This window comes from Bradyrhizobium sp. NC92 (genome assembly GCF_025200865.1).
Classification (GTDB): Bacteria; Pseudomonadota; Alphaproteobacteria; order Rhizobiales; family Xanthobacteraceae; genus Bradyrhizobium.
Map to the genome: position 1 here is coordinate 4,135,094 of NZ_CP104171.1, position 57,671 is coordinate 4,192,764.

At 64.8% G+C, this 57,671-nt stretch carries 46 protein-coding genes and 3 tRNA genes (2 of these 49 running past the window's edge); 37 read left to right on the top strand and 12 right to left on the bottom strand.

Annotation, left to right across the window (positions count from 1 at the left end; genetic code table 11):
- Positions 1-387, bottom strand: partial view of a TRAP transporter substrate-binding protein DctP gene (gene dctP / locus N2602_RS19365; RefSeq protein ID WP_172789120.1) — the 5' end (the start) only. The gene continues 636 nt to the left of window position 1, outside the view; the window shows 387 of its 1,023 coding nt (coding positions 1-387); it begins with the start codon at positions 385-387; its stop codon lies off the left edge, out of view.
- A gap of 332 nt (positions 388-719) precedes the next feature.
- Here dctP and N2602_RS19370 point away from each other — a divergent pair, with 332 nt between their 5' ends.
- Complete coding sequence (locus tag N2602_RS19370; protein ID WP_036027965.1) at positions 720-965, top strand: pentapeptide MXKDX repeat protein; 246 nt, start codon at positions 720-722, stop codon at positions 963-965.
- Between the two features lie 126 nt (positions 966-1,091).
- Here N2602_RS19370 and N2602_RS19375 read toward each other — a convergent pair whose 3' ends face one another.
- Positions 1,092-1,439 (bottom strand): DUF6481 family protein, encoded by a 348-nt coding sequence (locus N2602_RS19375; protein ID WP_172789119.1) that lies wholly within the window; start codon positions 1,437-1,439, stop codon positions 1,092-1,094.
- Between the two features lie 265 nt (positions 1,440-1,704).
- Between N2602_RS19375 and N2602_RS19380 the strand changes: the two genes are divergently transcribed.
- The 3 genes from N2602_RS19380 (at position 1,705) to N2602_RS19390 (ending at position 3,187) form a co-directional block, all read left to right on the top strand.
- Entirely contained in the window at positions 1,705-1,941 is a 237-nt protein-coding gene (locus N2602_RS19380) for a hypothetical protein (RefSeq protein WP_172789118.1), read from the top strand.
- A 76-nt stretch (positions 1,942-2,017) separates the two neighbouring features.
- Entirely contained in the window at positions 2,018-2,254 is a 237-nt protein-coding gene (locus N2602_RS19385; RefSeq protein WP_260383587.1) for a hypothetical protein, read from the top strand.
- Between the two features lie 174 nt (positions 2,255-2,428).
- Positions 2,429-3,187 (top strand): hypothetical protein, encoded by a 759-nt coding sequence (locus tag N2602_RS19390; protein ID WP_260383588.1) that lies wholly within the window; start codon positions 2,429-2,431, stop codon positions 3,185-3,187.
- A gap of 292 nt (positions 3,188-3,479) precedes the next feature.
- On the opposite strand, the gene N2602_RS19395 is transcribed toward N2602_RS19390, so the two are convergent.
- Positions 3,480-3,641, bottom strand: coding sequence for a hypothetical protein (locus N2602_RS19395; RefSeq protein ID WP_172789115.1), 162 nt, complete (start codon positions 3,639-3,641; stop codon positions 3,480-3,482).
- A 165-nt stretch (positions 3,642-3,806) separates the two neighbouring features.
- On the opposite strand from N2602_RS19395, the gene N2602_RS19400 reads away from it, so the two are divergent.
- Positions 3,807-3,992: a hypothetical protein gene (locus N2602_RS19400; RefSeq protein WP_172789114.1), complete on the top strand. Its 186-nt coding sequence runs from the start codon at positions 3,807-3,809 to the stop codon at positions 3,990-3,992.
- Between the two features lie 288 nt (positions 3,993-4,280).
- Here N2602_RS19400 and N2602_RS19405 read toward each other — a convergent pair whose 3' ends face one another.
- Entirely contained in the window at positions 4,281-4,508 is a 228-nt protein-coding gene (locus N2602_RS19405; RefSeq protein WP_025036201.1) for a DUF2171 domain-containing protein, read from the bottom strand.
- 114 nt (positions 4,509-4,622) lie between these two features.
- On the opposite strand from N2602_RS19405, the gene N2602_RS19410 reads away from it, so the two are divergent.
- Positions 4,623-6,008, top strand: a complete 1,386-nt coding sequence (locus N2602_RS19410) for a hypothetical protein (RefSeq protein ID WP_260383589.1) — start codon at positions 4,623-4,625, stop codon at positions 6,006-6,008.
- Positions 6,009-6,040: 32 nt separating this feature from the next.
- On the top strand, positions 6,041-6,331 hold the full coding sequence (locus N2602_RS19415) for a hypothetical protein (protein ID WP_260383590.1): 291 nt from the start codon (positions 6,041-6,043) through the stop codon (positions 6,329-6,331).
- Positions 6,332-7,388: 1,057 nt separating this feature from the next.
- Here N2602_RS19415 and N2602_RS19420 read toward each other — a convergent pair.
- From N2602_RS19420 to N2602_RS19430, 3 genes are all read right to left on the bottom strand, one after another.
- Entirely contained in the window at positions 7,389-7,889 is a 501-nt protein-coding gene (locus N2602_RS19420; protein WP_260383591.1) for a hypothetical protein, read from the bottom strand.
- Positions 7,890-8,024: 135 nt separating this feature from the next.
- Positions 8,025-8,996 (bottom strand): toxin-antitoxin system HicB family antitoxin, encoded by a 972-nt coding sequence (locus tag N2602_RS19425; protein ID WP_260383592.1) that lies wholly within the window; start codon positions 8,994-8,996, stop codon positions 8,025-8,027.
- Positions 8,993-9,247, bottom strand: coding sequence for a type II toxin-antitoxin system HicA family toxin (locus N2602_RS19430; RefSeq protein WP_260383593.1), 255 nt, complete (start codon positions 9,245-9,247; stop codon positions 8,993-8,995). Before N2602_RS19430 ends, N2602_RS19425 begins: the two co-directional genes overlap by 4 nt.
- Before the next feature lie 395 nt (positions 9,248-9,642).
- Here N2602_RS19430 and N2602_RS19435 point away from each other — a divergent pair, with 395 nt between their 5' ends.
- Positions 9,643-10,848: an IS481 family transposase gene (locus N2602_RS19435; protein ID WP_260379387.1), complete on the top strand. Its 1,206-nt coding sequence runs from the start codon at positions 9,643-9,645 to the stop codon at positions 10,846-10,848.
- A 259-nt stretch (positions 10,849-11,107) separates the two neighbouring features.
- Here N2602_RS19435 and N2602_RS19440 read toward each other — a convergent pair.
- A tRNA-Arg gene (locus tag N2602_RS19440) sits at positions 11,108-11,184 on the bottom strand.
- Between the two features lie 417 nt (positions 11,185-11,601).
- Here N2602_RS19440 and N2602_RS19445 point away from each other — a divergent pair.
- The 6 genes from N2602_RS19445 (at position 11,602) to N2602_RS19470 (ending at position 22,793) form a co-directional block, all read left to right on the top strand.
- Positions 11,602-16,806 carry an alpha-2-macroglobulin gene (locus N2602_RS19445; protein WP_260383594.1) on the top strand — a complete coding sequence of 1,735 codons (5,205 nt, stop codon included), beginning with the start codon at positions 11,602-11,604 and terminating at the stop codon, positions 16,804-16,806.
- Between the two features lie 98 nt (positions 16,807-16,904).
- Positions 16,905-19,016: a penicillin-binding protein 1C gene (gene pbpC, locus N2602_RS19450; RefSeq protein ID WP_409241909.1), complete on the top strand. Its 2,112-nt coding sequence runs from the start codon at positions 16,905-16,907 to the stop codon at positions 19,014-19,016.
- 50 nt (positions 19,017-19,066) lie between these two features.
- Positions 19,067-20,809 (top strand): glycosyltransferase family 39 protein, encoded by a 1,743-nt coding sequence (locus tag N2602_RS19455; protein WP_260383596.1) that lies wholly within the window; start codon positions 19,067-19,069, stop codon positions 20,807-20,809.
- 1 nt (position 20,810) lies between these two features.
- A complete protein-coding gene (locus N2602_RS19460; protein WP_212257029.1) occupies positions 20,811-21,656 on the top strand; it encodes a phosphatase PAP2 family protein in 846 nt (281 codons plus the stop codon).
- 64 nt (positions 21,657-21,720) lie between these two features.
- The gene (locus N2602_RS19465) at positions 21,721-22,458 is read left to right on the top strand and encodes a glycosyltransferase family 2 protein (RefSeq protein ID WP_212257030.1); all 738 of its coding nucleotides are present in this window, start codon (positions 21,721-21,723) and stop codon (positions 22,456-22,458) included.
- The gene (locus tag N2602_RS19470) at positions 22,455-22,793 is read left to right on the top strand and encodes a lipid-A-disaccharide synthase N-terminal domain-containing protein (protein WP_025036223.1); all 339 of its coding nucleotides are present in this window, start codon (positions 22,455-22,457) and stop codon (positions 22,791-22,793) included. The genes N2602_RS19465 and N2602_RS19470 overlap by 4 nt, the downstream gene beginning before the upstream one ends.
- Before the next feature lie 10 nt (positions 22,794-22,803).
- Here N2602_RS19470 and N2602_RS19475 read toward each other — a convergent pair whose 3' ends face one another.
- Both N2602_RS19475 and metC read right to left on the bottom strand, forming a co-directional pair.
- Positions 22,804-24,495 (bottom strand): Na/Pi cotransporter family protein, encoded by a 1,692-nt coding sequence (locus N2602_RS19475; protein ID WP_260383597.1) that lies wholly within the window; start codon positions 24,493-24,495, stop codon positions 22,804-22,806.
- Between the two features lie 156 nt (positions 24,496-24,651).
- A complete protein-coding gene (gene metC / locus N2602_RS19480) occupies positions 24,652-25,836 on the bottom strand; it encodes a cystathionine beta-lyase (protein WP_212257032.1) in 1,185 nt (394 codons plus the stop codon).
- 397 nt (positions 25,837-26,233) lie between these two features.
- Between metC and N2602_RS19485 the strand changes: the two genes are divergently transcribed.
- From N2602_RS19485 to N2602_RS19515, 7 genes are all read left to right on the top strand, one after another.
- Positions 26,234-27,250: an amino acid ABC transporter substrate-binding protein gene (locus N2602_RS19485; RefSeq protein WP_172789105.1), complete on the top strand. Its 1,017-nt coding sequence runs from the start codon at positions 26,234-26,236 to the stop codon at positions 27,248-27,250.
- A 25-nt stretch (positions 27,251-27,275) separates the two neighbouring features.
- Complete coding sequence (locus N2602_RS19490; protein WP_260383598.1) at positions 27,276-28,481, top strand: amino acid ABC transporter permease; 1,206 nt, start codon at positions 27,276-27,278, stop codon at positions 28,479-28,481.
- Positions 28,478-29,998: an amino acid ABC transporter permease gene (locus N2602_RS19495; protein ID WP_260383599.1), complete on the top strand. Its 1,521-nt coding sequence runs from the start codon at positions 28,478-28,480 to the stop codon at positions 29,996-29,998. Before N2602_RS19490 ends, N2602_RS19495 begins: the two co-directional genes overlap by 4 nt.
- Positions 29,999-30,009: 11 nt before the next feature.
- Complete coding sequence (locus N2602_RS19500; protein ID WP_260383600.1) at positions 30,010-30,747, top strand: amino acid ABC transporter ATP-binding protein; 738 nt, start codon at positions 30,010-30,012, stop codon at positions 30,745-30,747.
- Positions 30,748-30,841: 94 nt separating this feature from the next.
- The gene (locus tag N2602_RS19505) at positions 30,842-33,073 is read left to right on the top strand and encodes a tetratricopeptide repeat protein (RefSeq protein WP_260383601.1); all 2,232 of its coding nucleotides are present in this window, start codon (positions 30,842-30,844) and stop codon (positions 33,071-33,073) included.
- Positions 33,074-33,244: 171 nt separating this feature from the next.
- Positions 33,245-35,458, top strand: a complete 2,214-nt coding sequence (locus tag N2602_RS19510; RefSeq protein WP_260383683.1) for a glycosyltransferase family 41 protein — start codon at positions 33,245-33,247, stop codon at positions 35,456-35,458.
- A gap of 119 nt (positions 35,459-35,577) precedes the next feature.
- A complete protein-coding gene (locus N2602_RS19515; protein ID WP_260383602.1) occupies positions 35,578-37,815 on the top strand; it encodes a tetratricopeptide repeat protein in 2,238 nt (745 codons plus the stop codon).
- 58 nt (positions 37,816-37,873) lie between these two features.
- Here N2602_RS19515 and N2602_RS19520 read toward each other — a convergent pair whose 3' ends face one another.
- Positions 37,874-38,908: a cysteine synthase A gene (locus tag N2602_RS19520; RefSeq protein ID WP_260383603.1), complete on the bottom strand. Its 1,035-nt coding sequence runs from the start codon at positions 38,906-38,908 to the stop codon at positions 37,874-37,876.
- A gap of 789 nt (positions 38,909-39,697) precedes the next feature.
- Between N2602_RS19520 and N2602_RS19525 the strand changes: the two genes are divergently transcribed.
- The 7 genes from N2602_RS19525 to N2602_RS19555 all read left to right on the top strand — a co-directional run bounded on the left by N2602_RS19525 (position 39,698) and on the right by N2602_RS19555 (position 50,075).
- The gene (locus N2602_RS19525) at positions 39,698-41,119 is read left to right on the top strand and encodes an efflux transporter outer membrane subunit (protein ID WP_246571205.1); all 1,422 of its coding nucleotides are present in this window, start codon (positions 39,698-39,700) and stop codon (positions 41,117-41,119) included.
- A complete protein-coding gene (locus N2602_RS19530) occupies positions 41,109-42,500 on the top strand; it encodes an efflux RND transporter periplasmic adaptor subunit (protein WP_260383604.1) in 1,392 nt (463 codons plus the stop codon). Before N2602_RS19525 ends, N2602_RS19530 begins: the two co-directional genes overlap by 11 nt.
- Before the next feature lie 36 nt (positions 42,501-42,536).
- The gene (locus tag N2602_RS19535) at positions 42,537-45,686 is read left to right on the top strand and encodes an efflux RND transporter permease subunit (protein WP_260383605.1); all 3,150 of its coding nucleotides are present in this window, start codon (positions 42,537-42,539) and stop codon (positions 45,684-45,686) included.
- Positions 45,686-48,793: an efflux RND transporter permease subunit gene (locus N2602_RS19540; RefSeq protein ID WP_260379126.1), complete on the top strand. Its 3,108-nt coding sequence runs from the start codon at positions 45,686-45,688 to the stop codon at positions 48,791-48,793. Before N2602_RS19535 ends, N2602_RS19540 begins: the two co-directional genes overlap by 1 nt.
- A 36-nt stretch (positions 48,794-48,829) precedes the next feature.
- A complete protein-coding gene (locus tag N2602_RS19545) occupies positions 48,830-49,570 on the top strand; it encodes a tRNA-uridine aminocarboxypropyltransferase (protein ID WP_172789093.1) in 741 nt (246 codons plus the stop codon).
- Between the two features lie 93 nt (positions 49,571-49,663).
- Positions 49,664-49,737: transfer RNA gene (locus N2602_RS19550), tRNA-Cys, on the top strand.
- Positions 49,738-49,928: 191 nt separating this feature from the next.
- Positions 49,929-50,075, top strand: coding sequence for a hypothetical protein (locus tag N2602_RS19555; RefSeq protein ID WP_172789092.1), 147 nt, complete (start codon positions 49,929-49,931; stop codon positions 50,073-50,075).
- Between the two features lie 78 nt (positions 50,076-50,153).
- Here N2602_RS19555 and N2602_RS19560 read toward each other — a convergent pair whose 3' ends face one another.
- Positions 50,154-50,348 carry a hypothetical protein gene (locus tag N2602_RS19560; protein WP_172789091.1) on the bottom strand — a complete coding sequence of 65 codons (195 nt, stop codon included), beginning with the start codon at positions 50,346-50,348 and terminating at the stop codon, positions 50,154-50,156.
- 261 nt (positions 50,349-50,609) lie between these two features.
- Between N2602_RS19560 and N2602_RS19565 the strand changes: the two genes are divergently transcribed.
- The 9 genes from N2602_RS19565 to N2602_RS19605 form a co-directional block, all read left to right on the top strand.
- Positions 50,610-50,870, top strand: a complete 261-nt coding sequence (locus tag N2602_RS19565) for a hypothetical protein (protein WP_260379127.1) — start codon at positions 50,610-50,612, stop codon at positions 50,868-50,870.
- A 451-nt stretch (positions 50,871-51,321) separates the two neighbouring features.
- Positions 51,322-52,485, top strand: coding sequence for a PspA/IM30 family protein (locus N2602_RS19570; RefSeq protein WP_260379128.1), 1,164 nt, complete (start codon positions 51,322-51,324; stop codon positions 52,483-52,485).
- A gap of 10 nt (positions 52,486-52,495) precedes the next feature.
- Positions 52,496-53,155: a YqiJ family protein gene (locus N2602_RS19575; protein ID WP_260379129.1), complete on the top strand. Its 660-nt coding sequence runs from the start codon at positions 52,496-52,498 to the stop codon at positions 53,153-53,155.
- A gap of 23 nt (positions 53,156-53,178) precedes the next feature.
- Entirely contained in the window at positions 53,179-54,873 is a 1,695-nt protein-coding gene (locus N2602_RS19580) for a flotillin family protein (protein ID WP_212257047.1), read from the top strand.
- A gap of 206 nt (positions 54,874-55,079) precedes the next feature.
- Positions 55,080-55,448 (top strand): hypothetical protein, encoded by a 369-nt coding sequence (locus N2602_RS19585; protein WP_212257048.1) that lies wholly within the window; start codon positions 55,080-55,082, stop codon positions 55,446-55,448.
- Between the two features lie 136 nt (positions 55,449-55,584).
- Positions 55,585-55,659: transfer RNA gene (locus tag N2602_RS19590), tRNA-Asn, on the top strand.
- 203 nt (positions 55,660-55,862) lie between these two features.
- A complete protein-coding gene (locus N2602_RS19595) occupies positions 55,863-56,042 on the top strand; it encodes a hypothetical protein (RefSeq protein WP_172789085.1) in 180 nt (59 codons plus the stop codon).
- A gap of 129 nt (positions 56,043-56,171) precedes the next feature.
- Positions 56,172-56,834: a protein-L-isoaspartate O-methyltransferase gene (locus N2602_RS19600; protein ID WP_260379131.1), complete on the top strand. Its 663-nt coding sequence runs from the start codon at positions 56,172-56,174 to the stop codon at positions 56,832-56,834.
- A 204-nt stretch (positions 56,835-57,038) separates the two neighbouring features.
- Positions 57,039-57,671: the beginning of a TolC family outer membrane protein gene (locus N2602_RS19605; protein WP_260379132.1), read on the top strand. 753 nt of this gene lie beyond the right edge of the window; 633 of the gene's 1,386 nt are visible here — the first part of the coding sequence; the start codon lies at positions 57,039-57,041; its stop codon lies beyond the right edge, outside the window.

A 57,671-nucleotide genomic window follows, 5' to 3' on the forward strand; every position in this document is an offset into this window, starting at 1 on the left:
CTTCTTCCAGCGCAGGCCCTGGTCGTAGGTGGTCACCAGGCCCGGCATCAGGCCGATATTGGTTTCCGGCACCTCGCCGCCGGCATAGGGCATCGGATAGAGGCTGATATCCAGCGCGCCCTTGCGCATGGCGGAGAACTGCGCGTTGGTCTTGATCAGCGAGGAGTTCGGATAGATCTCGGCGGCAATGTCGCCGTTGCTGCGCTTGGCAACTTCAGCGGCGAACATGCGGCAGAGCCGGTCGCGGAAATCGCCTTTGTCGATGGTGCCGCCCGGAAATTGATGTGAGATCTTCAGCGTGGTCGCGGCCTGCGCGGTGCCAGTGCCGAAGCGCAGAATGGCGGGTGCCGCGACGGCGGTCGCGATCAGATGTCGGCGCGTAATCATGGTGTGATCCCTTTGATCGTTTCTTTGGACTGTTCTTGTTGGTGTGATTTGGGTCGGGTCTTGTCAGACCGGCGTTCGGGCCTATCCTAGCCGGTCTTCCACCCGATATTCTCTCATCTGATAGTTCGAGACCGAATGCCCCGGCAAGTGCCGGCCGTGCTGCGCTGCACACTTGCGATCCCGGTTGTGAGCGCGAAGCACGCCGTACAGCGGCCAGCGGATGGCTCGCCAAAATTTATAGGCAGCGGCGTAACAACGCCGACTGGCGATCCGTCGATATTGAATAGCGGCGTCCGTCGCTGACAAACACCATCTCGAAGGAAAGATGAACCATGACCATTCGCACCCGCATCGTGCTCGGCGTCTCGGCTGCCGCTCTCTCGCTAGGCCTCGCGTTTGCGCCGGCCGCTTTTGCTCAGGACAAGATGGGCAAGGACGACGGCATGATGAAAAAGGACACGATGTCCAAGGACGGCATGATGAAGAAGGACACCATGTCCAAGGACGACGGCATGAAGAAGGACCACATGTCGAAGGACGGTATGAAGAAAGACGACGGGATGATGAAGAAGAACTGATCCAGGGCCCGTCATCGCGCAACGCCCTTTGGCGGGTCGCACCCTCTCGAATTCCGGCGGCGGCCTTTGAGGCCGCCTCCGGAATGATTGTTCAGTTCAAGTTCAATTGAACGTGACCGGCGCGTCTTACTTGCGCTTCGCTTTGCGGGCGGCGTAGCGCGCATCGCGCTTGGCCTTCTGCTCGGCCTCGAGCGCAGCCAGCCTCTCGGCGGCTTCCTCGGCCTCCCGCGCGATCCGCGCAGCTTCCGCCGCCTTGGCCTCTTCCTCAAGGCGCTTCTGTTCGGCCTTTTCGGCCTCGCGCGCGGCCTTTGCCTCGGCGCGCTTGGCCGCGAGGGCCTCGCGTTCAGCGCGGCGCGCGATCACCGCCGGATCATCGGGGCCCGGCTGCGACTTGAACTTGTTCAAAAGATTTTTGCGAGCGTCCTGCGCCGCCTTTTGCCGGTCTGCAAAGCCGGGTTCCCTGAATCCACTCATCGACGAGCCTTGTCTTCCTCGCTTTCGATCCTACATCGGTGCCTGTTGGTACGTCGGCTGGGCATAGCAGGCGCCACGCGACGCAGAAGCGTGTACATCGGCGCGCGTCGCGAAGCCACCCATAATCGCAGCCGATCAGGTCAACGAAAAATCGCCCCCCGACGATCTCTCGTAGCCCGGAAAAACTGCTGAATTGTGATGTCCCTCATAAACGGGGCACACGGGCGACGCCTAGCGTCCGCCCCGTACGAGACGGAGCACGGGCATGACGATCTCAAGACCAAGCCTGAAAGCGCTGGCGATTGCCTTCGCCGTGGCAGGCGTGGCCGGCGCCGCGCTGCTGCTCGCACGTCCGCAGCCCATCGAAAGTGCCGTGCTGGGAGCGGATTGGGAATGCACCCGGACTGCATTCGTGCTCACGAGCTGCGCACCGCGCGTTCAGGAGGCAATTCCGGCGGTCGAAACCTTGCGCAAGGATGCGATCCGGCAGACCCGGGGCTGAATTGGGCCGGGTGATCGGGATGTGACGCGACGCCGCAGAGGTGGTAAAGCCAGCGCGCCAGCGTGACCAGGCGGCCATGTCGAAACCAGAGTCCAGATCCGAACGGGGCGAGGAGCCCAATCCTCGACCGAACCGTCAGCCCAAGCGTCCGTCCGGCGGCGACCGCCGCGGCGCGCTCGCAGGATTGATCATCGCGGTCGTGATCCTCGGCGTCGGCTGGTGGCTGGCCCGGGACCTGACGGCAGCCAGCAAGATGCAGGATTGCCTGATGTCCGGGCGAAGCAATTGTAACGTGATCGAGCCGGCGCGGTAGGCGCGATCCCGCACGACCCGCAGGGCTGAAAAAAGGCCCTGATCTTAATCATTTGTAACGGGACTTAGCCGATCAAGCAGGGCAGTGATTTCGGCCGGCATCAGCCCGGCGCGTGGCGATTCGTCGATCGCGCCCGGAAATCATGGCCATGGAAAGAACAGGGGGCTAGCACGCATGAGTGCGTCCAAACGCATCAAGATCATCCTTCCCGTGGTCTCCGCCATCTCGTTGCTCGCGCTGTCGGCGCAGGCCCAGGAGGCCAGGCCACCGAAAGACGCCAGCCCACCGCCGGCCGGGCCGGCCGCAGGCGCGCTGCCACAGGCCAATCCGACCATGCGCAAGGGCCCTCCACCCCAGCAGGCGACCCGCCCTGCGCAGCCGGGCGGTCAGCCCCATGCAGGTCACAATGCCGGCGGCCCGCCGCCCGGACGTCATGTTGCGCGCGGTCCTGCTCCGGCACGGGACTGGGGCGGACACAGCTATCGCGGCAATCTCGCCTGGGAGGGCGGACGCTGGCGCCACGAAGTCCGCCATGGCCGGTCCGGCTGGTGGTGGGACGTTGGCGGCGTCTGGTACTATTATCCGCAGCGCATGGCTGGCCCGCCGGCCTACATCTCAGAGGACTATATCGACGACGTGCCGGTAGCCTACGCCCCGCCTCCGGTGGCCTATGCGCCGCCACCTCCGCCGCCGCCACCGGCTGATCCCGGCGCCAGCGCGCTTGGCGGCGCGATCGTCGGCGGCCTGCTGGGCGGGCTGATCTCAGGCAATGCAACAGGGGCTGCGGCTGGCGCGGTCCTCGGCGGTGCAACGGGCGCAATCGCCGGTGCGACCGCTGCAGCCCAGCCCGGCTATTACTGGGCGCAGGGTGCCTGCTACTACCGTTATCCGAACGGCCAATATGTGCAGGCCGACCCCCGCGCCTGCTATTGAGTTTTCTATTGAGTTTTCCTGGCCGGATCGGACCATTGAGGCGGGCTCGGGCCCGCCTCATCTTCTTGCACACCGGCGGTTGCTTCGAATTGGCTCTGGCGCTCGCCGCCGCTCCACGCAAATCTCAAAGAAAAATGACGGGATGATTCGCGGGGATGTGGGACATGCTGGATGCCATCCAGATCAGCCTGGCGCTCTGGGCCATGATCGTTTGCGGCGGAATTAAACTCGCGCAGGTGCTGCCCAGCCTAATCTAAGGCAGGATCAGCGGGTAGACCGACCACGTCGCGCGTCAGGACACGAGCCAGTTGAAGAACGCGATCGAGGCCCAGACCAGGCCGGCGATCCAGGCCACCATGACGACGCCGATGGTACCGAGATAGGCGATGCCGAGCAGGTCCGCGCGATGTCGCTGCGTCGGCACGATGACTTCGGTTGCTGCTTTGCGTGTCATGACCGGACATCACCCATGAAGCCTTGGCAGCTTGTTTAGCGGAGATGTCGCGGACAGGCTGTGACGTGGTTCACAGATCGGTCCACGCGGCTGGCGGGGGACCCCGCAATCATACGGAACGAAATTGCCACGCGCTTGTCCAGATGGCCGGCTAGAGTCTGCCTCATGTACACCGAGTACGATCCGCAACATGAGGCCGAGGCCGCAATGAAGCGCGCCGCGGAGGCCGAGGGTGTCGACCGGCAACGGCTGATCCAGCTGGCCCTGGCATGGCACGAACTCGCCCGCGATCTGCGCGATGAGCAAGCCGGCGCCTCGCATCCGGCCGGACACAGACCGCCGGCCCGATAGCACTGACATGAGAAAAACCCCGTGCTCGGGGGACAAGCACGGGGTCCTTCAAAGCCGACTGGGGCTGGCGGGTCGGCACCACTCTGTTCGGTTATCAAACGCGCTGATCGCGCATTCGTTCCCGATCGATCCGCAGTGATGAAGGCCATCGAATTGCAGCGATCTTCCACCGCAGCAAGCCATCGTTAACGAATGCGCCGCGCCATCGAATTGCGGTTGCGATTCGTGCTTGCGAACGAAGCGGAGTCGGACCGTGAACAAACAAAAGCCCCGCGGGGGCTCCGTGTTTTACGCCGCTTCCGTCTTCGGAACGGCATCGGCATTCACCGACAGCTTGACGACGTCGCCTTCGACGGCACCGACATATTTCGTGTCGATATAGTGGTGATGGTCCTTGTGACCTTCCGGGCTGTCCTTGCGCGTCAGCTTGATGCGGTTGCCCTCGAGCCGATCGACGGTGCCGACATGTGCGCCGTCCTTGCCGATGATTTTCATGTGCTCTCTGATGTCAGCCATGCTGTCCTCCTTGCATGGATTCAACTGCGAAGGTGCCTGTTCGTTGCAGCAGGCGCGTTGGACCCGCTGGGTTTTCCAGACGTTGACGCCTGACTGGATCTGTCAAGAAGCGCAATGGAGACCATTCGAGCCTATCTGGAGCGCAAGCACGCGGAACTCAGGCTGTTGAACGGCAGCCTGAGAAACCCGCTCGACTTGGCGCCGCCGCGTTCCGTCGACGACGTCGTCCGATCCAAATTCCAGATCACTGCGGCGCTCAGGGCGGAGCACGAATTGCACGAGTGGAAGGCGACCGAGACAGCCTGGTCGCACACGGCCGATCCCGCCAGTGGGCCGTTCGAGTTCAGTTACGATTACCAGCGGGCCGATCTCACGGTACGCGGGCCGTCGTTCTACGCGCTCGACGGCGGTTGCACGAGCACGGCGATCTACACCGCCTCGGGAATGGCGGCGATCTCCGCGGTGCTGCTTGCCTCCCCGCGGATCGTTGCGAAGGCCGACATCCTGGTGCTGCCAGGCTCCTACGGCGAGACGCTGGAGCTGATCCGAAGCTTCATCCCGCATTTGCGGATCGAGGCCTTGACGCTGCCGCTCGGCGATGCGTTGGCACGGGTGGGCTCGCCGCGGATCCTCCTGCTGGATTCCTGCTCCGTCGCCGGCGCCATCGAAGCGGTGCTGCGCCGTGACGGCTCGGGACTCGATCTCCTGATTTTCGATACGACGTGCTTCGCCGGCAGGTCGGGTCGCATCAGGCGGGTCTCGAGGTGGGCCAGGTGGCACGGAATTCCGCTGGTGCTGGTGCGAAGCCACAACAAGCTCGACTCGCTCGGAGCGGAATATGGCAGGCTCGGCTCAGCCGTCTTCGTGCACGGGCATGAGCGTTCGCCGCGGGCAGGGGATATTGAATGGACACGTCTCGCGTCCGAAACGCGCAATGCGGTGCGGCTGCTCGGCGGTGCGGCATTGCCGGCCCACTTCCCGCCCTTCGCAGGCAGCGCGGCGTACTGGGCGCTGACGAAGCGGCGCGTGGCGGCGATCTTGCGTAACGGCCGAAGCTCGGCGCGATACTTTGCCGCCGAGATCCCGGCGCTCTCGGCTCAGCTTCGCTTCACCCACGGTCTCTACGTGACCCTTCGCGGACAGCGCGCGCTCGACGAGGCGGCAGCGCGGCAGGCTGCCGAGGACATGAGCTGCGAATTGCGCCGCGAGGGCTTTCCCATCCGCCACGCCGGCAGCTTCGGCTTCGACTTCGCCGCGACCGAATGGTTTCACGACGCGACGACGAATCAGTACAGCGTCCGGGTCGCGGTCCCGGATTTGCCGACCGAGATGTGGGACGATCTCACCGCTGCCCTTGCGCGGTGGTGGCGCGGTCATCAGCCGGCAGGTGGAGACGTGTCTGTCGGTAGCCCCGCGGAGGGCGGGTCGATCAGTCGACCGCCAGGCAATATTCCAGTTGCGGCTTCTCGCGGTCGCGGCGTGCCCATTCCTGAAGGGTAAATGCAGGCTGACGTTGTCCCGTTGCGGCGCCAATGATCGAGGCCTGGGCCAGCTTGATGGGCCGCGTGACCACATTGGTGCTCACCACGCCTGCGTCGATTGCCAGATACGATATCGCAACGACCGCGACCGCAGATGCGATCGCCATTCTCGTCAGCTCGGATTGCCGCATTCAGAAACCTACCGGGCCCGTCTCGCCCGGCGTTTACATAGTGCTGGTCGGCACCGTTCAAAGGCCGGCATATGGTTACCCACGCGTTCGTGAAGAGCGATTGATTGAAAGTGAGACGGAAGATAGTCGGCAGGCCTGCCGCATCGCTTAATTTCACGCGCTCACACTCGGCGAACCGCGCCTTATTGACGAGTGTTCGGGCGGCATTGCCACCACGTCATGACTGAGAACACACGATCTCACACCTTAAGTGCCGCTGGACGACACCCAGTTATTTTACACCGCCGCGCAAGTAGCTTTAGCGCAATCTTATATTCCAAACCTGATCATCCGGAAGACCTGGAACGTCTGCGCGTGATTTGATCTCGCCACCTCCGGTCATCCACGTGATGGTTTCGCCCCGAGATTTGCTGACGAGGCTTACATTGTCCCCGTTCTTAAGAGCGTGCGACTCCAGCTCCACTACCCGCCTCATGAGAGCTTTGAATTCCTGCATGGTAGGAACTTCGGTGCCATCGAGAATTACCGGCATCTCATTTCTCCAAAATTGACTGCAACTATAAATTGAGGGTAGCATATACGGCACTGCTTGCGCAAGTCAGGCCAACTGATCCTCGACGCCGTATCATCTTGAGGATAGCGCCTGCGACCCGTTTGGCCGAGCATTTTCAGTTTTAGCCTAGTCCTCTATCGCTGACCGGCTGAGATTAGGAAGGTCCGGCCGATCTTTTGCCATTTTGCTGTCGTGCAGCGAACTACAAACTCATTACAGATCAGTTGGCGAACTCATCGCCTGCTCGATGGAAGACGGTCGGTGTCGCTCAACGTCCCATGGGGGAAGCAAACCTCACGAGGCCGAAGTAAACCTCACAAGCCATGCAAGAGTGCCGTCGAAACAGTTTTGGCAAGGGTATAGGCAAACGCACCAGGGCGCCAAAAAGCGTAAGGTCACCTAGACTGATAGCGTGTGAATAGGCGAGCGGGTCACGAGGTGGGCCAGCACGATGTTTTGCGTGGCCACCCGGAGAAAGACAGGGCGCAACGATGCAGGAACATCGCTCAAGTCGGTCAAATCAACGTTACCAAATTGGCATATCTTCCGGAGCTTCGCGAGCCCGCGCTTATCCCTCAGGCTCAGTGGCTCTGGACTCCTAGATTCCGCAACGGCGAAGGTCCGTTTGTCGGTCATAGGCAGGGCTCCATGGGGGTCAGTCCTGATCGTCGTCAATCTGGACGGTGGGCTCCTGGAGTGCCTTGGCCATCAAGAACCGGTCCATGTCCTGACGTAGCGTGTCGAGGCACTCGAGCGCGCGCGAGTAGAACCGCTCTTGCGCCTCCGCACCAGTTCGCCAGGTGGAGAGTTGGCGGCATTTTGTGGCGATGCGCTCATCGGAAAAAGAAACGTAGGTCGTCGTGTGCGCAAAAGCATTGCGCACGTCTTTGATCAGCATCAGATCGCCATAGAGCGGGTCGTCAATTAGCTCAAAGAAATAGGCGATCTCGATCTTCCCAGAGAACGAGTGGAGCGGCCCCATTCCGGTGAAAATCCGCTTAGCAAGCTTGTTGGAGATCGGCCGCCCGGCCGTCAGCAGTAGCTTCTCAAGTGTGTCCTCGATCTGTCCGCCCACGACGAGGACATTCGCCGCGCTAACGTGCTTTTCCAGCAGTTTCTCGACGTATGGAGGGCGCGGCGGCTGTTGCTCGATCATGGGCGGGCTCGTAGCGGGTTTGGGGGAATTGGACGCCGGTCACTCCCCCATCGCGGTTAGCGGCGGGGCTGCTGTGCGGGGCGCGCTCGGCAAAGGCGGACAACCGCCGAGGGTGTGGGTTGTCCTTGGCCGCCGTCACGCCTTCCGCCGGGGTGCGGCGTCGTCCGTGTTGGACGCAGCATCACGACGCATGCTCTTGCGCAGAGCCTCCTTCAGATCGATGACATTGTCTCCGCGATTGAGAGCGAGCTTAGGCTGCTCGTCCGACGGCTTCCGGCGCGGCTTCGGTGCTGCCATCAACTTGCGGGGATCAAACGCCGCGATCATCTTTTCCACTATATGCTTCGCGAGATCGAGCATTTCCTTCGTGATTTTCACGTTGGAAATCGTGTCAAACAGCTCGCTGGGGACGCGCACCTGATCGGCGTTGCGCAACAGCGTGGCAACCATGCCATCACCTTGAGGCTCTAAGGCGAACGTGTGCTTCCCTAGTGTGGCAATGCCAATCACCTTGTTTGCCGCCATCGCCTCGCGGATGACCGCATAGGCGTCGTGACCGACGCGTCCCTCTGGGACGAGGTAATAAGAACCCGCGCAATAGATCGGCTCGATTTCGCCGGCCTTTGCAAAGTTTTCGATTTCTATAGTGATGTGGGCGCCTAGTTCGAGCTCAGGCGCATCTTCAGTTGCAAAATGAAGCCTCACAGGACACGTGACCAGTGCGAGCCGCAGAAAGCCTTGGAACGCGAACTCCGGCCGCTCGACCTCGGACTTCGGCTCCGGCGGGTTCAGCTTGTCCTCCAGCGCACTCGTTACAAACGAATTGAGGGTCACATCTTCACGTGCGGCTGCAAACGCTGCCTGCCGGTGCAGATCTGGCGGCACCCGGACGTTGAAAAGCCCCTTGAATGGCCTTGCCGGCTCCTTTCCCGCCTCGGTGCAGGTCGCAAGATAGTCTTCGACTAGCTCGGCGAAGGCCGCCTCGACGTCCGCTGCGCTTTCAACTTCTGTAGTGATCAGGTCGTCGATATGCAGCACGCGAATGAGGAGCTTGTTGTCCTCAAAATCGACCGACCCTTGGTAGTCGCGATAGCGCACGGTGCTCATAGCAGACCCAAATTTTCGAGTTGTTCTTGCAGGCGGCGAACCATCGCCGGTCTCATCTCGCCATCGTGTGGCTCGTCCAGAAAGATCATGGCCATAGTGACGCGATGCATGAACTTCCGCCTGCTGCCGGCGGTCTTCCCAGCTCTAAGTTGGTCGAAACCCATAGCGATGATCAACCGCTCGAAATCGCGATAGCGGTACGTTCCTCGGCAATCGCCGAACGAGTGCTTCAGCTTGTCCGTTTGCGACATGCCCCGCCCGCCCGATGTAACTGGAAATCAGTTACACCAACCGGCCTCGATTTGCAATCCCTGCCGCTCTCCGTGAGGGTTCAGGGCGCTGTCAACATCCTTCGATCTCGACTTGGTCGCGCCGATCCAAACCGGCTGGGCCTCGCCCGTCGACCGAACAGGTCCATCACGCGCGGCCCTTGTCCACGAGCTTAGGCGCCGCGGCGTCGCGCGTTTCCTCCGTCGCCTGGCGGACGTCGTCAACGGTTGCGGCCGTGTAAAATTCTATGTCGTCTTGATGTCGGTATGGCCCGAGCAGCTCCTGTATTTGGCTTTTGAGCGGCCCGAGACATAGGTGACAAATCGTACCGGACACATGGGTTACACTTTCCGCTTTTGTTCTGCGGGAGGTGTGGATGCCGTGGAAAGCGAGTTCGGTAATGGAAGAGCGCCTGCGATTTGTCGCCCGGCTTCTAGATGGGGAAGCCATGACCGAGGTGTGCCGGGAGTTCGGCATCTCCCGCAAAACCGGCTACAAGATTTTCGACCGCTACAAGGAGCACGGGCTGGAGGCGTTGAGCGACCGCTCCAGGCGGCCGATACGCTATGCCAACCAGCTCCCGCAGCAGCTCGAGACCCTGATCGTCCGGCTGAAGAGCGAGAAGCCGCACTGGGGCGCCCGCAAGATCCGCGAACTGCTGGTGCGCCGGCTCGATGGCGAGGTCAGGGTTCCCGCCAAGAGCACCATTCATGCGGTGCTCGATCGCCATGGCCTAGTCAAGCGCGGCGGCGGGTCGCGCCACCGCGCGCGCGGCACGCCGCTGTCGCAGGGCACGCTTCCCAATGATCTGTGGTGTGCCGACTTCAAGGGCGAGTTCAGGCTCGGCAATGGCCAGTACTGTTACCCACTGACCGTCAGCGATCATGCCTCGCGCTTCCTGCTGCTCTGTGAAGCGCTGGACTCAACGCGCGAAGACCCTGCCATTACCGCCTTCGAGCGGCTGTTCCGCGAACGCGGTCTGCCGCTGGCCATCCGCTCCGACAATGGCGTGCCCTTTGCCAGCCCCAACGCCTTGTTCCATCTCTCCAAGCTGTCGGTGTGGTGGCTTCGGCTGGGCATTGCCATCGAGCGGATCAAGCCAGGCCATCCACAACAGAACGGCCGTCATGAGCGCATGCATCTCACGCTCAAAAAGGAAGCGACTAGACCGCCTGGGTTCAACAGCCTCCAGCAGCAGGATCGCTTTGACAGCTTCCTGCACGAGTTCAATGAGGAACGTCCCCACGAGGCGCTCGACATGAAGTGCCCTGCCGAGCTCTACACCGCTTCAGCGCGCCACTACGATGGCCTGCCCGAACTGTCCTATCCCTTCCACGATCGCGACGTCATCATCACATCCTGCGGCCGCCTTTGCCTGCATCGCAAGAAAATCAACATCTCCATCGTGCTGGCCGGCCAGAAGCTCGGTATCAAGGAAGTCGACGACGGCATTTGGCTCGTCAGCTTCATGCACTACGACCTGGGATACTTCGACCTGGAGCAAAAGACCTTGCAGCCCCTCGACAACCCGTTTGGTCCGAGGCCTGTCACCGATGTCTCGGGTACGACATCGTCTCTCTGACCGAGATAGGCACTCTTGCTCATTCTTGGCATGGCAGCCACTTGCTTGGCCGCACTGAGCAGTCAACCCCCGAAGCCCGCAGGGGCGCGCCCCTTGGCGCGCGGGGTTGACGGCGAATGTGCGGGCCGAGCAATAGTGGTCCGCGCCATGAGTGCGTGGAGTGACCCCGCAACCCTCGACACCCGTTCGGCACGAGGTTGTCACCCATGTCTCAGGTACGTTCTGTTACCTATGTGTCCGGGCTGGACATTGTCGTGACTGGCGATCCCGGCAGGACTCGAACCTGCAACCCGCGGAGTAGAAATCCGCTACTCTATCCAGTTGAGCTACGGGACCGTCTTGAGCCGGCCGGTTGGGGCCGCCCGATTGGGCGGCTGGCCGTTCATGTAGCATGCCAATATGAAAAATTGGGTGTTTCGCCAAGCCTGAACCGAACCGTTTTCCTCCGTGCTGCGACAAAGCGGAACGGTGGGGTGTCAGGGTGCCGGGTTGAGCGGCAGCGGACTGGACGATGGATCACATCGCCGGGAACGCTGAACAGCTTCCGGGACACGGCCGCCGGTCGACTGGCTAAGTGTTGCTGCGCCATCAGGACGGCGTGCGCGGCAGTATCTCGGCTGGTCTCCCTGGGCTTGCCTTGTCATGGCGAATGCGACGATTTGCACCTTACGGTTCCATCGCCTTGAGTCGGTCACCTTTCCGCGCATTTCATTTGCCGCCGCGGCGTTCGTCCGCGCTTTCCGGGAGTCCTCCATGATCGGTCTTGTTCGCGCCGTCACAATCTGCGCCGCGCTGGCGCTCGGCCTTGTCGCTGCACAGGCCGCCGACAAGGCGTTCAAGCGCGACGACCTCGCCGATTCCGCGATCAAGCTCGAGGCCCAGATCAAGAGCGAGGCGGGGCCGGTCGCCAAGACCAACGCGACGCTGAAGACGGACGCCGACGCTGCCTTCCGGCGCAATGATTACCGCTCCGGCCTTTCGGTGCTCGGCCAGATCGCCGCGACCACGCCCGAGGATGCCGGCAACTGGCTGCGGCTCGCCAAGGTCGTCTTCCAGATCTCGCCGAAGAGCTCGAGCGAGCAGACCTTCCTGCTGGAGCGCGCCTCGACCGCGGCTTATATCGCCTACATGCGCGCCGGCAATCCGGGCGAGGAGGCCGACGCGCTCGCCGTGCTCGGCAAGGCGCTGGCTGAACGCAAGCTGTGGCGGCCGGCGCTGGATGCGCTGCGGCTGTCGCTCGACATGCGCGAGGTTGCCGACGTCCGCGGCCAATATGAGAGGATGCGCGACGAGCACGGCTTCCGCCTGCTCGACTACACGGTGGACTCGGATTCGGCGAGCCCGCGCGCCTGCTTCCAATTCTCCGAGGAATTGGCCAAGCGCACCGATTTCGCGCCCTTCCTGGCGCTGGCGGGCCAGGACAAGCCAGCGCTGTCGGCCGAAGCCAAGCAGCTCTGCGTCGACGGGCTCAAGCACGGCGAGCGCTACAACATCAATCTACGCGCCGGCCTGCCGTCCACGGTGAAGGAGGGGCTGCCGAAATCGGCCGAGTTCAACATCTATGTGCGCGACCGCAAGCCCTTCGTGCGCTTCACCAGCCGGGCCTATGTGCTGCCGCGGACCGGCCAGCGCGGCATTCCCGTCGTCAGCGTCAACACGCCCGCGGTCAACATCAACGTTTACAGGATCGGTGACCGCAACCTGATCAACACGGTGGTCGACAGCGATTTCCAGAAGACGCTGTCCAAGTATCAGCTCAGCGATCTCGGCGACGAGCGCGGCGTCAAGGTCTGGTCGGGTGAGCTTGCGACCGCGATGACGCTGAATCAGGACGTCACCACGGCATTCCCGGTCGATCAGGCGCTCGGCGAACTGCAGCCCGGTGTCTACGTCATTACGGCAGCGGCCAAGGGCCCAGGCTCGGACGACGACTACCAGCTCGCCACGCAATGGTTCATCGTCTCCGACCTCGGCATCTCCGCTTACTCCGGCAATGACGGCATCCATGTCTTCGTCAATTCGCTGGCGTCGACCGATCCGGTCGGCAAGGCCGAGGTGCGGCTGGTCGCCCGCAACAACGAGATCCTGGCGACGCGCAAGACCGACGAGACCGGTCACGTGCTGTTCGAGGCCGGCCTTGCGCGCGGCGAGGGCGGATTGTCGCCGGCGATGCTCACGGTCACCGGCGAGAAGGCCGACTATGCCTTCCTGAGCCTGAAGACGTCGGCCTTCGACCTGTCCGACCGCGGCGTCTCGGGCCGCGCGGCGCCCGCCGGCGCCGATGCCTTCGTCTATGCCGAGCGTGGCGTGTACCGCTCCAGCGAGACCGTCTTCCTCACCGCGCTGCTGCGCGACGGGCAGGGCAATGCCGTGACCGGCGGTCCGATGACGCTGGTGGTCGAGCGCCCCGACGGCGTCGAATATCGTCGCGCCGTGCTGGCGGATCAGGGCGCCGGCGGCCGCACGCTCTCCGTGCCGCTCAACTCGGCTGTTCCCACCGGAACGTGGCGGGTGCGCGCCTTCACCGATCCGAAGGGGGCTTCGGTCGGCGAAACCACCTTCATGGTCGAGGATTACGTGCCCGATCGGATCGAATTCGACTTGTCCGCCAAGGACAAGCTGATCAAAGCTAACGCTCCAGTGGAGCTTAAGGCCGATGGTCATTTCCTCTATGGCGCACCGGCCTCAGGCCTTCAGCTCGAAGGCGACATGCTGATCGCGCCCGCGGCCGAGCGGCCCGGCTTTGCCGGCTACAAGTTCGGCGTCGACGACGAGGAAACCACCTCGAACGAGCGCACGCCGCTGGAGAGCCTGCCCGAAGCCGACGCCAATGGTGTTGCCACCTTCCCGGTGACGCTGGACAAGCAGCCGGCCTCGACGCGTCCGCAGGAGGCGCAGATCTTCGTCCGCATGGTCGAGACCGGCGGCCGCGCCGTCGAGCGCAAGATCGTGCTGCCGGTCGCGCCCGCGACGGCGCAGATCGGCATCAAGCCGCTGTTCGGCGACAAGAACGTCGCCGAGGGCGACAAGGCCGAGTTCGACGTCGTGTTCGTCTCGCCGGAGGGCGAGAAGCTGCGTCGCGACGGCCTGCGCTACGAGCTCCTGAAGATGGAATCGCGCTACCAGTGGTACCGCCAGAACAACTATTGGGAGTACGAGCCGGTCAAGTCGACCTCGCGCGTCGCCGACGGCGACGTCACGATCGCGGCCGACAAGCCGGCGCGGATCTCGCTCACGCCGCAGCCCGGCCGCTACCGGCTCGACGTCAAGTCGAACGACGCTGACGGCCCGGTGACGTCGGTGCAGTTCGACGTCGGCTGGTACTCGGACGGCAGCGCCGACACGCCGGACCTGCTGGAGACCTCGATTGACAAGCCGCAATATTCCTCCGGCGACACCATGACGGTCTCGGTCAACGTCCGCAGCGCCGGCAAGCTCACCGTCAACGTGCTCGGCGACCGCCTGCTGACGACGCAGACCATCGACGTCAAGGAAGGCACCGCGCAGGTGAAGCTCCCAATCGGCAAGGACTGGGGCACCGGTGCTTATGTGGTGGCGACGCTGCGCCGTCCGCTCGATGCGGCTGCCCAGCGCATGCCGGGCCGGGCGATCGGGCTGAAATGGTTCGGCATCGACAAGCAGACCCGCACCTTGCAGGTGAAGCTGTCGCCGCCCTCGCTGATCCGGCCGAACTCCACGCTGAAGATCCCGGTCAAGCTCGACGGCCTCAATCCGGGCGAGGACGCCAAGGTCGTCATCGCCGCCGTCGATGTCGGCATCCTCAACCTCACCAATTACAAGCCGCCCGCGCCGGACGATTACTATCTCGGCCAGCGCCGCCTCAGCGCCGAGATCCGCGATCTCTACGGGCAGCTGATCGATGGGATGTCCGGCACGCGCGGCCAGATCAAGTCCGGCGGCGATGCCGGTGCGGGTGAGCTCCAGGGCTCGCCGCCCACGCAGAAGCCGCTCGCGCTCTATTCCGGCATCGTCACGGTCGCTGCCGACGGCACCGCGGACGTGAGCTTCGACATTCCGGAGTTCGCCGGCACCGCGCGCGTGATGGCGGTGGCGTGGACCGCGACCAAGCTCGGCCGCGCCAACACCGACGTCGTGATCCGCGATCCCGTCGTGCTGACCACGACGCTGCCGCGCTTCCTGCTCAACGGCGACCACGGCACGGTCAACCTGGAAATCGACAACGTCGAGGGCCAGGCCGGCGACTACGTCATCAATGTGAAGGCGGGCGGTCCGGTGAAGATGATCGGCAATCCCGAAACCACGGTGAAGCTCGCCGCCAAGCAGCGCAATTCGTTCTCGCTCGCGCTCGATGCGACCGCGGCGGGGCAGGCGACGCTCGACGTCGACATCAAGGGGCCGAACGGCCTCGCGCTGGCGCGTCACTATGCCTTCGACGTCAAGGCGGCGACGCAGGTGCTGGCGCGGCGCTCGATCCGGACGCTGGCGAAGGGCGAAAGCCTGACGCTGACCTCGGACATGTTCTCCGACCTCGTGCCGGGCACCGGCAGTGTCTCGGTCTCGGCCAGCCTGTCGACCGCGCTCGATGCGGCAACGATCCTGAAAGCGCTCGACCGCTATCCCTATGGCTGCTCGGAGCAGATCACGAGCCGGGCCATGCCGCTGCTCTATGTCAACGAGCTCGCGGCCGGCGCGCATCTCGCCATGGATACCGAGGTCGACCAGCGCATCCGCGACGCCATCGAGCGGCTGTTGGCGCGCCAGGGCTCGAACGGCTCGTTCGGCCTGTGGTCGGCGGGCGGCGACGATGCCTGGCTCGATGCCTATGTGACGGACTTCCTTACCCGCGCCCGCGAGAAGGGCTTTGCGGTGCCTGATGTCCTGTTCAAGAACGCGCTCGACCGCATCCGCAACTCCGTCGTCAACGGCAACGAGCCGGAGAAGGACGGCGGCCGCGATCTCGCCTACGGCCTCTACGTGCTCGCCCGTAACGGCGCAGCTCCGATCGGCGATCTCCGCTATCTCGCCGATACCAAGCTGAACAACCTCGCGACCCCGATCGCGAAGTCGCAGCTCGCGGCGGCGCTCGCTCTCGTCGGCGACCGCAACCGCGCCGAGCGGGTCTATGGCGCGGCGCTGGACAGCCTTGCGCCCAAACCCGCGCTGGAATTCGGCCGCACCGACTACGGCTCGCAGCTGCGCGATGCCGCAGCATTGGTGTCGCTCGCCAGCGAAGGCAACGCGCCGAGGGCGACGCTGACGCAGGCGGTGTCGCGGGTCGAGACCGCCCGCGGACTGACGCCCTACACCTCGACGCAGGAGAATGCGTGGCTGGTGCTGGCGGCGCGAGCGCTCGCCAAGGAGAACCTCTCGATCGAGGTCGACGGCCAACCGGTCAAGACCGCCTTGTATCGCAGCTACAAGGCGGACACGTTGAGCGGCAAGCCGCTGAAGATCACCAACACCGGCGATGCGCCGGTGCAGGCGGTCGTCTCGGTGTCGGGCTCGCCGGTGACGCCGGAGCCGGCGGCGTCCAACGGCTTCAAGATCGAGCGCAGCTACTACACGCTCGACGGCAAGCCCGCGGACATCAGCAAGGTCAAGCAGAACCAGCGCTTTGCGGTGGTGCTGAAGATCACCGAGGCCAAACCCGAGTACGGCCACATCATGGTGTCCGACTATCTGCCGGCGGGCCTGGAGATCGACAATCCGAAGCTGGTCTCGTCGGGCGACAGCGGGACGCTGGACTGGATCGAGGACGGCGAGGAGCCTGAAGACACCGAGTTCCGCGACGACCGCTTCACCGCGGCCGTCGACCGGGCCTCGGACTCCAAGTCGGTCTTCACCGTCGCCTATGTCGTGCGTGCGGTCTCGCCCGGCAAATACGTGCTGCCGCAGGCCTATGTCGAGGACATGTACAATCCCTCGCGCTATGGGCGGACCGGCACTGGCAGTGTCGAGGTGCGGGCGGCGAAGTGAGTGGTGGTGGGATGAGTAACGCAGCGCTTCCACATACACAGTCGTCATGCCCGGGCTTGGCCCGGGCATCCACGGACTTTGGCGCCGCGGCTCAGAACGTGGATGGCCGGGACAAGCCCGGCCATGACGCGCGGAAAGGGCGGATTGCCTTCCGTCTTATCTCGGCGGCTGCTCATATGCTCATCCTCACCATCATCGGCTTCGTCGCCTGGGTCTACTCCCTCGGCCCGCTCCCGCTCGACGAAGCCCGCCAGGTCTCCACCACCATCGTCGATCGCAACGGCAAGCTGCTGCGCGCCTATGCCATGGCGGATGGGCGCTGGCGGTTGCCGGTCGATGCCAGGACCAACGTCGATCCGACCTACCTGAAACTGCTGTTCGCCTATGAGGACCAGCGCTTCTACGCCCATGACGGCATCGATCCGCTGGCGCTGGGGCGCGCTGCCTTGCAGCTGGGAACGCGCGGTCACATCGTTTCGGGCGGCTCGACCATCACGATGCAGCTCGCCCGCCTGATGGAGCCGCGACGGCAGCGTTCGCTCTATGCAAAGCTGCGGCAGATCGTGCGTGCGATCGAGATCGAGCGCAGCATGAGCAAGGAAGAGATCCTCGATCTCTATCTGGCGCTCGCGCCCTATGGCGGCAATCTCGAAGGAATCCGCGCGGCGTCGATCGCCTATCTCGGCAAGGAGCCGAAGCGGCTGTCGCTGGCGGAGGCCGCGCTGCTGGTCGCGCTGCCGCAGTCGCCGGAGACGCGCCGGCTGGACCGCTATCCTGAGGCGGCGCGAAAGGCGCGCGACCGCGTGCTCGACCGCATGGTCGAGGAGCACGTGGTTAGTGCCGACGACGCGGCGCAGGCCAAGGCTGTGGCGGTGCCGAACCTGCGCAAGCCGATGCCGATCCTGGCGCCGCATGCCTCCGACTCTGCGATGTCGACGGTCAAGGACACGCCGATCATCAAGCTGACGCTCGATGCGAACCTGCAGAAGATGCTGGAGCCGCTGGCGCGCGACCGCGCCATCGCGCTGGGTCCGAACATCTCGGTTGGCATCATCGTGATCGACAATGAGAGCGGCGACGTGCTCGCGCGCGTCGGCTCGGCCGATTATTTCGACGAGAGCCGGGCAGGGCAGGTCGACATGACCCGCGCAGTCCGCTCGCCCGGCTCGACACTGAAGCCTTTCATCTACGGACTCGCCTTCGAGGACGGCTTCGTCCATCCCGACAGCCTGATCGACGACCGGCCGGTCCGCTTCGGCTCCTATGCGCCGGAAAATTTCGACATGACCTTCCAGGGCACGGTGCCGGTGAGGAAGGCGCTGCAATTGTCGTTGAACGTGCCGGCCATCGTGCTGCTCGACCGCGTCGGCTCGAGCCGGCTCGCCTCGCGGCTGCGGCAGGCCGGCGGCAACCTCATCCTGCCCAAGGACGAAGCGCCCGGTCTTGCCATGGGCCTCGGCGGCATCGGCGTGACGCTCCAGGACCTCGCCCAGCTCTATGCCGGCTTCGCCCGGCTCGGAACCACCAAGCCGCTCCGCGAGATCGTGACGGCCAAGGACGATCGCGAGCCGCTCCGGCTGCTGGATCAGGTCGCAGCCTGGCAGGTCGGCAACGTCCTGCTCGGCACGCCCCCGCCGGAGAACGCCGCCCACAACCGCGTCGCCTTCAAGACCGGCACCTCCTATGGCTATCGCGATGCCTGGTCGGTCGGCTTCGACGGCCGCATGACTATCGGCGTCTGGGTCGGCCGTCCGGATGGGGCGCCGGTTCCCGGCCTGATCGGACGCGTCGCGGCTGCGCCCATCCTGTTCGACGCCTTCGCTCGCAGCGGCAAGACGCTGACCCCCTTGCCGAAGCCCCCCAAGGGAACCCTGGTCGCAAGCAACGCGAAGCTGCCGCTGCCCTTGAAGCGGTTCCGCCCGGTCGGCGAACTGGTGCGAAGCGGGGGTGAGCAGGCGCTGCACATCCAGTTTCCCCTGAACGGCTCGCGGATCGACGTCGATCGATCAGGTGGCCGGGAGAGCGCAGCCATGCCGGTCAAGGTCGCCGGCGGCGTGCTGCCCATGACGGTCATGGTTAACGGCACCGCGCTCGGCGAGATCGACGGCCGCCGGCAACGGCTGATCGATCCGCCCGGCCCGGGCTTTGCACGGCTCACCGTGATCGACGCCACGGGCGCCGCGGACACAGTCGTCATTCGAATTCAATGACCCTGCCTTAAGCGGTTGTGGCCATGGCGGTTTCAGCGTAAGCGGAACCAATGGCCGAGACCTACCCAAGCCCCCGTTTTGGAGCCCCCCGCGAGTCGAAATCGCCCGCAAATCCGGGCAGCGGGCTCGTGCGCATGCTTGACATCGTCACCGCCAGCCACGCGCGCGCGGTCGGCTTCCTGGTGCTGTGCGCGCTGCTGCTGTTCCTGCCGGGCTTCTTCACCATTCCGCCGATCGATCGCGATGAGGCACGGTTTGCCCAGGCCACCAAGCAGATGGTCGAGAGCGGCGACTACGTCGATATCCGCTTTCAGGAGGACGTCCGCTACAAGAAGCCGGTCGGCATCTACTGGTTGCAATCGGCGACCGTCGAAGCCGCCACGATGCTCAAGCTGCCGAAGGCCGAATTGCGCATCTGGGTCTACCGGCTGCCGTCGCTGATGGGCGCGATCGGCGCCGTGCTCATGACCTATTGGGCCGCGCTCGGCTTCGTCACGCGGCGCGCCGCGGTGCTGGCGGCGCTGATGATGTGCGCCTCCGTGCTGCTCGGTGTCGAAGCGCGCCTGGCGAAGACCGATGCGATGCTGCTGCTTTGCGTCGTCTCCGCGATGGGCGCGATGGCGCGGGCCTATTTGTCCTGGCAGCGCGCCGAGGACGAGACGCATCCGCCGTGGAGCTGGCCCGCGATTTTCTGGACCGCGCTCGCGGTGGGCATCCTGATCAAGGGCCCGCTGATCCTGATGTTTGCAGGCCTGACCATCGTCGCGCTCGCGATCCAGGATCGCGACGCCTCCTGGCTGTGCAAGCTGCGGCCGGTCTGGGGCCTGATGTGGATGCTGGTGCTGGTGCTGCCGTGGTTCGTCGCGATCTTCTGGCGCGCGGGCGAAACCTTCTTCGCTGACTCCGTCGGCGGTGACATGCTGAGCAAGATCGGGGCCCAGGAATCCCACGGCGCGCCGCCCGGACTGTACCTGGCGCTGTTCTGGATCACGTTCTGGCCGGGCGCGCCGCTGGCGGCGATGGCGGCGCCTGCGGTCTGGCGGGCCCGGCGCGAGCCCGGCGCGCAGTTCCTGCTGGCCTGGCTGATCCCGTCCTGGATCGTGTTCGAGGCCGTGCTGACCAAGCTGCCGCATTACGTGCTGCCGCTGTATCCAGCGATCGCGATCCTCACCGCCGGCGCGGTGGAGCGGCGCGTGCTGTCGCGCTCCTGGCTCATGCGCGGGTCGGCCTGGTGGTTCGCGATCCCCGCCGCCGCCTCGATCATTGCGGTGGTCGGGGCGGTGATGCTGACGCGGCAGCCCGCCTTCGTGGCCTGGCCGTTCATCGCGGCCGCGCTGATCTTCGGCCTGTTCGCCTGGTGGCTGTTCGATACCAACCGCGCCGAGCGCTCACTGCTAAACGCGCTGGTCGCAGCCCTGATGCTCGCCGTGACAATTTACGGCATCGTCCTGCCGTCGCTGACGCCGCTATTTCCCAGCATCGAGATCGCGCGCGCGCTTCGCAACGTCACCTGCGTCGGACCAAAGGCGGCTGCGGCCGGTTATCACGAGCCGAGCCTCGTCTTCCTGGCGGGCACCCGGACCTTGCTCACCGACGGCTCCGGCGCGGCGGACTTCCTGCGGCAGGGCAGCTGCCGCTTCGCGCTGATCGAGCAGCGCTCGGAGCGCAGCTTCGTGCAGCGCGCCGAGGCGATCGGGCTGCGCTACAAGGTCGGCGCGCGCATCGACGGTTATAATTTCTCGCAAGGACGAGCCATCTCGATCTCGATCTTCCGCTCGGAAGGTACCGAATAGGATGCAGGCGCCGACCGATATTGCGCCGCATGCCGGTTACCCCGCGCAATTGCTCGCCGTGTCCTGGCGCGCGCTGGCGCAGCTCGTGCGGTCGCCCTCGCATTCGTGCCGCGCCGAGGCCGCCCGGAAGCTGGCGCGGCATTCACTATGGCTTGCCATGGCGGGTGCAGCCCTGGTCATCGTGCTGATGGTCGCGTTCGATCAGACCGAGATCCTGCTGATGCCGCCGCGCGGCACGCCGAGCCTGTGGCCGATCCGGATCCTGACCGATTTCGGCAAGGACGAGTATATCCTCTCGGTGCTTGGGGCTGCGCTGGTGGTGCTGGCGCTCGTCGCGGCCGGGCTGCGCGGGAGCCGCCGCGCGCTGCTGCTGGGCTTCGGCACACGGCTGCAATTCATGTTTCTGTCGGTTGCCGTGTCTGCCTTCGTCGCCGAGATCCTGAAATATCTCATCGGCCGCGGACGCCCCTTCGTCGGGGGCACGGCCAATCCGTTCAACTTCGTTCCGTTCGAGGGGACGGGAGCTTATGCCAGCCTGCCGTCGGGCCATGCCGTGGCTGCGTTCGCCCTGGCGTTTGCCGTGTCCGCATTGTGGCCGCGCCTGCGCGTCTTCATGTTCACTTACGCAATCGTGATCCTGCTGACGCGCCTCGTGCTGCTGGCGCATCACCCGAGCGACGTCGTGGCCGGCGCTCTGGTCGGAACGGTCGGCGCCCTGGCCGTCCGCTACTGGTTCGCGGCTCGAAAACTCGGCTTTGCCATCCGCGCCGACGGCACCATCGTGCCGCTTTCAGGGACGGTTTCCGACCGCCTCAAAAGGGTTGCCCACCGGGCATCCGCCCCATAAAAGCGGCTGCCTGCCGGGATCACCGGTTCCCTTGGGCAGGTCAATTCCAACCACGAGCCTCGATTTGTCGACGTCCCAGCCATCGGTTTCCATCGTCGTTCCCGTGCGCAACGAAGCCGACAACATCGCGCCACTGATCGCGGAGATCGGCGCGGCGCTCGATGGCCGCTGGCCCTATGAGATCATCTACGTCAACGATGGCTCCACCGACGCCACCGGCGAGCGGCTTGCCGCCATCATGAAACAACGGAGCAATCTGCGTCAGCTTCGCCATGCAAGATCGGGCGGCCAGTCCGCGGCCGTGCGCAGCGGCGTGCGCGCGGCGCGCGGAGAGATCGTGGCGACGCTCGACGGCGACGGCCAGAACAATCCGGCCTTCCTGCCCGACCTGATCGCGGCGGTCGAGAAGGGAGCAGGGCGCGTCGGGCTCGCTGCCGGCCAGCGCGTCGGGCGCAAGGACACCGGTTTCAAGAAATTCCAGTCGCGCGTGGCCAATGGGGTTCGCAATGCCATCCTGAAGGACGGCACGCGCGACACCGGCTGCGGGCTGAAGGCGTTTCGCCGCGACGTCTTCCTGATGCTGCCCTATTTCGACGGGCTGCATCGCTTCCTCCCCGCGTTGGTCCGCCGCGAAGGCTACGACATCGCCTATGTCGACGTGATCGACCGGCCGCGCCATTCCGGCGTGTCCAACTATGGCTTCTTCGATCGGCTGTGGATCGGCATCATGGATCTCGCAGGCGTGTGGTGGCTGATCCGCCGCAAGAAGCCGACGCCAGAAGTGACCGAGGTGAACGCATGATCATTCAATACGGTCAGGCGCTGAGCAATTATCTCTATGACGTCTTCGTCGCCAAGTTCGATTTCTGGCTGGCGTTCGGCCTCGTCGCGCAATTGTTCTTCACCGCGCGCTTCCTGGTGCAGTGGATCGCGAGCGAGCGCGCCGGCAACAGCGTGGTGCCGATGGCGTTCTGGTTCTGCTCGATGGGCGGCGGGCTGATGACGCTGGTCTATGGCGTCGTGAAGCGCGAGCCCGTGATCATCCTCGGACAGTCGCTGGCGACGATCATCTACATCCGCAACATCATGCTGATCTGGAAGAACCGCGGCACCGCCTCGAAGACGCTGGACCGCTGATACGACGTGTTTATCGCGGCAGCGCCGACGCCGCGCCTGAGGCGGGCAGGGTGGCCGTCTCCGTCTCGGTTCTGCGGTAGGGCTCGCCGGCGGCATCGAGCACGGGATACGCGACCGAGCAGATATGCGAATGGATGCGCCTGAGGTCGCGCAGCACGTCGAGATGCAGCGAGGTCGTTTCGATGGTCTCGGAGCGGCCCTCGCGCAGGCGGTCGAGATGACGCTCGACGGCGGCAAGCTCGGCGTTCTTCAGCATGGTCTTTTCAACCAGCAGCTTGCGCGCCTCGTTGGCGTCGCCCGACATGAAGACGCCGAAGGCGATGCGCAGCGAATCCATCGTGCGCTTGTGGAAGGCGGCGAGCTCCTCGGCCCCCTCGGCCGAGAACTGGAAGCGGCGCTTGATCTTCTTGGTGGCGAGTTCGCTCAGGCTCTTGTCGATGATGTCGCCGATATGCTCGAGGTTGATGGCGAAGGAGATGATCTCCATCGCGCGCCGCCCTTCGCTCTCGTCGAGGCTGCCGCGCATCAATTTCGTCACGTAGAGCTTGATGGCCTCGTCCAGACCGTCGACGAGATTGTCCATCTTGGAGACCTGGTCGACCAGCGCACGGTCGCCGGTCATCATCGCGGCCATCACCTTGCGCAGCATCACCTCGACGAAGTCGCCCATGCGCAAGGTCTCGCGGGCGGCGTCGGCGAGCGCAAGCGAGGGCGTCTCCAGCGCGGTCTCGTCGAGATAGCGCGGCCGGGCCGGGTCGGCCTCCTGCACCCGATCGGGCAGCAGCCACGTGAGCAGGCGCGACAAGGTGTCGAGCAGGCCGATGAAGAGGACGGCCGTGCCGACGTTGAAGGCGATGTGGAAGGCCGCCGTCATCTTCGCGAGATCCGGCTGCCAGGCATGCATGTGCCCGGCGATGACGCCGAGGAAGGGCAGCACGAGCGCGATCCCGATCACGCGGTTGACGAGATTGCCGACCGGCAGGCGATAGCTCGCGGGATCGTCGCGCCTGGCGCCTTCGAACACCGGATTGATGGCGCTGCCGAGATTGGCACCCAGCACCAGCGCCAGCGCCGCTTCCGGCGTGATGAACTGCGAATAGGCCAGCGACATGATCAGAAGCACGCTGGCGACGCTCGAATGTACCGCCCAGGTGACGAGCGCGGCGATGACGATGCAGAGCACGGGATCGCCGGTGACGGCCGACATCACGAGGCGCATGCCGGGTGCGTTCTCCGCCGGCGCCATCGTGTCGAGCAGGATGTGCAGCGACAGCAGCATCAGGCCGAGGCCGATGCAGACGCGGCCAATGTCCTTGATCCGGGAGCGCGGTCCCGAGCGGAAGGCGACGAGGCCGAGCACGAACAGCACCGGCGCGACGGCTGCGATGTTGAATGACAGCACCTGCACGATCAGCGTCGTGCCGACATTGGCTCCCAGCATGATGGCGAGCGCTGCGGCGAGACTGACGAGGCCCTCGGCCGCGAACGACGAGGTGATCAGCGCCGTCGCCGTGCTGCTCTGGAGCAGCGCCGTGAGCGAGATCCCGGCCGCGAAGGCGCTGGCGCGGTTGCTCAGCGCCTTGCCGAGCAGGCGCCTGAGGTCGGGGCCGAAGGCGCGCAAGATCCCGCTGTGGACCATGTGCAGGCCCCACAGCAACAGCGCAACGCCGCCCATGAGATCGAGCAGAACCAACGTTCCCATGCTCCGTGTCCGGATTGGAAGTCAATTGGTGAGGCTAGCGCCAAATGCTTGAGGATCAAACCATTTGTTGGCGCATCGGCGTTAACGTTTACGGCACGAGCACGTTCCCGCGGCGCGCATTGGCGCGTCCGCAGGCGCGATGCCTTGCGCGCAGGCTCACATTGCCGCTTTGAGGGCAGCGAAGCCGCGATCGAGATCGGCCTTGAGATCGTCGGTGCTCTCGAGCCCGATGTGGAGACGCAGCGTCGGGCCGCCGGGCGCCCATTTGGTCGCGGTCCGATAGGCGTCGCAATCAAAGGGAATCGCGAGGCTTTCGAATCCGCCCCAGGAGAAGCCCATGCCGAACAGCTTGAGCGTGTTGAGCATGGTGTCGACCGCCTTCTGCGGCGCCGGCTTCAGCACGATGCTGAACAGGCCCGAGGCGCCGCTGAAGTCGCGCTTCCAGATCGCATGACCGGGATCGGTCTCAAGCCCGGGATGCAGCACGCGCGCGACCTCAGGCCTCGCCGCCAGCCAGCGCGCCATCTCGAGCCCGGAGCGATGATGTTGCGCGAGCCGCACCGACAGGGTGCGCAGGCCGCGCAGCGCCAGGAAGACGTCGTCGGGGCCGGCGCAGACGCCGAGCAGGCGGATGCCTTCGGCGATCATCGGCCAGGCCTTGGCGTTGGCCGAGATGGTGCCGAACATGATGTCGGAATGGCCGCCGATATATTTGGTGGCGGCCTGCATGCTGATGTCGACGCCCTGTTCCAGCGAGCGGTGATAGAGCGGCGTCGCCCAGGTGTTGTCGTCGATGACGAGCGCGCCGCGCCCATGCGCGACGTCGGCGATGACGCGGATGTCGGGCATCTCGAACGACTGCGAGCCCGGCGCCTCCACCAGAACGGCCCGGGTGTTGGGCTTGAACAGCTTGTCGATGCCGGCGCCGATCAGCGGATCGAAATAGGTGGTCTCGACGCCGTAGCGCGTCAGCATGCCGTTGCAGAAATTGCGCGTGGGCCGATAGACGTTGTCGACCACCAGGATGTGGTCGCCGGCCTTCAGCACCGAGAGCAGGGTGGTGGAGATCGCCGACAGCCCGGACGGCACGATGCCGACGCCGGCGCATTGCGGACCCTCCAGCGCCATCAGCGTCTCCTGGAACGCCTTGGTGGTCGGGGAACCGTGACGGCCATAGGTGAACTCGCCGCGATGGGCGTGCAGGTCCTCGGCGGTCGGATAGAGCACGGTCGAGCCGTGGAAGACCGGCGGATTGACGAACCCCTTCTGCGCCTTGGTGTCGCGGCCGGAGGTGACCAGCCGGGTTTCGGCGTGCTGCTCTTGGGGGTGCGAAGAATCCATGCGTCTGCTTTCAAAACCGCGTTTTCCACCGGACGCATCGCGCCCCTGGGCCGGCCGGAAGGCCGCGGTCGTTAATAACAGAACACAGAAGAGTCCCGTCAACCCCTTGACCCGGCTCGCCAGTCGTTCTGTGATGCGCAGGTGCTATTCAGTCGCCGCATGTTGAGGGGCCTGCCGCGACCTTCGATCCATTGCCTGACCGGACTTCGCGTCACAGCCAACGAGATGGCGGGCGCCAGCGGCGGGGATGAAGGTATGGCCTCCCGAGATCGGCGAGTGTTCGGCAGGGTTTTCCAGCATGACTCTTGCAAAGGCCAGTTAGAAGACCTGGCCTGGCAGAGACGAACCTAACGACAACATTCCTGACCTTGAGACGACCTTGAAAGGCCCAAAGCCCATGAAACGCGTAACCCTGGCTCTCACCCTTGCTCTCGCCGCCGGCCTCACCGCCCAAGCCGCCGATGCGCAAACGCTCAAGACCGTCAAGGACCGGGGCATGGTATCCTGCGGCGTCAGCCAGGGCCTGCCGGGCTTCTCCTCGCCCGACGACAAGGGCAACTGGACCGGCATCGACGTCGACGTCTGCCGCGCCATTGCCGGCGCGATCTTCAACGATCCGACCAAGGTCAAGTTCGTGCCGCTGTCCGCCAAGGACCGCTTCACCGCGCTGCAATCCGGCGAGATCGACGTGCTCTCGCGCAACACCACCTGGACCATCTCGCGCGACACCTCGCTCGGCGCCAATTTCACCGGAGTGACCTATTACGACGGGCAGGGCTTCATGGTGAAGAAGTCGCTGAAGGTGAATTCGGCGCTCGAGCTCAACAGCGCGTCGGTCTGCGTGCAGACCGGCACCACCACCGAGCAGAATCTCGCCGACTACTTCAAGGCCAACAACATGAAGTACGAGGTGATCGCGTTCGCCACCAACGACGAAACCGTCAAGGCCTATGAAGCCGGCCGCTGCGACGTCTTCACCACCGACCAGTCGGGCCTGTACGCCAATCGCCTCAAGCTCGCCAATCCCAACGAGCATATGGTGCTGCCCGAGATCATCTCGAAGGAGCCGCTCGGCCCGATGGTGCGCCACGGCGACGACCAGTGGTTCGACATCGTGAAATGGACGCTGTTTGCGATGCTCACCGCCGAAGAGCTCGGCGTCAGCTCGAAGAACGTCGACGAGAAGGCGAAGCTGGAAAATCCCGAGCTGAAGCGCGTGCTCGGCAGCGACGGCAATTTCGGCGAACAGCTCGGCCTGACCAAGGATTGGGTGGTGCGGATCGTGAAGACCGTCGGCAATTACGGCGAGGTGTTCGATCGCAACGTCGGTGCCGGCTCGCCGCTCGGCATCAATCGCGGCGTCAACAATCTCTGGAACAAGGGCGGTCTTCAGTACGCGCCGCCGATCCGCTGATCAGCCCCGATCGGCCGGCAGCGGCATGAGCACCGAGGCTCGAAAACCGCCGCCCCAGATCGCGCTGAAGATCCGGCGCATTCTGGGCGGCAAGGCAGGCTGGAACGGCGTTGCCGTCCAGTTTGCCTTCGCGGCGATCCTGGGCTGGATCGGCTACGAGATCGTCTCCAATGCGCGGGCCAATCTCGAGAACCAGCACATCGCCGCCGGCTTCGGCTTCCTCAGGAACAATGCCGGCTTCGACGTCAACCAGACCCTGATCTCCTATACCGGCTCGGACACGTTCCTGCGCGTGTTCGTGGTCGGGCTGTTGAACACGCTCGTGGTCTCCGTGGTGGGCATCTTCTTCGCCACGGTGATCGGCTTCATCGTCGCGCTGTGCCGGCTGTCGCCCAATTGGCTGCTGTCGCGCGTCGGCGAGATCTATGTCGAGGTCATCCGCAACCTGCCGCTGCTGTTCCAGATCCTGTTCTGGTATCTGGCGGTGCTCGCGGCCTTGCCCAATCCGCGGCAGAGCATTTCCCTGCTCGGCGTCGCCTTCATCAGCAATCGCGGCCTCGTCGTTCCGAGCCCGATCGGCGAGAGCGGTCTCGAGCCATTCCTGGCGGTGCTGGCGCTCGGCATCGTCGCCGCGCTGGCGCTGCGCTTCTACGCCAGGCGAGCGCTGTTTCAGCGCGGGCAGGTGATCCACATCTGGCCTTACGTGCTGGCCCTGCTGTTCGGGCTTCCGCTCGCCACGATGCTGGTATTCGGTCTGCCCTTCACCTTCGAGCTGCCCCAGCTGAAGGGGTTCAACTTCGCCGGCGGCTCACGCATCATCCCGGAATTCGTGGCGCTGACGGTGGCGCTGTCGACCTATACCGCCGCCTTCATCGCCGAGATCGTGCGCGCCGGCATCCTGTCCGTTCACAAGGGGCAGATGGAGGCGGGATCTTCGCTCGGCCTCAGCCGCGGCGCCACGCTCCGCCTCATCGTGGTGCCGCAGGCCATGCGCGTCATCGTGCCGCCGCTGACCAACCAGTACCTCAATCTCACCAAGAACTCGTCGCTGGCGGTCGCGATCGGCTATCCTGACCTGGTGTCGGTGTTCGCCGGCACGTCGCTGAGCCAGACCGGGCAGGCGATCGAGATCATCGCCATGACGATGGGTGTTTATCTCCTGATCTCGCTCCTCACCAGCGCGATCATGAGCGTCTACGGTTGGCGCGTCAGCCGGAGCCTCGGCGCATGAGGGATGTCATGTCATCCAACTTCGTCCGCCAGGACCTGCTCGCCGAGCGTCCGGCGCCGGTGAAGACGACGGGCTTCATCGGCCTGATGCGCACGCGCCTGTTCAACTCGCCGACCAACATCCTGCTGACGATCCTGGGCGCCTTGCTGCTCTGGTTCACCATCATTCCCTCCGTCAAGTTCCTGATGGTCGATGCGGTCTGGAGCGGCAAGGACCGCGCCGCGTGCCTCGCCGAGAACGCCGGCTTCGCGGTCGGCGCCTGCTGGCCCTACATCCAGGCGAAGCTCCCGCAACTGATCTACGGCTTCTATCCCGAGGCCGAGCGCTGGCGGGTGAACCTGACGCTGTTGCTCGCAGCCGTCCTGCTGTTGCCGCTGCTCGTTCCGCGGCTGCCGGCAAAGAGCCTGAATGCCGGCCTGTTCTTCGTCGCCTTTCCGGTGGTGGCCTTCTTCCTGCTGCACGGCGGCGGCATCAAGGGCTTTGGGCTGAGCTGGACCGCTGGCCTGCTGCAATTGTTCGACGAGAGCATCGTCGGTGCCGGACAGGCGCTGCTCACCTCGAGCAGGACCTCTGCGGTCGGCCCGCTGCTCTGGGCCGTCGGCAGCCTCATCGTTCTGCTGGGCACGGTGATCCATTGGCTGATCGTTCCGCTCACCTGGCTGCGCGACTATATCCAGGGCACGGGCCAGTCGGTCTGGACGGATTTCGCCATCACAGCCGCGATCGTCTGCCTGATCGCCTTCGTTCTCGGCGGCGGTGTTCGCACCGGCGGGCGGGCTCTGGCATCGAGCATCGCCACCTTCATTGCCATCGCCATCGTGATCAAGCTGATGGATCTCGACCACGGCGGATTGCCGGTCGTGACGACGAACCTGTGGGGCGGCCTCCTGGTGACGCTGGTGGTCTCCGTCACCGGCATCGTCACCTCACTGCCGATCGGCATTGCGCTCGCGCTCGGCCGCCGCTCGACGATTCCCCTGATCCGGATCTTCTCGATCGCCTTCATCGAGTTCTGGCGCGGCGTGCCGCTGATCACCGTGCTGTTCTTCGCAACCTACATGCTGCCCCTGTTCCTGCCCGGAAATTTCACCGTCGATGGCCTGGTGCGTGCGCTGATCGGCATCGCGCTGTTCACCGGTGCCTATCAGGCCGAGAACGTCCGCGGCGGGCTCGCGGCGATCCCGCGCGGTCAAAGCGAGGCGGCCGCCGCCCTCGGGCTGTCCTGGTGGAAGACGACCTCGCTGATCGTGCTGCCGCAGGCGCTGCGGCACGTCATTCCGAACCTCGTCAACAGCTTCATCTCGCTGTTCAAGGACACCTCGCTGGTCTCGATCGTGGCGCTGTTCGATCTGCTCGGCTCGCTGCGCGCCTCGTTCGCGGATCCGAAATGGTCGACGCCGTCGACGGCGTTCACCGGCTTCGCCTTCGCCGGGATCATCTACTTCATGTTCTGCTTTGGAATGTCGCGCTATTCGTTGTTCGTCGAGCGGCGCCTCAACGCCCACCGCCGCAACTGATCGAGGCCACCATGTCCGCCCCCATCGTCAAGATTTCCGGCCTGAACAAATGGTACGGCGATTTCCACGTCCTGCGCGACGTCGACCTCGAGGTGCAGAAGGGCGAGCGCATCGTGATCTGCGGCCCCTCGGGCTCGGGCAAGTCCACGCTGATCCGCTGCATCAACGCGCTGGAGGAATTCCAGGAGGGCGAGATCGTCGTCGACGGCATCGAGCTCGGGCCGAACCTCAAGCACATCGACGCGGTTCGCCGTGAAGTCGGCATGGTGTTCCAAAGCTTCAATCTGTTCCCGCATCTGACCGTGCTCGACAATTGCACGTTGGCGCCGATCTGGGTCCGCAACATCCCCAAGAAGGACGCCGAGGCGACTGCGATGAAGTTCCTGGAGCGGGTCAAGATCCCGCACCAGGCCAACAAGTTTCCGGGCCAGATGTCCGGCGGCCAGCAGCAGCGTGTCGCGATTGCCCGGGCCCTGACCATGAACCCGAAGGTGATGCTGTTCGACGAGCCGACTTCGGCGCTCGACCCCGAGATGGTCAAGGAGGTGCTCGACACCATGGTCGACCTCGCTGAAGAAGGCATGACCATGCTGGTCGTCACCCACGAGATGGGCTTTGCCCGCGAGGTTGCCAATCGCGTCGTGTTCATGGACGCCGGGCAGATCATCGAGGCCAACACCCCGAACGAGTTCTTCGCCGCCCCGCAGCACGCGCGCACGAAGCTGTTCCTGAGCCAGATACTGCGCTGAGCCACGGCGCCGGCGGCCTCGCCGGCCTGACCGCAAGCCTGGCACCATCCGAATCGGCTTGCCTCTTCTCGGACCCATCCTCCGGAGAGAGACCTTGCAGAGCAGTGCCGGCGCGCGCGCATACCAGAATGCGCGACTGGAAAAGAAGCTGAAGAAGCAGGCGGACGCCGTCATGGCCTTCGCGATCGAGGCGCTCGGGCAGGGCAGGCTTGCCGAGGCCGAGATGCTCTGCCGCGAGATCTTGAAGGAAGTTCCCGATCATTTCCATGCCACGCACCTGCTCGGCCTGCGCGCGTTCGACGGCGGGCGGCTCGAGGAAGCGGAATTCCTGCTCGAGCGTGCGATTGCGCTCGATCCGCGCTCGCCCGACGCGCACGGCAATCTCGGGGCCGTCTATTTCGCGATGGAGAAATTCAAAGACGCCCGCGCCTGCCAGGAGAAGGCCATCGCGCTGAAGCCGAATTGTCCGATCACCCTGACCAATCTCGGCAATACGTTGCTGCACATCGGCCTTGGTGATGAGGCGATCGGGCTGCACGAGCGGGCGATCAGGCTGAAGCCGGATTATGCCGATGCGTTCTGCAACCGCGGCATGGCGGAATTGATGACCGGCCAGTTCGAGCGCGCCAAGGCGAGCTTCGAACGCGCCCTATCGTTTCAGCCATCTCACGCCGAGGCGATCGCGGGCGGGGGCATGGTCAGCCTCGAGCTCCGGCACTTCGCGGAGGCGGCTGCCGCCTTCGACGCAGCGCTCGCGATCAAGCCGGGTTCGCCGCGGATTCTGCTGCAGCGTGGACGGCTCAACCTCAGTCTGTCCCGGCTGGAGCAGGCGGCCGCGGATCTCGACGCGGCGCTGGCGCAATCGCCACGGCTCGAGCCAGCGCTGTGCTGGCGGGCGCAGATCGACATTCTCGCGCGAAACACCGCGCGGGCGATGGCGGGCGTCAAGACACTGCTCGAGGTCAATCCGCGATCCGAGATGGGGTTGGCGCTTCTGGCGGCCTGCCACGTGAACCAGGGAGACATCGGGACGGCGCTCGCGCATCTCGACGCGGCGCTCGAGATCGCACCGGACTTCCCGGAGGCGATCGGATACAAGATCTTCGTGTTGGACTACCTGCCGGAGGCCGATTTCGCCGCGCAGCAGGCCGCGCGAAGATACTGGTGGGATGCGATCGGTGCCAAGCTTCCGCAAAGGACGCTGGCGCCCCGATCGCTCGATCCGGACCGGCGGATCGTGATCGGATACGTCGCGTCCGAATTCAGGAATCACTCGGCGGCGTACTCGCTGTTGCCGGTGCTGCGCCATCATGATCACGCCAGGTTCAAGATCGTCTGCTATTCCTGCTGGCCGGTGCAGGACGACATGACGGAGAGGTTCAAGTCTCTCGCGGATGTCTTTGTCGACGCCGCACAATTGTCCGATGACGAGCTGGCCGACCGCATCCAGGCCGATGGGATCGACATTCTGATCGACGTGTCCGGGCACACGACCGGCAGCAGGCTTCATGTCTTCACCCTCAAGCCGGCGCCGATCCAGGTCACGGGCTTCGGGCACGCCACGGGGACCGGCCTTCGAACCATGGACTACGTGCTCGCGGACCCGATCTTCATCCCGCAATCGGCGCGCCATCTCCTGGCCGAGAAAGTCCATGACCTGCCGTGCCTGATCACGATCGATCCGATCCTGGACGTGCCGCCTTCGGAGCCTCCCATGCTCCGCAACGGCCATGTCACCTTCGGGGTGTTCAACCGCATCTTCAAGATTTCGGACGAGGCCATCCGGGTGTGGGCGAAAGTCATGCATGCGGTGAGGGGATCGAAGATCATCGTCAAGAACGGGCTGCTTGACGATCCATTGCTGCGCGATCGGCTGATCGCGCGGTTCACGGCGCAGGGCATCGCCGAAGAGAACGTCATCTGCATGGGCTCGACCTCGCGCCCCGAGCATCTGCGGGCCTTTGCGATGGTCGACATTTCCCTCGATACGTTCCCGCAGAATGGCGGCATCAGCACCTGGGAGTCCCTCTATGCCGGCGTTCCGGTCGTCGCCAAGCTCGGCAGCGGCGCTTCGTCGCGCGCCGGCGGCTCCATCGTCGCGGCCGTCGGCCTCGATGACTGGGTGGCCGAGGATGACGAGGGCTATGCCGCGATCGCGTGCAAATATGCGGCGCAGCCGGCCCATCTGGCAAAGTTGCGGGCGGATCTGCCGGCTCGGATCGCTGCCTCGCCCGCCGGCGACGTCGGACTTTACACGCGTGAGGTCGAGGCGGCCTATCGCCGGTTCTGGCGCGATCATTGTGCCGCCGCCTCGGAGCTGGTGTAGCAAGATCTTGCGCCGGGCCCCGTGAAATCCCGGAGGCGATGGAGTTCGGCTGACCGGCCGGCCAGGCTCGCGAATCAGTTAGACTCTGCCCAGGGCATCCTCCGGAGAGACACCTTGAAGAGCGGCGGCGGCGCGCGCGCGTTCCAGAATGCGCGATTGCAGAAGAAATTGATGAAGCAGGCCGACGCCGTGATTGCCGCCGCGGCGAACGCCTATAGCCAGGGCCGATATGCCGAGACCGAGGCGCTGTGCCGCGAGATCCTGAAAGCCCTTCCGGATCATGTCGATGCCCTTCACCTGCTCGGCATGTGCGCCCATGACGGCCGGCGCCTCGAGGAGGCAAGAGAGCTGCTGGAGCGCGTGATTGCGCTCGATCCGCGCCTGCACGATGCCCATAACAACCTCGCGACCGTGCATTTCGACCTCGGCAATTACGAGGAAGCGCGGCGGTGCCAGGAGAGGGCGATCGCGCAGAAGCCGAATTTCGCGGTGGCGCTGACCAATCTCGGCAACACGCTGATGCATCTGGGGCAGTACGAACAGGCGCTCGAGCTGCACGACCGCGCGATCAAGATCAAACCGGATTATGCCGATGCGTTCTGCAATCGCGGCATGGTCGAGATCGTGCTTGGGCAGATCATGCGTGCCAAGGAGAGCTTCGATCGCGCCCTGCTGTTTCAGCCGCGTCACGCCGAGGCCATCGTCGGCAGCGGCATGGTCAGCATGGAGCTGCGGCATCACGAGGAGGCGGCAGCCAAGTTTGCGACGGCGCTCGCGATCAAGCCCGGCGCGCCCAGGATCCTGGCCCAGCGCGGGCGGCTCAGCTACGAGCTGCAGCGCCTCGAGCCCGCGCTTGCGGATTTCGAAGCGGCGCTCGCGATCTCGCCCAAGCTCGAACTGGCGCTGCGCGGCAAGGCACAGGCCTGCCTCGTGATGGGAAAGACCGCGCAGGCGATGGCGGCCGCAGCGGCGTTGATCGAGCAAAATCCGCGCTCCGAGATGGGGCAGGCCCTTATGGGCTTCGCTTATTCGAACCAGGGAGACATGGACGCTGCGATCCACTATCTCGATCGCGCACTTGCTCTCCGGCCGGATTATGGAGATGCGATCAGGGGCAAGATCTTCTTGCTCGACTACCTCGCGGAGGCCGATTTCGCGGTCCAGCAGGCTGTGCGGAAGTCCTGGTGGGATGCGATCGGCTCGAAGATACCGCAAAGGACGCTGCCGAAGCGGCCGCTCGATCCGGAAAAGCGGATCGTGGTCGGCTATGTCGCCGCCGAATTCCGGCAGCACTCGGCGGGCCTCACCTTGCTGCCGGTGCTGCGCAACCACGATCACACCAAGTTCGAGATCGTCTGCTACTATTCCTGGCCGGGCGCGGACGAGTACACCGCCATGTTCAAATCATTGGCGGACGTCTGGGTGGATGCCTGGGGGCTTTCTGACGACGAGCTCGCCGATCGCATTCAGGCCGATAATGTCGACATCCTGATCGATGTGTCCGGCCACACGACCGGCAATAGGCTGCAGGTTTTCGCGCGGAAGCCGGTTCCGATCCAGGCCACCGGCTTCGGACACGCGACGGGCACAGGCATGCAGACCATGGATTATGTGCTCGCCGATCCCATCTTCATTCCGCCTTCGGCCCGGCATCTGTTTCCCGAGAAGATCCACGATCTGCCGTGCCTGATCACGATGGAGCCGGTCACCAATCTGCAGCCCTCCGAGCTGCCGATGCTCCGCAACGGCTACGTTACCTTCGGCGTGTTCAACCGCATCTACAAGATCTCGGATGATGCGATCCGTGTGTGGTCGCGCATCATGCGCGAGGTGCCGGGATCGAAGATCATCCTCAAGCACGGTCTGCTCGACGATACTCTGCTGCGCGATAGCCTGGTCGCACGTTTCATTGCGCAGGGCATTGCGGAGGAGGACATCACCTGTCTCGGCACCACCTCGCGCGACGATCACCTGATGGCCTTCGACAAGATCGATATTTCCCTCGACACGTTCCCGCAGAACGGCGGCATCAGCACCTGGGAATCCCTCTACAAGGGCGTTCCGGTCGTGGCCAAGCTCGGCATTGGGGCCTCCTCGCGTGCCGGCGCCTCCATCGTGGCGGCCGTCGGCCTCGGCGAATGGGTCGCGGAGGACGACGACGGCTATGTCGAGATCGCCCGCAAGTTTGCCTCGCAGCCCGAATATCTGGCGAAGTTGCGCGCGGGCTTGCCGGCCCAGATCGCAGCCTCGCCCGCCGGCAATGTCGAGATCTACACGCGTGAGCTCGAAGCGGGGTACCGCAAGTTCTGGCGCGACTATTGTGCCGCTGCCGGCGAGCGCGGCGACGCCGCGGTCAGCGAGGCGGACGCACCTGGCGGCTCCTGAGCCGCATCCTGCAGGCGAACCCCGGGATCTCCCGGACGGATTTCTGGTCCGGCAGTTCGGCCGGGCCGGGACGCGAATCAGTTAGACTCGGCCCTGGGCCATCTTCCGGAGAGACACCTTTGCAGAGCAGCGCCGGCGCGCGCGCATTCCAGAATGCGCGATTGCAGAAGAAATTGAAGAAGCAGGCCGACGCCATCATTCCCGCCGCGGCGAACGCCTATGGCCAGGGCAGGTATGCGGAGTGCGAGGCGCTCTGCCGCCAGATCGTGCAAGCCGTTCCGGATCATTTCGACGCCACGCACCTGCTCGGGCTGAGTGTGCAGCAGGGCGGACGCCTGGAGGAGGCGCAACAGCTGCTCGAGCGTGCGATCGCGATCGATCCGCGTTCGCACGAGGCGCAGAGCAATCTCGCGACCGTCTACGTCGTCCTTCAGAAATTGGAGGCGGCCCGCGCCTGTCAGGAGAGGGCGATCGCGCTGAAGCCGAATTTTACGCCGGCCCTTGTCGGCCTCGGCAACACCTTGCTCCAGATGAACCTGCCCGCACAGGCCATCGAGGTCTACGATCGCGCCATCAAGCTGAAGCCCGACTACGCCGACGCGCTTTGCAATCGTGGCGTGGCGGAGCTGGCGCTGTTCCGTTTTGACCGCGCCAGGGAGAGCTTTGATCGCGCGCTGTTGTTTCAGCCGCGCCACGTCGAAGCGCTCATCGGCAAGGGCATGGTCAGCATCGAGCTCAAGCGCTACGATGAGGCGGAAGCTGCGCTCGCGGCGGCGTTCGCGATCAAGCCCGATTCGGCGAAGATTCTGGCGCAGCGCGGACGCCTCAACTCGGCACTGTCGCGGCTGGAACAGGCTGCCGCGGACTTCGATGCGGCACTTGCACTTTCGCCGCGGTTCGAACTTGCCTTGCGGGGAAAGGCGGAGGTCTCGCTCAGCCTGGGGAACACCGCACAGGCGATCCTGGCCTGCACGACTTTGCTCGAGCAAAATCCACGTTCCACGATCGCATTGGCGTTGCTGAGCTCCTGCCTTGCAAATCAGGGAGAAATCGCCTCCGCGATCGAACATCTCGACGCGGCGCTGGCGATCTCGCCGGATCCGGACTTGATGGCGCGGAAGATCTACTTTCTGGACTTTCTTCCCGACGCAGATTTCACGATCCAGCAGGCGACACGAAGGTCCTGGGGCGAAGCGATCGGCGCCCGCGTGCCGCAAAGGAAGCTCGCCTCTCGGCAGCTCGATCCCGACAGGCGGATCGTGATCGGCTATGTCTCTGCCGAATTCTGGTATCACTCGGCGGCGTTCGGCCTGCTGCCGGTGCTGCGCCATCATGATCATGCGAGCTTCGAGGTCGTCTGTTATTCGTGTTCGCCGACAAAAGATGCGATCACGGCCGAATTCAGGTCGGCGGCAGACGTCTGGGTCGATGCCTGGCAGATGTTCGACGACGAATTGGCCGATCGTATCGAGGCCGACAAGGTCGATATCCTGATCGACGTCTCCGGGCATTCGTCGGGCAACAGGCTCCAGGTCTTCGCCCGCAAGCCGGCGCCCATTCAGGTCACGGGCTTCGGACACGCGACCGGTACGGGCCTTCGGACGATGGACTACGTGCTCGCGGATCCCGTCTTCATTCCGCAATCGGCCCGGCATCTGCTGACCGAAAAGGTCTATGACCTGCCGTGCCTGATCACGATCGATCCCATCCTGGATGTGCCGCCGTCGGAGCTTCCCATGCTCCGCAACGGCTACGTCACCTTCGGCGTGTTCAACCGCGTCAACAAGATCTCGGACGAGGCCATCCGCGTGTGGTCGAACGTGATGCGGGAGTTGGCCGGATCGAAGATCATCATCAAGCACACGCTGCTCGACGATCCCCTGGTGCGCGACGGCCTTCTCGCGCGGTTTGTCGCCCACGGGATTGCCGAAGAGAGGATCACTTGCCTCGGCTCGTCCGAGCGCGCCGATCATCTGCGAGCCTTCGCCTTGGTCGATATTTCGCTCGATCCATTTCCGCAGAACGGTGGCGTCAGCACCTGGGAATCCCTCTATGCGGGCGTTCCGGTCGTCGCCAAGCTCGGCCACGGCGCATCCTCGCGCGCCGGCGGCTCCATCGTGGCGGCCGTCGGTCTCGACGACTGGGTGGCCGAGGATGACGCGGGCTACGCCGCGATTGCGTGCCAATTTGCTGCCCAGCCCGCGCTTCTGGCAAAGTTGCGCGCGGAATTGCCGGCCCGGATCGCAGCTTCAGCCGCGGGCAATGTCGAAGCCTACACGCGCAGGGTCGAGGAGGGCTACCGCAAGTTCTGGCGCGACTATTGCGCCGCAGCCTCGGAAAGCGGGGAGGTCGCTTAAAGTCGAACTGCGCAGAGCTTGTCGACGTGCGCCCTCGGCCCGAGGACGCGCGTAACGATCACACGAACGGCGGCTTGATGTTGCTGCGCTTCTCCAGCCATTCCGGCACCGGCAGGTTCTTGGCGCGCATGAAGTCCGCGTTGAACAGTTTTGACTGGTAGCGGCTGCCGGAATCGCACAGCACGGTGACGATCGTCTTGCCGGGCCCGAGCTGCTTCGCAAGCCGCATCGCGCCGACGACATTGATGCCCGTCGAGCCGCCGAGGCACAGACCTTCGTGCTGGAGCAGCTCGTAGATCGCGCCGACGGCGTCGGTGTCGGGAATGAGATAGGCCTCGTCGACCTTGGCGGTCTCGACGATTGCGGTGGCGCGGTTGAGGCCGATGCCCTCGGTGATCGAGCCGCCGGGCGTCGCCTTGGGATCGCCGGTCCTGAAATATTCGTACATGCCGGCGCCATGCGGATCGGCGCAGGCGATGCGGATGTCCTTGTTCTTCTCCTTCAGATAGCGGCTGACGCCGGCCAGCGTGCCGCCGCTGCCGACCGAGCAGACGAAGCCGTCGACCTTGCCGCCGGTCTGCTCCCAGATCTCGGGCCCCGTGGATTCGTAATGTGCCTTGGCGTTGTCGAGGTTGTTCCACTGGTCGGCGAACAGCACGCCATTGGGCTCGGTCTTGCGCAGCTCGTCGGCGAGCCGCCGGCCGACATGCTGGTAGTTGTTGGGGTTGGCGTAGGGAAGGGCCGGCACCTCGATCAGCTCGGCGCCGCAAAGCTTCAGGAAGTCCTTCTTTTCCTGGCTCTGCGTCTCCGGGATCACGATCAGGGTGCGGTAGCCGCGCGCGCTCGCAACGACGGCAAGGCCGATGCCGGTATTGCCGGCGGTCGCTTCCACTACGAGCCCGCCGGGCTTCAGCTCGCCGCGCTTCTCGGCCTCCAGGATCATCCATTTGCCGGCGCGGTCCTTCACCGACTGACCGGGATTCATGAACTCGGCCTTGCCCAGGATGGTGCAGCCGGTCAATTCCGAAGCCCGCTTGAGCTTGATGAGGGGGGTGTTGCCGATGGCCTCGACAACGTCGTTGCGAATGGTCATGTCAGGGGAAATCACTACCAAGGGGTTGATTGGCCTTGGCCCGAACCTAGTGCTTGGCAGGCCAAAGGGGAAGGCTTTTGCGCTGCGGCGAACCCGAGCGAAACGCCCACGGAAACAGTGATATGCCCGAGAAGAGACCGGCGCTGATGCGCGGGGCCATGAGGCGGGATATGAGTAGGAGGAAACAGCCGAACCCCGACCAGGGCAAGAAACGATTGCGCTCCCGATGAGCGCTGTCGCGACCAATTCTTGCCACTGGCGAGACGGGCTTGCGACAGGACGCGTGGACTGCGGTGACAGCCCAGGAGATATCGGCGCGTTGGACGGCTTCGTTTTCGGCAAGATTGACGGTGTGGCGCGCCGCGCAGAGGATGGGACTGAGCTGAAGGCGCGTGGCGCGGTCCAAATGAAGAGCGAAGCTAAGGGTGTGGCCGCGATATCACATGAAATCTTGGTAAGCTTGCTTACGTTTCCCAATGTTTCACAGTAAAAGAAGTGACTGCGAGACAGGTACTTTTGGTATTTTCTTCAGCTCGCGCCCAGCTCATTGGCTTGGGCATCTCGCAACTGCGGCACTGTCCCGCCGTTCCGCGCCCGGCTAGTATGCATCGCAGGTTCCGCAGAAAGCATCACCGCTGTGAACGCGTTGTCCGAGACCACCCGACTGTCCCGCCGCGAATCGGTTAATCCGGCGGCGTTGCGGCGGCTTGATCTGCCCGGCGGGGGGTGGACGTGACACACCAAGTTCCAGCGATCGCCTCGCGGCGATCTCTCGGTTCTGCATTCAGGATGCGGCCCGCGGCCCGATGGATGGCGGTGCTGTGTCTCGCCGCCGCCTCGGGGGCCTGCGTGCTGACCCAGGATCTTCCCGATCCCGCGCTCGACGTTCCCGCGCATTACAAATATGCCGGCAAGGGCGATGCGCCGCCGTCGCTGGATTGGTGGCGCGGTTTCCGCTCTGCGGAGCTGACGCAGCTGATGGAGGAAACGCAGACCGTCAATCTCGACATCGCTGCCGCCGTGGCGCGTATCGTCCAGGCTGACGCCCAGGCGCGGCAGGCCGGCGCGGCGTTGCTGCCGAGTCTGTCTGGCACCGGCCAGGAGACCTATTCCCGCACCTCCGGCTCTTCGGCCTCGGGGCTCACCAACGGCGGCCGTGAGGTCGTCAACTATCAGGCTTCGCTCAGCGCGAGCTACCAGCTCGACTTCTGGGGCCAGAACCGCGATGCACTGCAGACGGCCGAGGAGACGGCGAACGCCAACCGCTTCGATCGCGACACGGTCGCGCTGACCACGCTCGCCGCCGTCGCCAACGCCTATTTCCAGGTGCTGGCCTCGCAGGATCGCATCAGGACCTCTCAGCGCAACATCGCGAGCGCGCAGCGCATCCTGGATGCGGTGAGGGACCGCCGCAAGGCCGGCACCGGCACCGATCTCGACGTCGCCCAGCAGGAGAGCGTGCTGGCGAACCAGAAGGCCCTGGTGCCGCCGCTGCGCCAGACACTCGATCAGAACGTCAACGCGCTCGCCGTGCTGGTCTCGCGCCCGCCGGAGAGCGTGCGCGTGCACGGCGGCTCCCTGGATCGGATCGCGATCCCGCGCGTGACGCCCGGCCTGCCGTCGGAGCTGCTGACGCAGCGGCCGGACATCCGCCGGCAGGAGGCGCAGCTCGCCTCGGCCACCGCCAACATCGGCAATGCCCGTGCGCAGTTCTTTCCGACCATCCAGCTCACCGGCAATGGCGGCTATCAGAGCGCGGCGCTGGTCTCGCTGTTCCAGCCGCATGCGGCCTTCTTCCAGCTCGTCGGCAGCGCGACGCAGCCGATCTTCGACGGCGGCAAGATCCTCGGCAATTTCGAATTGGCCAAGGCGCGGCAGGACGAGCTGCTGCAGACCTACCGCAAGACCATCGTCCAGGCTTTTGCCGACGTCGACAACGCGCTGTTCTCGATCAAGCAGACCACGATCAAGCTGCAATTGCAGCGCGACGTGGTCGCCGCCTCGCGTCGCGCTTTCGATCTCTCCGAGCAGCAATTGCGCGCCGGCACCGCCGACATCGTCACCGTGCTCAACACCCAACTGACCCTGTTCCAGGCGGAAGACGCGCTGTCGCAGGCCCAACTCGCACGGCTTCTGGCCATCGTCAGCCTGTACCAGGCGCTCGGCGGCGGCTGGGAGCCGCGAATGGAGAAACCGGTCAATGCTCTTTAAGCCCGACACCAAGCAGGGCGCGGGAGAGGGGACGGCGACGAGATCGCGCGGCCGCGGCTTCGTCATGACCCTGATCACGCTCGCGATTCTCGGCGGCCTGGGCTATGTCGGCTGGATCGTCATGCACCAGCAGCAGACGAACAACCGCAACCAGCGTCCCGATCTGCCTGTGCCGGTGCTGGCAGCGAGCCCGCGCATCCAGGACGTGCCGGTCTATCTCGACGGCGTCGGCGCGATCCGCGCACTCAACACCGTGACCGTGCGCTCGCAGGTCGACGGCAAGCTGATCGCGGTCAACTTCACGGAGGGCCAGGACGTCAAGAAGGGCGACGTGCTCGGCGAGATCGATCCGGCCATCTATCAGGCGCAGTACGACCAGGCGGTCGCCAAGAAGGCGCAGGATCAGGCCCAGCTCGCAAACCAGCGCATCGACCTGACACGCTACGAGCAGCTCGCCGCCTCCAACGCCGGCTCCAAGCAGCAGGCCGACACCCAGCGCGCGCTGGTCGCGCAGACCGAGGCGCTGGTCAAGGCCGATCAGGCTGCGATCGACAACGCTGCGGCGACGCTGAGCTACACCAAGATCGTGGCGCCGATCTCGGGTCGTGCCGGCCTGCGCCAGGTCGACCAGGGCAACATCATTCATGCCTCCGACACCACCGGCCTCGTGGTGATCACGCAATTGCAGCCGATCGCGGTGTGGTTCAGCCTGCCGCAGCAACAGATCATGCGGGTCAATGCGGCCGCGGCGAACGGTACGCTCGCGGTCGACGTGTTCGGCAATGACGGCATTACAGTGATCGATACCGGCAAGCTTACCGGCATCGACAACCAGGTCGACCAGACCACCGGTACGCTCAGGCTCAAGGCCGAATTTCCCAATGCCAATTACCAGCTCTGGCCGGGCCAGTTCGTCAACGTCCGCCTCAAGGTCGAGACCTTGACGCAGGCGCTGGTGGTGCCGACCTCGGCGGTGCAGCGCGGCCCGATCGGCACTTTCAGCTACGTCATCGGCGAGGGCAACATCGTCTCGGCCAAGCCCGTGACGGTGACCCAGCAGAACGAGCATGATGCCGTGATCGCCAGTGGCCTGTCGGCGGGCGACAGGGTCGTCACCACTGGCTTTGCCAATCTGTCCGACGGTTCCAAGGTGATCGTCGGCCGCGACGACCAGACGCCGTCGGCCGATCTCGCCCCGCGCAAGCGCTCGCGCGCACCGGACGCTCAGAGGCAGGACGGCGCCAAAGAAGGCCAGAAGGACGGGCAGGGCAAGGACAGCGAGTTGCGCGCCAAGCGCAAGAGCAGCGAAGGCGACCAGAAGGGGCAGACAGGACCGGCACCGGGGCCGGGGGCATCGGAAAGTGGAGCCAAGCAGCCATGATCCGACAACGGCCGCTTGCAGCGGCAGGCACAGCCCATGGGTGTCTCTGAACCCTTCATCCGCCGGCCGATCGCGACCTCGCTGCTCGGCATTGCGCTACTGATCGGCGGGCTGCTGGGCTATTTCGCGCTGCCGGTCTCGGCGTTGCCGCAAGTCGATTTCCCAACCGTGCAGGTGACGACGCAGCTGCCGGGCGCGAGCCCCGACGTTATCGCCTCGCTGATCACCGCGCCGCTGGAGCGGCAGCTCGGGCAGATCCCGTCGCTCTCGGCGATGAACTCGACGAGCTCGTTCGGCGTCAGCCAGATCTCGCTGCAGTTCGACCTCAACCGCGACATCGACGGGGCAACGCAGGACGTGCAGGCCGCGATCAATGCCGCGGCCGGCGTGCTGCCCAAAACGCTGCCTTACCCGCCGACCTACGCGAAGGTGAATCCGGCGGATGCGCCGGTGATGACGCTCGCGCTGCGCTCGGACACGATCTCGCTGCGCGCAATGAGCGACATCGCCGATACCATTCTGGCGCAACGTTTGAGCCAGATCTCCGGCGTCGGGCGCGTTTCCGTGCTGGGCGGGCTGAAGCCGGCCGTGCGCATCCAGGCCGATCTTGCGCGCCTTGCAGCCTATGGCATCGCGATGGAAGACCTGCGCACGGCGATCGCCAATGCCAATGTCTCGGGCCCGAAGGGCTCGCTCGACGGCGCACAGCAATCCTACGTCATCGCCGCCAACGACCAGATCGCCGTGGCCGAGGCCTACAAGCCCGTCATCATCGCCTACCGCAACGGCTCGCCGGTGACCATTGCCGACGTCGCCCAGATCGTCGACGGCCTCGAGAACGACCGCACCGGTGGCTGGTACCAGGGCACGCCGGCCGTGATCATCGACATCCAGCGCCAGCCCGGTGCCAACGTCATCGACGTCGTCAGCCAGATCCGCGCCGAAATTCCCAAGGTCCAGCGCGCGATTCCGGCCGGGGTGAACCTCACCATCGTCTCCGACCGCACCGTCACCATCCGCGCCTCGGTGCGCGACGTGCAGTTCACGCTGGTCCTTGCCGTCGTGCTGGTGACGCTGGTCGTGCTGTTGTTCCTGCGTTCGTTGCGCGCGACCGTGATCGCGGGCGTCGCGCTGCCGTTGTCGCTGATCACGAGCTTCGGCATCATGTATTTTGCCGGCTTCAGCCTCGACAATCTGTCGCTGATGGCGCTGACGATCGGCACCGGATTCGTCGTCGACGACGCCATCGTCATGATCGAGAACATCGTGCGCCACATGGAGAATGGCGACGGCGCGATGGAAGCCTCGCTCAAGGGCGCCAGCGAGATCGGCTTCACCGTGATATCGCTGACGGTCTCGCTGATCGCGGTGTTCATCCCGCTCCTGTTCATGTCGGGCCTGGTCGGGCGCATGTTCCGCGAGTTCGCGCTGACCCTGACCATCGCGGTCGTGACCTCGGCAGTGGTCTCGCTGACCCTGACGCCGATGATGTGCTCGCGGCTGCTCAAGCACGCGCACGAGGAGCTGGCCGTGCCGGGACTGGCCGCGATCAGCCGCTTCATCGACCGCACGGTCCATGCCTATCACCGATCGCTGTTGTGGGTGCTGGAGCGCCAGCGCGCCACGCTGGTCGTGACCTTCGCCACGCTGATCGCGACCCTGGTGCTCTATGCCGTCGCGCCCAAGGGCTTCCTGCCGCTGCAGGACACCGCCTCGATCACCGCGGTGACGGAGGCGGGGCCCGACGTGTCGTTTGCGGAGATGAAGAGGCGGCAGGCCGAGGCGGCGGACGCCATCAGGGCCGATCCTGATGTGGTCGGCGTGGTCTCGGTGATCGGTGCGGGCTCCGTCAACCCGACCACCAATGTCGGCCGCCTCGTCATGAGCTTGCGGCCGCGCGGCGAGCGCCGTGACGATGTCAGCGTGGTCGTGACCCGGCTGAAGGAGAGGGTCTCCGACATCCCCGGCATGACCGTCTATTTCCAGCCCGTGCAGGACGTGCAGATCTCGACCCAGTCGAGCCGCTCGCAATACCAGTACACGTTGACCGGCACCGATGCGACGCTGGTCTCGGAATGGGCGCGAAAGCTGGTTGCGGAGATGCGGCGCGATCCCCTGTTCCGCGACGTCTCCTCGGAGGCGCAGGAGGGCGGCCTGCGGGCGCAGCTCGACGTCGACCGCACCCGGGCCGGCCAGCTCGGCGTGAGCCTGCAAGGAATCACCGACACGCTGAACGATGCCTTCGCACAGCGGCAGATCTCGACGATCTACGGCCAGGCCAACCAGTACCGCGTGGTGCTGGAGGCGCTGCCGATGTACCAGCGCGATCCCTCGATCCTGTCCAAGCTCTATCTGCCGGGCGCGGCGAGCGCCACCGCCGGCGCGCCCAATGCCCAGGTGCCGCTGTCGGCCGTGGCGACGCTGAAGCGGACCACGGCGCCGCTCGCGATCTCGCACCAGGCGCAATTCCCGTCGGTGTCGCTCAGCTTCAACCTCGCGCCGGGCGCGGCGCTCGGCGATGCCGTCGAAGCCGTGAAGGTGATCGAGACCCGCATCGAAATGCCGGGCAGCATCGTCGGCATTTATGCCGGCGATGCCGCCGAGTTCGCCAAGGCGCTGGCCGGCCAGCCGTGGCTGCTGCTCGCCGCCGTGATCACGATCTACATCGTGTTAGGGGTGCTCTACGAGAGCTACATCCACCCGATCACGATCCTTTCGACGCTACCCTCGGCCGGCGTCGGCGCCATCCTGGCACTGATGTTGTGCGGACAGGACCTCTCGGTGATCGGCCTGATCGGCATCATCCTCCTGATGGGCATCGTCAAGAAGAACGCGATCATGATGATCGACTTTGCGCTCGAGGCCGAGCGCGGGCAGGGCATGTCGCCCCATGAAGCGATCGTGCAGGCGTGTCTCTTGCGCTTCCGCCCGATCATGATGACGACGCTGGCGGCGCTGTTCGGGGCGCTGCCGCTCGCGATCGAGAGCGGCACCGGCGCCGAGCTGCGCTTTCCGCTCGGCATCTCCATCATCGGCGGCCTTCTGCTCAGCCAGCTACTGACACTTTACACGACGCCCGTGATCTATCTGGCGCTCGATCGCATCAACCGCCGTCTCGAGCGGGCGCTGCCGCCGACCGAACCCGGCGGCCCGCCGGTCGCCGGCGCGACCGAGGGGATGCAGTGATGGCGTCGATCTCGGAGCCCTTCATCCGCCGTCCGGTCGCGACCACGCTGCTCTCGATCGGGCTGTTCCTGCTGGGGGTCGTCGCCTACGAGTTTCTGCCCGTCGCCTCGGTCCCGAACGTCGACTTCCCCGCCATCTTCGTCTCCGCCAGCCGGCCCGGCGCCGATCCATCCGTGATGGCGGCGACGGTGGCATCACCCTTGGAGCGGCGTCTCGGCGAGATCGCCGGTATCAACCAGATCACCTCGACCTCGAGCCTCGGCACGACCAGCATCCAGCTCCAGTTCGACATCGGCCGCAACATCGACAAGGCTGCGCGCGACGTGCAGGCGGCCATCAACGCCGCGATGGTCGACCTGCCGAGCGACCTGCCGACGTTGCCGCGTTTCCGCAAGGCGAACACGGCCGGCGCACCCATCTTCGTGCTGGCGCTGACCTCCAAGACGATCTCTCCGTCGGCGATCTACGACGTCGCCGACAGCGTGCTGGCGCAACGCATCTCACAGGTACCTGGCGTCGGCAACGTGTCGATCTCCGGCGCCGACCAGCCGGCCGTGCGCGTGCAGCTCAACCCGGTCGCACTGTCCAATGCTGGAATAGCGACCGACGACGTGCGCACCGCGATCATCGGCGCCAACGCGCTCGGCCCCGTCGGCATCTTCGAAGGCGAACGTCAAAGCGAGACGCTTTCGCTGAACAAGCAGATGCGCACGGCGAAGGAGTTCCGCGACATCGTCATCAAGAGCTCGGGCAGCAATTTCGTGCGGCTGTCCGATGTCGCCGACATCGAGGATTCCGTCCGCAACGTCCGGTCGATCGCCTGGTTCAACAGGCAACCGGCGGTTCTGATCCAGATCACCAAGCAGGGCGATGCCAACGTCATCGACACCGTCGACAGGGTCAAGGCGCTGATCCCCGAGCTGAAGCAGTGGATCCCCGCCGGGGTCGAAATCTCCACCCTGGTCGATCGGACCGGCACGATCCGCGCCAGCGTGCTGGATATGCAATGGACGCTGCTGGCGACGGCCGTCCTGGTGATGGTCGTCGTATTCCTGTTCCTGCGGCGGATCACGCCGACCATCGCGGCCGGCATCTCGGTGCCGCTGGCACTCGCCGGGACCTGCGCCGGCATGTGGGTCGCGGGCTTCTCCATCGACAATCTGTCGCTGATGGCGCTCGCCATCTCCGTCGGCTTCGTCGTGGACGATGCCATCGTCATGATCGAGAACATGTTCCGCAATCTCGAGCACGGCATGCCCCCGTTCCGGGCGGCGCAGGAGGGCGCCAAGCAGATCGGCTTCACCGTGGTTTCGATCAGCCTGTCGCTGATCGCGGCCTTCACGCCGCTGATCTTCATGGACGGCGTCGTCGGCCGGCTCTTACGCGAATTCTCCCTGACGCTGACCTTCGCCATCCTGGTCTCGACGCTGGTGTCGCTGACGGTCACGCCGATGATCTGCGCCCATTACATCCGGCAGACCACCTCCGGCACGGCAACGCTGTTCGACCGCATCATCGAAGGCACGCTGTCGCGCACCATCGTGTTCTACGCTCGCAGCCTGCGCACAGTGCTGGAATTCCCGCTGCTGACGTTGCTGGTGTTCTTCGCCACCATCGCGCTCACGGTGACGCTATACGTCAAGATCCCCAAAGGCTACTTCCCGACGGACGATTCCGGCTTGATCATCGGCGCGACGCGCGCCTCGGCCGATATCTCGTTCCAGTCGATGCTCGGCCTGCAGCAGCGGCTCGCCGAGATCGTGATGAAGGATCCGGCCGTGGCCGGCATCGGATCGACCGTCGGCAGCGGAGGCGGGGGCCCGGGGCCGGCGACCTCGAACCGCGGCACCATGTTCATCAGCCTGAAACCGCCGGAGGAGCGCGCGCACGTGTCGACGGAGGTCGTGATCGACCGGCTCAGGCGGGCGCTGTATCCCGTGCCCGGCATCCGCCTCTTCATGTTCGCCGCCCAGGACGTGCGCGCCGGCGGGCGGCAGAGCGATTCCGATTACCAATATACGCTCACCAGCACCGATCTCGGCCTGCTGCAGACATGGGCGCCGATCGTGGCCAAGCGCATGGAGAGCGTGGAGGGCATCACCGACATCTCCAGCGATCGCGACCCCGGCGGCCTGCAGCTGACGCTCTCCATCGACCGCCAGAAGGCGTCCGCGCTCGGCGTCAGGGTTCAGGACATCGACAACGCGCTGAACAACGCGTTCGCACAGCGGCAGATCTCCATCATCTACACCCAGCGCAACCAGTACATGACCGTGCTGGAGATCGACCCGAAGTTCCAGGTCGACCCCTCCAATCTCGATCGCATCTACGTCGCCGGCGCGGGAGATGCGCAGGTGCCGCTGTCGGCCGTGGTGCGCGCGACGCGCGGGCTCGCTGCGCTCGCCGTCTATCATTCGCAGTCGTTCCCATCGACTACGGTGTCCTTCAACCTGATGCCGGACGTGCCGCTTCAGGCGGCGACGCAGAACATCCAGCGCGCGGTCGATGAGTTGCACATGCCGGAAGGCATTCGCGGCAGCTTCGACGGCAATGCCGGCGACTTCGCCAGGACCAGCGGCCGCCAGCCGCTCTTGATCCTCGGCGCGTTGGTTGCGATGTATATCGTGCTCGGGGTGCTCTATGAGAGCCTCGCCCATCCGCTCACGATCATCTCGACGCTGCCCTCGGCCGGCTTAGGTGCGCTGCTCGCCTTGCAGCTCACCAACACGCCGCTGACGGTGATTGCCTTCGTCGGCATCATCCTCTTGATCGGCATCGTCAAGAAGAACGGGATCATGATGGTGGACTTCGCGCTCGACGCCGAGCGCCAGCGCGGCCTGTCCTCGGCCGAGGCGATCTTCGAGGCCTGCCAGGCGCGTTTCCGCCCGATCCTGATGACGACCATGGCGGCGCTGTTTGCCGGCATTCCGCTGGTGATCGCGACCGGCCCCGGCACGGAGCTGCGCCGCCCGCTCGGAATCACCATCATCGGCGGCCTGTTCGTCTCGCAGATCCTGACGCTGTACACGACGCCCGTGATCTACCTGCTGATCGACCGCATGCGGCGCCGCTCCGGGCCGCGGCCGCTGGCGGCACCGGCGGAATAGGTTGTTGACGCGCCGCTTCAAGCGTATAGCGGCGCCATGCCCAACCCGCCCGACACCGTCGCCGCGCCGGCCGAACTGATCCCTGAATGCCCGCATTGCCAGAAGCCGATGCCGCTCTGCATTTGCGACAGCGTCACGCCGATCGAGAACCGGCTCTCGCTCCTGATCCTCCAGCATCCGCAGGAGCAGGACAGAGCGCTCGGCACGGCGCGGCTGCTGGCCAGGCACTTCGGCGATGCCACCGTGCGGGTCGGCCTGTCCTGGCCGAGCCTGTCCAAGGCGCTGGGACGGCCGGTCGAGAATGCCTCGCGCTGGGCCGTGCTCTATCTCGGCTCGGCGCGCGCGGCCGATCTCGATGCTGAAGGCGAGATCGTCGCGCTCAACCGCAAGGGCGAGGTCGCGGAGAACCAGCGCGCGCTCCTCGGCAAGCTCGAAGGCGTGGTGCTGCTCGACGGCACCTGGAGCCAGGCCAAGGCGCTGTGGTGGCGCAATCCCTGGATGCTGAAATGCCAGCGCGTGATCCTCAATCCGTCACGCCCCTCGCGCTACGGACGCCTGCGCAAGGAGCCGCGCCGCGACGGTCTCTCGACCATCGAAGCGGCGGCGACGATTCTGGCCGGCCTCGAGCGGCGTTCCGACATCGCCGAGACGTTGCTTACCAGTTTCGAACGGATGCTGGCGCGCTACCGCGAGGTCCAGGCAGAGATGCCGGAACTCGCGCCCAAACCCGCGCCGAAGAGCCGTCGGCGCGACTTCCGGCGCGGCAAGCGCGCCTGACTTTGGTCCACATTGGAAAAGGCTAGTGCCGTCAAAGTCGGACGAAGGCGGTTGCCTCGGCCATTGATCCCCTATATTGCTCCGCCCCTACGGGGCCACGTGGCGGAGTGGTTACGCAACGGTCTGCAAAACCGTGTACACCAGTTCAATTCTGGTCGTGGCCTCCATTACAAGCTCCTGATTTTTCAGCAAAAATGCGAACTCGCCGCGGCTTTCACGGCAGTGCCGGCAAGGCCTGCATTGCCGCGCCCACCGGGTTTGTCCGGGGCTTGGCGGAAACCCGCGATTCAGTCCCATGGCACAGACTTCGCATGTGCGAAGCGATGCATGTTCCCATCAACTGAGCGCTGGAGAGCACGTGGGCGAAATCGTCCGATTTGTCTCGAAATCCGAGCTGGAGCGGGCTCGTCTCATTCGTGAGGCGCGCGCGATCTATGACAGCATCTTCCCACCGGCCGTACCCGAGCGGGCGCCGCAGGACGGCGACGAGCGCGCCAAGAATTGATCGTCGTGACGCTGGGCGTGGGGGCTCGGTGGTGGGCCGCCCGCGAGGCGAGCCGCATCCGCTGACGTGAAGTCGGCCTCAGCAGGCCGCGTACCAGCCGTCGGGAAAGGGCAAGAGGGGCCAGGCGCCCTCGTTGTCATTGGCTGCCTTGGGCGTCGCGTCGAAGCTCCACGAGCGAGGCACGAATTCCTCCACCGGCACAGGCGCGAAATCTTCAAAGACCATGGCGTCCCGGACAGCATCCAGCAGCAAATTGAATTCGGCTTCGCTCATCACACCCTCGCAGAACGCGGATGGCGCAATGTCGCAAAGCCGGTTTGTTTCCGGATTGACCCGATCGTTCGCATTTTAACGATGCGGCGATCGGGATCCGAATGGTTAGCGAATCCTGAAAATCCCCGGGCAACCCTAAGCGCCGCCGCCTCGCGGCGGGTGTGAATGAAGTCACATTCTCAGCGGTTTATTTCTCCTACCCCTTTGCACCATGCCGGCCAATGCAGGCCGGAGCGGGCAGGGCAGAGCGGGAGACTGGTCATGAAGGCGAGATTCTTGCGGTTTGCGGGCGTGAAAAGCCGGGCGCGGGGCGCCTCGACGGGCGGGCTGTTCCTGACGCTGTTTGCCTCCGCCGCCCATGCACAGGGAACAGCGGAGCAGCGGCGGGCCTGTACCCCCGACGTCTACCGGCTGTGCGCCGGCGAGATCCCCAACGTCCGCGCCATCACCACCTGCCTGCGCCGCAACCGCGCCAGCCTCAGCGAGGCCTGCCGATCCGTGTTCGACCAGGCGGGTGGCTGAACGGCCCCGCTTGTGGGTTTGTGCGCAGCAAGGGCATCGCACGGGCTCGCGAATCCGCCACAGTCACCCAGTGGATATGCTGTGGATTTGCTGCGGATACCGGACGTGGATGCTTCGCTCTCTCGTCGCATCCTGGTCGGCAATCGTCATAGCTCTGTCAAATGAGCTCACCGAATGATTCGTAAACGCGAAGAAGTTGCGGCGCCGGCCGATATCAGTTGGTTTCCAGCATTCGAAGCCCCATTGATGGACCACGGCCTGCCGAACCGTCCCCGCATTTCGCCTCAAATTGCAACCGGCGCGTGCAAGAAGTCTTGATCGGCCGTGAGCTAGGGGTGATCAGGCCGCCTTGAACGCGGGCCCGGAGCGCCGCGACTAACCGACAGAGTGCATAGGGATCAGCGGAACGTGATCGAGCTTCCTCTTCCGAAAGCACCAAAATGGTGCTTTAGTGCTTTCCATGAGCCAATCGCCCCGACATGCGCCGTCTGCGCTGCGTTACAGGCTTGCCCCTGACCCGGCCGCCAAGGCCGCCATCGAGGCGACGTTTCAGGCTTATGAGCGCATGATGGAGATCCTCGACGAGGTGGCGCGGGCTCACAATGTGGGTTCCAACGTGGTCCTGCTCCACGCCCATGCCTACGAGCCGATCCGCAAACAGACCGCGCTGCCCTCGCGGCTGGTGACGCTCGGCCTGCGCGACCGCACGGAGTATCGCGCCGCCCAAGGACGCCGCCTGCCGCTCGACGACAAGCTCGCCAAGATCAAAGGGCCCGCCACCATTTCGATCGCGACCGTGCAGGGGCGCTTCAGCGTGCCCTTCGACTACGCCGGCTATGCCGAGGGCTGGGGGCAGAGCGTGCCGGCGCGCCTCATCCGCACCGACGACGGTTTCGAAGTTCACTACGGCGTCACGCCGAACAGCCTGCCAGAGGAGGAGAACGCCATGGATACCATCGCTGCCGCTCCCGACAACTTCCTGTCCCGTGTCGGGCGCCTGATCGCCGGGATCGCGTATGATGCGATCGAGCAGGCGGAAGGCAAGAACAAGCTGAAGGTGGTTGGCCAAGCCATCCGCGAGATCGAGCGTGCCGAGAACGAGGCGCGTGATGCGCTCGCCGCCGCGCGGGCCGAGGAATATCGTCTCAATGCGCGCCGCAGCGAGATCGAACGGGCGATGACCGATCTGACCGCCAAGATCGAGGGCGCGATCGCCGATGGCCGCGACGATCTCGCTCGCGCCGGCATCGCGCGGCAGATGGATCTGGAGGCGCAGTTCGAGGTGCTCTCGCGGGCCATCGACGAGAACAACGAGAAGATCGAGCAATGCGTCACCTCGCTGCGCGCGGTGCTGTCGGCGCTCCAGGATGCCGAGCAGCGCCGCGCCGATCTCGAAAAGAGCGAGGCACATGCCAGCCCACAGGCAACAACGTCGTCGCGGAAATCCGGCGGCACCTCCGCTGCCGCGAAGGCGTTGCGCGCGGGCAGGGCGGTGGCGCGAGCCACCGGCGTGCCTCCGGGCATCCCTTATTCGAGCGACATCGACGAGCTCAGCACGTTGCATCGCGACAAGGAAATTGCAGCGCGGCTGGCCCGGTTGAAGTCGGGCTCCTGAGTGCCGTGTCATGAGCGCTCTGCTCGAACACGTCATGTCGCCGGAAGTCAGGCCGTTCGCTATCGCGGCGGCCATGATCGTCATCGTCGGCTCGATCGAGGTGGTCTCCATGCTGGTGGGGGCCTCGCTCAGCGAGATGCTCGGCACCAACATCGATTTCGCCCATCCCAGCGACAACGGCGTGCTCAATGCCATCTCCTGGGTCAATGTCGGTGGCGTGCCGCTCTTGATCTTCCTGTTGTTGCTGCTCGGCGCCTTCTCCATCACCGGCTTCCTGATCCAGGACCTCGCGCGGATGGTTGCAGGTCCCTTGCCGGCGACGGTCGCCTCTGCCGCCGCCGTCGTGGTGTCGGTTCCGCTGGTCCGCTCCGCCAGCCGGGCTATCGCGCGGATCATTCCCAAGGACGAAAGCTACGTCGTCGGCTTGGGCGATCTCGTCGGCCGCATCGGGGAGGTCGTCGTCGGCCCGCTCGACCAGGGGCCGCCGGGCCGCGTCAGCGTCGCCGACGTCCACGGCAACCGTCATTTCGTCTCGGCGGTCGCGGCGCCGTCATCGGGGCCTTTGCCGCAGGGAACCATGGTCCTCCTGGTCGACCGCGATGGCACCCGTTTCGTCGCGGTGAAGGCCGACGATGAACTCAAGCCGTCCAAGCCCACTCTAAGCAGTTAGCAAGTCCCACAGCGGAGAAAGCCATGTTCGACATCGCAGTCCCGGCCGTGATTGGCGTCGCGCTGATCGTCGTCCTGGGGATCGTCTTTACCATTCTCTACAAGCGCGCCACCCGCGACGAGGCCTTCGTGCGCACCGGGCTCGGCGGCAAGAAGGTGGTGCTCGACGGCGGCGCCATGATCCTGCCGATCTTCCACTCCTACGCCAGCGTCAATCTGAAGACGCTGCGGCTCACCGTCGAGCGCAAGGAGCGGGAATCCCTCATCACCAAGGACCGGCTGCGCGTCGACATCGTCGCCGAGTTCTATGTGCGCGTCCGCCCGGATGAGGAAAGCATCGCGCTCGCGAGCCAGACGCTGGGCGCGTTGACCAACGATGCCGAAGCGCTACGCAACCAGGTCGAAGCGAAATTCGTCGACGGCCTGCGCTCGGTCGCGGCGACCATGAGCATCCTGGAGCTTCAGGAGAAGCGCTCGGACTTCGTCAAGCACGTGCAGTCGACGGTCGAGTCCGACGTGAAATCGAACGGGCTCGAGCTGGAATCGGTGTCGCTGACCAAGCTCGACCAGACCGACGTCAAGTTCTTCAACCCGGAGAATTTCTTCGACGCCGAAGGTCTCACCCAGTTGAAGACGGTCACCGAGACCCGCCGCCGTGATCGCAACGCCATCGTGCGCGACAACGAGGTGGCGATCGCGCAAAAGGACCTCGAGGCGCGGCAGCAGACTCTCGGGATCGAGCGGACCAAGAAGGAAGCCGAGCTCTCCCAGGAGCGCGACATCGCCAACAAGACCGCGAGCACCCGCGCCGAGGTCGCAACCGCGACGCAGACCGCGCGCCTGACCGAGGAGAATGCCCGCATCGACACCGACAGGGCGGTTGCCGAGAAGGAGGCCGGCGCAAAGCAGGTCAAGGAAACCGCGGTCATCGAGTCGGACCTCGCGATCAACAAGCGCAAGACCGACGCCCAGCGCGAGATCCAGATCGCGACGCAGGAGAACGAGATCCAGATCGCAGCGAAGAGCAAGCAGACTTCGGAAGCCGTTGCCGAGGCCAAGGCCGCCGAAGCGCTCGCCGTCTCGGCCGAAGAAAAGGTCGTGACTGCACGCGCGGTCGAGGTCGCCGATCGCGCCCGTCTCACCCAGGTGCTCGCCGCCCGGACCGAGGCCGAGCGCAAGTCGACCGAATTGATCGTTGCGGCCGAAGCCGAGAAGAAGGCCTCGCTCGACCGCGCCGAGGCCGTCAAGACGCTGGCCACGGCGGAAGCCGAATCCAACAAGATCAAGGCAGTCGGCGTGCGCAATATCGGCGAGGCGGAAGCTGCCGTCATCACCATGAAGAACGAGGCGCAGAACAAGCTCGGCAGCAACGTGATCGATTTCGAGATCGCCAAGAAGCGGATCGAGACCATGCCCTCGGCCCTGGCCGAGATGGTGAAGCCGATCGCGAACCTCAAGGACGTCCGCATCCTGCACACGGGTGGCGCGTTCGGCGGCAACGGCGCTGGCGCAGGCAATGTCGGCTTCGGCGAGGGTCTCGCCGGCGAGCTGCTCAAGGTGCACGCGCTGCGTCCGATGATCGACGAGATCCTGCGACAGAGTGGCTTTGCGCCGGGCGACGATCCCGTCAAGGCGCTGGTCGGCGCCGTGACGGGAAAGAGCAACGGCGCGGCCGTGCCGGCGCCGGTGCCGGAGAAAACAAGCCCTGCCGAACTATGAATGCCCGTTCATTGCTGCGGAGAATTCCAACCGATAAACAGGCTGGGCGCGTCTCGCGTCGCGCAAACGTTTGGAAGTGCAGACCGATCGTCTCTTGAATCGTTCGATCTCGCTCCGGACTTGTCTTGAGGCAACGTTTTGTTTGCCGCAGCGCCTGCGTCGATCGACGTCGGGCGCTGAGACCTGTTTCGATCGGAGAATTTCACATGAAGCAATTTCTGTCTGGACTGATCGCCGTCAGTCTTTCGATCGCCGCTGCGCCGTCGCTTGCGGCCGATGCCCGCAACGTCACGGTCGTCAACGAGACCGGCTATGCCATCAAGTTCCTCGGATTCAACGCGCCGGATGACGGGCTGGACGAATGGGAGAACGAACTCGACAAGGTGTTGCAGAACCAGGCCAGCACCTATGTCGAGTTCGACGACGACGACGAGGGCTGCGTCTGGAACATTCGCGTCGATTGGCAGAACTATGACGAGTCGGTGCTGTGGAAGAACGTCAATCTCTGCAAGTTCACCGCGCTCCGCTTGCGTTACGACCCCGGCACCAAGACCACCTCGTTCCTCGCCGAATAGTCTTTGCCCGGCAGGGCCGGAGGAGAGGGCATTCCAGGCCCCTCCCGAGCGCGTTGCGGATGATGACGAATTCGTCCTTTGCAAGCGCAAGCGGCTTTGTTATACGCAGCCGCGCGCGAACGAATGGTTCGCCTTTTCCTCGGTAGCTCAGCGGTAGAGCATCCGACTGTTAATCGGATGGTCGCTGGTTCGAATCCAGCCCGGGGAGCCAAATCTTTCAGATATTTCAATGATTTGTGTCCGCCTCCTAACGCGGCGCGCGATCTGCTTTCCCTGATCTTTGAACATTGCACCCGTGGTCCGGCGCGGAATCGGGGTCAAACAGATGTGTTTGCGTCGGTCGTCGTCTCGCCATTGGGACGACTCAATTCACGTCGAGCGTGGATTTGCCGGACATTTGCGGAGCTGATTCCCATGCCAGAGATCCAGGTCGACCGTTCGGATATCGCCCCCTCGATTCTGCCGGCCGGCATTCCCGAGCTCAGCGACGATCAATGCCTCGCTTGTCTCGCGCGCGCAGTCGAGGCGCCGGATTCGGCTAGGCTGGACGAGGTCGCTGCCCTGATCGGCCGCCTGGCGGTCGCCATCGAATAGGGCTGGTCGGGCCCCATCAGGCGGGCAGCGGTGCGCCACCGCCAACGGCCATGTTGCGTTTTGACCGAGCATGCTCCAAAGATGCCGCGATTTTTCTCCGCGGCATCGTCCGCATTGCAGGGTCCGCAAATGTCCGGTTTTTCGACCGCGCGCCAAAAAATGGTCGATGGCCAGGTGCGCACCAATGACGTCACCGACCGTCGTGTTCTCGATGCCATGCTCACGGTGCCGCGCGAAGCCTTTGTGCCGGCCGGCAGGCAGGCGCTGGCCTACCTCGATCTCGATCTCGACGTGAGCGAAGGCACCGCCAAGCGGTTTTTGATCAAGCCGGCGCTGACCGGCAAGCTGCTTCAGGCCGCCGAAATCGGCGAGGGTGACAACGTGCTGGTCGTCGGCTGCGCCACCGGCTATCTCGCCGCACTGGCCGCCAAGCTGGCGCGGCAGGTCACGGCGACCGAGTGCGATTCGGCTTTGGCCGCCAAGGCCGGGGACGCCTTCACCGCCCAGGGGCTGGCCAATGTCGCCTGCAAGGCGGCGGCCTGTACCGACGGGGATCCCGCTGCCGCCCCCTATGACGTGATTGTCCTCAACGGGGCGGCCGAAGTGCTGCCGGAAGCTCTGCTCGGGCAGCTGAAGGAGGGTGGGCGCCTGGTGGGGGTGTCGGCCGAATCGAGGCCGCCGCGTGCCGTAATTGTGACCCGTACTCACGGCGAATTCGGCCATCGGGCGCTGTTCGACGCCGCCGCCCCGGTCCTTCCCGGGCTGGAGCGCGTGGCCGCCTTTGTCTTCTGACGGCCCCAAAGCCGCCCCAAATCCCGTTCTGAATCAGAAGTGTGGCCGGGATGCTGCACGTGAAGAGTTTCCACTGAGAACTACCCTCGGGTAGTTCCGTCGCGCTTGGCCGCGTCCTATGTTGCGGCGGGGCAACGACTCCACTGATACGGTAACCCAGCTCGCGGGCACGAGTCGGGCGTTAGAATGAACGGAATTTCACGGATGCATGGGGTGAAGCTCTTCACCGGAGCTGCGGTTTCGGTCCTGCTGCTGGCGCTTGCCGGGCCGACGCCTGCCTTGGCGGATACGATCGATGGCGCGCTGGTGCGCGCCTATCAGAACAATCCGCAGCTCAACGCGCAGCGTGCCCAGGTGCGCTCGACCGACGAAAACGTGCCGCAGGCCTTGTCTGGCTATCGTCCTCGGGTGTCGATGACCGCGAGCGGTGGCTATCAATACCAGGATCTGCAGAGCGGCGTCGGCACTAACTCAATCCACGGAACCACCTTACCTCGCAGCGCTGGAATTACCGCTTCGCAGACACTCTACAATGGCAATCAGACCGCTAACAGAACGCGGGCGGCGGAGAGCCAGGTGTCCGGTGCTCGCGAAGCGCTGCGCAGCCTCGATCAAAGTGTGCTGCTTCAGGCTGCGACGACCTACATGGACTATCTGCGCGATGCGGCCACGCTTGAAGTCCAGCGCAGTAACGTGCGCGTGCTCGAGCAGACGTTGAAGCAAACCCGCGATCGCTTCAACGTCGGCGAAGTGACTCGCACAGACGTTGCGCAATCGGAAGCACAGCTGGCCGCCGGCAGGACGCAGGCCCTTACCGCAGAAGCAAATCTCACCACC

Coding starts and splice junctions, on each gene's coding strand:
- N2602_RS19445 (WP_260383594.1), top strand. CDS start 11,602: ATGATCGGTCTTGTTCGCGCCGTCACAATCTGCGCCGCGCTGGCGCTC.
- N2602_RS19540 (WP_260379126.1), top strand. CDS start 45,686: ATGGCGTCGATCTCGGAGCCCTTCATCCGCCGTCCGGTCGCGACCACG.
- N2602_RS19425 (WP_260383592.1), bottom strand. CDS start 8,996: ATGAGCACCGTGCGCTATCGCGACTACCAAGGGTCGGTCGATTTTGAG.
- N2602_RS19580 (WP_212257047.1), top strand. CDS start 53,179: ATGTTCGACATCGCAGTCCCGGCCGTGATTGGCGTCGCGCTGATCGTC.
- N2602_RS19565 (WP_260379127.1), top strand. CDS start 50,610: ATGAAGGCGAGATTCTTGCGGTTTGCGGGCGTGAAAAGCCGGGCGCGG.
- N2602_RS19560 (WP_172789091.1), bottom strand. CDS start 50,348: ATGAGCGAAGCCGAATTCAATTTGCTGCTGGATGCTGTCCGGGACGCC.
- N2602_RS19380 (WP_172789118.1), top strand. CDS start 1,705: ATGACGATCTCAAGACCAAGCCTGAAAGCGCTGGCGATTGCCTTCGCC.
- N2602_RS19410 (WP_260383589.1), top strand. CDS start 4,623: ATGGAGACCATTCGAGCCTATCTGGAGCGCAAGCACGCGGAACTCAGG.
- N2602_RS19370 (WP_036027965.1), top strand. CDS start 720: ATGACCATTCGCACCCGCATCGTGCTCGGCGTCTCGGCTGCCGCTCTC.
- N2602_RS19405 (WP_025036201.1), bottom strand. CDS start 4,508: ATGGCTGACATCAGAGAGCACATGAAAATCATCGGCAAGGACGGCGCA.
- N2602_RS19455 (WP_260383596.1), top strand. CDS start 19,067: ATGGCCGAGACCTACCCAAGCCCCCGTTTTGGAGCCCCCCGCGAGTCG.
- N2602_RS19490 (WP_260383598.1), top strand. CDS start 27,276: ATGAGCACCGAGGCTCGAAAACCGCCGCCCCAGATCGCGCTGAAGATC.
- N2602_RS19375 (WP_172789119.1), bottom strand. CDS start 1,439: ATGAGTGGATTCAGGGAACCCGGCTTTGCAGACCGGCAAAAGGCGGCG.
- N2602_RS19520 (WP_260383603.1), bottom strand. CDS start 38,908: ATGACCATTCGCAACGACGTTGTCGAGGCCATCGGCAACACCCCCCTC.
- N2602_RS19585 (WP_212257048.1), top strand. CDS start 55,080: ATGAAGCAATTTCTGTCTGGACTGATCGCCGTCAGTCTTTCGATCGCC.
- N2602_RS19525 (WP_246571205.1), top strand. CDS start 39,698: ATGCGGCCCGCGGCCCGATGGATGGCGGTGCTGTGTCTCGCCGCCGCC.
- N2602_RS19495 (WP_260383599.1), top strand. CDS start 28,478: ATGAGGGATGTCATGTCATCCAACTTCGTCCGCCAGGACCTGCTCGCC.
- N2602_RS19600 (WP_260379131.1), top strand. CDS start 56,172: ATGTCCGGTTTTTCGACCGCGCGCCAAAAAATGGTCGATGGCCAGGTG.
- N2602_RS19500 (WP_260383600.1), top strand. CDS start 30,010: ATGTCCGCCCCCATCGTCAAGATTTCCGGCCTGAACAAATGGTACGGC.
- N2602_RS19460 (WP_212257029.1), top strand. CDS start 20,811: ATGCAGGCGCCGACCGATATTGCGCCGCATGCCGGTTACCCCGCGCAA.
- N2602_RS19385 (WP_260383587.1), top strand. CDS start 2,018: ATGTCGAAACCAGAGTCCAGATCCGAACGGGGCGAGGAGCCCAATCCT.
- N2602_RS19470 (WP_025036223.1), top strand. CDS start 22,455: ATGATCATTCAATACGGTCAGGCGCTGAGCAATTATCTCTATGACGTC.
- N2602_RS19595 (WP_172789085.1), top strand. CDS start 55,863: ATGCCAGAGATCCAGGTCGACCGTTCGGATATCGCCCCCTCGATTCTG.
- N2602_RS19400 (WP_172789114.1), top strand. CDS start 3,807: ATGTACACCGAGTACGATCCGCAACATGAGGCCGAGGCCGCAATGAAG.
- N2602_RS19485 (WP_172789105.1), top strand. CDS start 26,234: ATGAAACGCGTAACCCTGGCTCTCACCCTTGCTCTCGCCGCCGGCCTC.
- N2602_RS19545 (WP_172789093.1), top strand. CDS start 48,830: ATGCCCAACCCGCCCGACACCGTCGCCGCGCCGGCCGAACTGATCCCT.
- N2602_RS19420 (WP_260383591.1), bottom strand. CDS start 7,889: ATGATCGAGCAACAGCCGCCGCGCCCTCCATACGTCGAGAAACTGCTG.
- N2602_RS19475 (WP_260383597.1), bottom strand. CDS start 24,495: ATGGGAACGTTGGTTCTGCTCGATCTCATGGGCGGCGTTGCGCTGTTG.
- N2602_RS19575 (WP_260379129.1), top strand. CDS start 52,496: ATGAGCGCTCTGCTCGAACACGTCATGTCGCCGGAAGTCAGGCCGTTC.
- N2602_RS19390 (WP_260383588.1), top strand. CDS start 2,429: ATGAGTGCGTCCAAACGCATCAAGATCATCCTTCCCGTGGTCTCCGCC.
- N2602_RS19415 (WP_260383590.1), top strand. CDS start 6,041: ATGATCGAGGCCTGGGCCAGCTTGATGGGCCGCGTGACCACATTGGTG.
- N2602_RS19530 (WP_260383604.1), top strand. CDS start 41,109: ATGCTCTTTAAGCCCGACACCAAGCAGGGCGCGGGAGAGGGGACGGCG.
- N2602_RS19430 (WP_260383593.1), bottom strand. CDS start 9,247: ATGTCGCAAACGGACAAGCTGAAGCACTCGTTCGGCGATTGCCGAGGA.
- N2602_RS19535 (WP_260383605.1), top strand. CDS start 42,537: ATGGGTGTCTCTGAACCCTTCATCCGCCGGCCGATCGCGACCTCGCTG.
- metC (WP_212257032.1), bottom strand. CDS start 25,836: ATGGATTCTTCGCACCCCCAAGAGCAGCACGCCGAAACCCGGCTGGTC.
- N2602_RS19510 (WP_260383683.1), top strand. CDS start 33,245: ATGAAGCAGGCCGACGCCGTGATTGCCGCCGCGGCGAACGCCTATAGC.
- N2602_RS19395 (WP_172789115.1), bottom strand. CDS start 3,641: ATGACACGCAAAGCAGCAACCGAAGTCATCGTGCCGACGCAGCGACAT.
- N2602_RS19435 (WP_260379387.1), top strand. CDS start 9,643: ATGCCGTGGAAAGCGAGTTCGGTAATGGAAGAGCGCCTGCGATTTGTC.